57 protein-coding genes (1 of these 57 only partly in view) are annotated in these 57,671 nt (G+C 38.8%); 20 read left to right on the top strand and 37 right to left on the bottom strand.

Translation table 11 applies throughout. The features are described from left to right. The 3 genes from SFC47_RS16505 to SFC47_RS16495 all read right to left on the bottom strand — a co-directional run. Positions 1-63, bottom strand: partial view of a sigma-70 family RNA polymerase sigma factor gene (locus tag SFC47_RS16505; protein ID WP_411255399.1) — the 5' portion only. Its footprint begins 459 nt before the window's first position; 63 of the gene's 522 nt are visible here — the first part of the coding sequence; it begins with the start codon at positions 61-63; its stop codon lies beyond the left edge, outside the window. 124 nt (positions 64-187) lie between these two features. Then, positions 188-814, bottom strand: coding sequence for a glycosyltransferase (locus tag SFC47_RS16500; RefSeq protein WP_411255491.1), 627 nt, complete (start codon positions 812-814; stop codon positions 188-190). A 487-nt stretch (positions 815-1,301) separates the two neighbouring features. Next, positions 1,302-2,339 carry a GGDEF domain-containing protein gene (locus SFC47_RS16495; RefSeq protein WP_411255398.1) on the bottom strand — a complete coding sequence of 346 codons (1,038 nt, stop codon included), beginning with the start codon at positions 2,337-2,339 and terminating at the stop codon, positions 1,302-1,304. Between the two features lie 252 nt (positions 2,340-2,591). Here SFC47_RS16495 and SFC47_RS16490 point away from each other — a divergent pair, with 252 nt between their 5' ends. Continuing rightward, the gene (locus SFC47_RS16490) at positions 2,592-3,059 is read left to right on the top strand and encodes a hypothetical protein (protein WP_411255397.1); all 468 of its coding nucleotides are present in this window, start codon (positions 2,592-2,594) and stop codon (positions 3,057-3,059) included. Between the two features lie 438 nt (positions 3,060-3,497). Here the strand turns inward: SFC47_RS16490 and SFC47_RS16485 are convergent, their stop codons facing one another. Next, positions 3,498-4,175 carry an AlkZ-related protein gene (locus SFC47_RS16485; RefSeq protein ID WP_411255396.1) on the bottom strand — a complete coding sequence of 226 codons (678 nt, stop codon included), beginning with the start codon at positions 4,173-4,175 and terminating at the stop codon, positions 3,498-3,500. 187 nt (positions 4,176-4,362) lie between these two features. Between SFC47_RS16485 and SFC47_RS16480 the strand changes: the two genes are divergently transcribed. Together SFC47_RS16480 and SFC47_RS16475 are read left to right on the top strand one after the other, a co-directional pair. After that, a complete protein-coding gene (locus SFC47_RS16480; protein WP_411255395.1) occupies positions 4,363-4,629 on the top strand; it encodes a hypothetical protein in 267 nt (88 codons plus the stop codon). A 134-nt stretch (positions 4,630-4,763) separates the two neighbouring features. Continuing rightward, on the top strand, positions 4,764-5,534 hold the full coding sequence (locus SFC47_RS16475) for an alpha/beta hydrolase (protein WP_411255394.1): 771 nt from the start codon (positions 4,764-4,766) through the stop codon (positions 5,532-5,534). A gap of 52 nt (positions 5,535-5,586) precedes the next feature. Here the strand turns inward: SFC47_RS16475 and SFC47_RS16470 are convergent, their stop codons facing one another. Continuing rightward, positions 5,587-6,039, bottom strand: coding sequence for a DUF2269 family protein (locus SFC47_RS16470; protein ID WP_411255393.1), 453 nt, complete (start codon positions 6,037-6,039; stop codon positions 5,587-5,589). A gap of 150 nt (positions 6,040-6,189) precedes the next feature. On the opposite strand from SFC47_RS16470, the gene SFC47_RS16465 reads away from it, so the two are divergent. Next, positions 6,190-6,579 (top strand): YbaN family protein, encoded by a 390-nt coding sequence (locus SFC47_RS16465; protein ID WP_411255392.1) that lies wholly within the window; start codon positions 6,190-6,192, stop codon positions 6,577-6,579. A gap of 217 nt (positions 6,580-6,796) precedes the next feature. Here SFC47_RS16465 and SFC47_RS16460 read toward each other — a convergent pair whose 3' ends face one another. From SFC47_RS16460 to SFC47_RS16420, 9 genes are all read right to left on the bottom strand, one after another. Then, entirely contained in the window at positions 6,797-7,306 is a 510-nt protein-coding gene (locus tag SFC47_RS16460; RefSeq protein ID WP_411255391.1) for a GNAT family N-acetyltransferase, read from the bottom strand. Between the two features lie 4 nt (positions 7,307-7,310). Beyond that, positions 7,311-7,820: a GNAT family N-acetyltransferase gene (locus SFC47_RS16455; RefSeq protein WP_411255390.1), complete on the bottom strand. Its 510-nt coding sequence runs from the start codon at positions 7,818-7,820 to the stop codon at positions 7,311-7,313. 13 nt (positions 7,821-7,833) lie between these two features. Further along, positions 7,834-8,835: a glutathione S-transferase family protein gene (locus tag SFC47_RS16450; RefSeq protein WP_411255389.1), complete on the bottom strand. Its 1,002-nt coding sequence runs from the start codon at positions 8,833-8,835 to the stop codon at positions 7,834-7,836. Positions 8,836-8,862: 27 nt separating this feature from the next. Then, entirely contained in the window at positions 8,863-9,315 is a 453-nt protein-coding gene (locus SFC47_RS16445) for a GNAT family N-acetyltransferase (RefSeq protein WP_411255388.1), read from the bottom strand. Then, a complete protein-coding gene (locus SFC47_RS16440) occupies positions 9,312-9,818 on the bottom strand; it encodes a GNAT family N-acetyltransferase (RefSeq protein WP_411255387.1) in 507 nt (168 codons plus the stop codon). Before SFC47_RS16440 ends, SFC47_RS16445 begins: the two co-directional genes overlap by 4 nt. Before the next feature lie 163 nt (positions 9,819-9,981). Next, positions 9,982-10,125: a hypothetical protein gene (locus SFC47_RS16435; RefSeq protein ID WP_411255386.1), complete on the bottom strand. Its 144-nt coding sequence runs from the start codon at positions 10,123-10,125 to the stop codon at positions 9,982-9,984. 63 nt (positions 10,126-10,188) lie between these two features. Further along, positions 10,189-10,626: a GNAT family N-acetyltransferase gene (locus tag SFC47_RS16430; RefSeq protein ID WP_411255385.1), complete on the bottom strand. Its 438-nt coding sequence runs from the start codon at positions 10,624-10,626 to the stop codon at positions 10,189-10,191. A gap of 13 nt (positions 10,627-10,639) precedes the next feature. Further along, a complete protein-coding gene (locus SFC47_RS16425) occupies positions 10,640-11,518 on the bottom strand; it encodes an NAD-dependent epimerase/dehydratase family protein (RefSeq protein ID WP_411255384.1) in 879 nt (292 codons plus the stop codon). Positions 11,519-11,676: 158 nt separating this feature from the next. After that, the gene (locus tag SFC47_RS16420) at positions 11,677-11,961 is read right to left on the bottom strand and encodes a YggT family protein (protein WP_411255383.1); all 285 of its coding nucleotides are present in this window, start codon (positions 11,959-11,961) and stop codon (positions 11,677-11,679) included. 233 nt (positions 11,962-12,194) lie between these two features. On the opposite strand from SFC47_RS16420, the gene SFC47_RS16415 reads away from it, so the two are divergent. The 4 genes from SFC47_RS16415 to SFC47_RS16400 all read left to right on the top strand — a co-directional run bounded on the left by SFC47_RS16415 (position 12,195) and on the right by SFC47_RS16400 (position 16,276). Further along, positions 12,195-12,560, top strand: a complete 366-nt coding sequence (locus SFC47_RS16415) for an SCP2 sterol-binding domain-containing protein (protein ID WP_411255382.1) — start codon at positions 12,195-12,197, stop codon at positions 12,558-12,560. A 168-nt stretch (positions 12,561-12,728) separates the two neighbouring features. Further along, the gene (locus SFC47_RS16410; RefSeq protein WP_411255381.1) at positions 12,729-13,478 is read left to right on the top strand and encodes a DeoR/GlpR family DNA-binding transcription regulator; all 750 of its coding nucleotides are present in this window, start codon (positions 12,729-12,731) and stop codon (positions 13,476-13,478) included. Next, complete coding sequence (gene pfkB / locus SFC47_RS16405) at positions 13,475-14,389, top strand: 1-phosphofructokinase (protein ID WP_411255380.1); 915 nt, start codon at positions 13,475-13,477, stop codon at positions 14,387-14,389. The genes SFC47_RS16410 and pfkB overlap by 4 nt, the downstream gene beginning before the upstream one ends. A gap of 15 nt (positions 14,390-14,404) precedes the next feature. After that, positions 14,405-16,276, top strand: a complete 1,872-nt coding sequence (locus tag SFC47_RS16400) for a PTS fructose transporter subunit IIABC (RefSeq protein WP_411255379.1) — start codon at positions 14,405-14,407, stop codon at positions 16,274-16,276. A 46-nt stretch (positions 16,277-16,322) separates the two neighbouring features. On the opposite strand, the gene SFC47_RS16395 is transcribed toward SFC47_RS16400, so the two are convergent. Beyond that, complete coding sequence (locus SFC47_RS16395; protein WP_411255378.1) at positions 16,323-17,135, bottom strand: HAD family hydrolase; 813 nt, start codon at positions 17,133-17,135, stop codon at positions 16,323-16,325. A gap of 97 nt (positions 17,136-17,232) precedes the next feature. Next, the gene (locus SFC47_RS16390) at positions 17,233-17,631 is read right to left on the bottom strand and encodes a hypothetical protein (protein ID WP_411255377.1); all 399 of its coding nucleotides are present in this window, start codon (positions 17,629-17,631) and stop codon (positions 17,233-17,235) included. A 230-nt stretch (positions 17,632-17,861) separates the two neighbouring features. On the opposite strand from SFC47_RS16390, the gene SFC47_RS16385 reads away from it, so the two are divergent. Beyond that, entirely contained in the window at positions 17,862-19,673 is a 1,812-nt protein-coding gene (locus tag SFC47_RS16385) for a dihydroorotate dehydrogenase (RefSeq protein ID WP_411255376.1), read from the top strand. Between the two features lie 51 nt (positions 19,674-19,724). Here the strand turns inward: SFC47_RS16385 and SFC47_RS16380 are convergent, their stop codons facing one another. Continuing rightward, positions 19,725-19,913, bottom strand: a complete 189-nt coding sequence (locus SFC47_RS16380) for a hypothetical protein (RefSeq protein WP_411255375.1) — start codon at positions 19,911-19,913, stop codon at positions 19,725-19,727. Between the two features lie 138 nt (positions 19,914-20,051). Between SFC47_RS16380 and SFC47_RS16375 the strand changes: the two genes are divergently transcribed. Both SFC47_RS16375 and SFC47_RS16370 read left to right on the top strand, forming a co-directional pair. Continuing rightward, positions 20,052-20,258: a zinc ribbon domain-containing protein gene (locus SFC47_RS16375; RefSeq protein WP_411255374.1), complete on the top strand. Its 207-nt coding sequence runs from the start codon at positions 20,052-20,054 to the stop codon at positions 20,256-20,258. A 24-nt stretch (positions 20,259-20,282) separates the two neighbouring features. Continuing rightward, a complete protein-coding gene (locus tag SFC47_RS16370; RefSeq protein ID WP_411255373.1) occupies positions 20,283-20,552 on the top strand; it encodes a DUF3949 domain-containing protein in 270 nt (89 codons plus the stop codon). Between the two features lie 277 nt (positions 20,553-20,829). Here SFC47_RS16370 and SFC47_RS16365 read toward each other — a convergent pair whose 3' ends face one another. Beyond that, entirely contained in the window at positions 20,830-21,285 is a 456-nt protein-coding gene (locus tag SFC47_RS16365) for an NUDIX hydrolase (protein WP_411255490.1), read from the bottom strand. A gap of 38 nt (positions 21,286-21,323) precedes the next feature. Between SFC47_RS16365 and SFC47_RS16360 the strand changes: the two genes are divergently transcribed. Next, a complete protein-coding gene (locus SFC47_RS16360; protein WP_411255372.1) occupies positions 21,324-21,473 on the top strand; it encodes a hypothetical protein in 150 nt (49 codons plus the stop codon). A gap of 130 nt (positions 21,474-21,603) precedes the next feature. Here SFC47_RS16360 and SFC47_RS16355 read toward each other — a convergent pair whose 3' ends face one another. Next, positions 21,604-22,482, bottom strand: coding sequence for a LysR family transcriptional regulator (locus SFC47_RS16355; RefSeq protein ID WP_411255371.1), 879 nt, complete (start codon positions 22,480-22,482; stop codon positions 21,604-21,606). A gap of 314 nt (positions 22,483-22,796) precedes the next feature. On the opposite strand from SFC47_RS16355, the gene SFC47_RS16350 reads away from it, so the two are divergent. The 5 genes from SFC47_RS16350 to SFC47_RS16330 all read left to right on the top strand — a co-directional run bounded on the left by SFC47_RS16350 (position 22,797) and on the right by SFC47_RS16330 (position 27,142). After that, entirely contained in the window at positions 22,797-23,420 is a 624-nt protein-coding gene (locus SFC47_RS16350; RefSeq protein ID WP_411255370.1) for a chromate transporter, read from the top strand. A gap of 21 nt (positions 23,421-23,441) precedes the next feature. Further along, a complete protein-coding gene (locus SFC47_RS16345) occupies positions 23,442-23,984 on the top strand; it encodes a chromate transporter (RefSeq protein ID WP_411255369.1) in 543 nt (180 codons plus the stop codon). 434 nt (positions 23,985-24,418) lie between these two features. Continuing rightward, a complete protein-coding gene (locus SFC47_RS16340; RefSeq protein WP_411255368.1) occupies positions 24,419-25,672 on the top strand; it encodes a dicarboxylate/amino acid:cation symporter in 1,254 nt (417 codons plus the stop codon). A gap of 276 nt (positions 25,673-25,948) precedes the next feature. Beyond that, entirely contained in the window at positions 25,949-26,578 is a 630-nt protein-coding gene (locus SFC47_RS16335) for a chromate transporter (protein ID WP_411255367.1), read from the top strand. 21 nt (positions 26,579-26,599) lie between these two features. Then, a complete protein-coding gene (locus tag SFC47_RS16330) occupies positions 26,600-27,142 on the top strand; it encodes a chromate transporter (protein ID WP_411255366.1) in 543 nt (180 codons plus the stop codon). Positions 27,143-27,184: 42 nt separating this feature from the next. On the opposite strand, the gene SFC47_RS16325 is transcribed toward SFC47_RS16330, so the two are convergent. The 5 genes from SFC47_RS16325 to SFC47_RS16305 all read right to left on the bottom strand — a co-directional run bounded on the left by SFC47_RS16325 (position 27,185) and on the right by SFC47_RS16305 (position 32,491). Then, positions 27,185-27,898, bottom strand: coding sequence for a response regulator (locus SFC47_RS16325; RefSeq protein WP_411255365.1), 714 nt, complete (start codon positions 27,896-27,898; stop codon positions 27,185-27,187). After that, entirely contained in the window at positions 27,891-29,474 is a 1,584-nt protein-coding gene (gene dcuS / locus SFC47_RS16320; protein ID WP_411255364.1) for a DcuS/MalK family sensor histidine kinase, read from the bottom strand. The genes SFC47_RS16325 and dcuS overlap by 8 nt, the downstream gene beginning before the upstream one ends. Before the next feature lie 106 nt (positions 29,475-29,580). After that, positions 29,581-30,480: a hypothetical protein gene (locus tag SFC47_RS16315; protein ID WP_411255363.1), complete on the bottom strand. Its 900-nt coding sequence runs from the start codon at positions 30,478-30,480 to the stop codon at positions 29,581-29,583. Positions 30,481-31,129: 649 nt separating this feature from the next. Further along, the gene (locus tag SFC47_RS16310; protein ID WP_411255362.1) at positions 31,130-31,645 is read right to left on the bottom strand and encodes a TetR/AcrR family transcriptional regulator; all 516 of its coding nucleotides are present in this window, start codon (positions 31,643-31,645) and stop codon (positions 31,130-31,132) included. A 318-nt stretch (positions 31,646-31,963) separates the two neighbouring features. After that, positions 31,964-32,491 carry a DUF3231 family protein gene (locus SFC47_RS16305; protein ID WP_411255361.1) on the bottom strand — a complete coding sequence of 176 codons (528 nt, stop codon included), beginning with the start codon at positions 32,489-32,491 and terminating at the stop codon, positions 31,964-31,966. A gap of 255 nt (positions 32,492-32,746) precedes the next feature. Here SFC47_RS16305 and ppsA point away from each other — a divergent pair, with 255 nt between their 5' ends. Both ppsA and SFC47_RS16295 read left to right on the top strand, forming a co-directional pair. Continuing rightward, positions 32,747-35,347 (top strand): phosphoenolpyruvate synthase, encoded by a 2,601-nt coding sequence (ppsA, locus tag SFC47_RS16300; protein ID WP_411255360.1) that lies wholly within the window; start codon positions 32,747-32,749, stop codon positions 35,345-35,347. Positions 35,348-35,528: 181 nt separating this feature from the next. Beyond that, positions 35,529-36,794: a hypothetical protein gene (locus SFC47_RS16295; RefSeq protein WP_411255359.1), complete on the top strand. Its 1,266-nt coding sequence runs from the start codon at positions 35,529-35,531 to the stop codon at positions 36,792-36,794. A 44-nt stretch (positions 36,795-36,838) separates the two neighbouring features. On the opposite strand, the gene SFC47_RS16290 is transcribed toward SFC47_RS16295, so the two are convergent. The 13 genes from SFC47_RS16290 to SFC47_RS16230 form a co-directional block, all read right to left on the bottom strand. Next, positions 36,839-37,291, bottom strand: a complete 453-nt coding sequence (locus tag SFC47_RS16290; RefSeq protein ID WP_411255358.1) for an SRPBCC family protein — start codon at positions 37,289-37,291, stop codon at positions 36,839-36,841. Further along, positions 37,288-37,623, bottom strand: a complete 336-nt coding sequence (locus SFC47_RS16285; protein ID WP_411255489.1) for a MerR family transcriptional regulator — start codon at positions 37,621-37,623, stop codon at positions 37,288-37,290. Before SFC47_RS16285 ends, SFC47_RS16290 begins: the two co-directional genes overlap by 4 nt. Before the next feature lie 151 nt (positions 37,624-37,774). Then, positions 37,775-41,866: a S8 family serine peptidase gene (locus SFC47_RS16280; RefSeq protein ID WP_411255357.1), complete on the bottom strand. Its 4,092-nt coding sequence runs from the start codon at positions 41,864-41,866 to the stop codon at positions 37,775-37,777. Between the two features lie 463 nt (positions 41,867-42,329). Further along, positions 42,330-42,827, bottom strand: coding sequence for a protease inhibitor I9 family protein (locus SFC47_RS16275; RefSeq protein ID WP_411255356.1), 498 nt, complete (start codon positions 42,825-42,827; stop codon positions 42,330-42,332). Positions 42,828-42,964: 137 nt separating this feature from the next. After that, positions 42,965-47,023, bottom strand: coding sequence for a S8 family serine peptidase (locus SFC47_RS16270; protein ID WP_411255355.1), 4,059 nt, complete (start codon positions 47,021-47,023; stop codon positions 42,965-42,967). A 449-nt stretch (positions 47,024-47,472) separates the two neighbouring features. Further along, positions 47,473-48,408, bottom strand: a complete 936-nt coding sequence (locus tag SFC47_RS16265; protein WP_411255354.1) for an LCP family glycopolymer transferase — start codon at positions 48,406-48,408, stop codon at positions 47,473-47,475. Between the two features lie 309 nt (positions 48,409-48,717). Further along, positions 48,718-50,055: a 6-phospho-beta-glucosidase gene (locus SFC47_RS16260; RefSeq protein ID WP_411255353.1), complete on the bottom strand. Its 1,338-nt coding sequence runs from the start codon at positions 50,053-50,055 to the stop codon at positions 48,718-48,720. Next, positions 50,048-50,377, bottom strand: coding sequence for a PTS lactose/cellobiose transporter subunit IIA (locus tag SFC47_RS16255; protein ID WP_411255488.1), 330 nt, complete (start codon positions 50,375-50,377; stop codon positions 50,048-50,050). Before SFC47_RS16255 ends, SFC47_RS16260 begins: the two co-directional genes overlap by 8 nt. Before the next feature lie 19 nt (positions 50,378-50,396). Next, positions 50,397-51,155 carry a chitin disaccharide deacetylase gene (chbG, locus tag SFC47_RS16250; protein ID WP_411255352.1) on the bottom strand — a complete coding sequence of 253 codons (759 nt, stop codon included), beginning with the start codon at positions 51,153-51,155 and terminating at the stop codon, positions 50,397-50,399. A 9-nt stretch (positions 51,156-51,164) separates the two neighbouring features. After that, positions 51,165-52,514 (bottom strand): PTS cellobiose transporter subunit IIC, encoded by a 1,350-nt coding sequence (gene celB / locus SFC47_RS16245; protein WP_411255351.1) that lies wholly within the window; start codon positions 52,512-52,514, stop codon positions 51,165-51,167. Positions 52,515-52,529: 15 nt separating this feature from the next. Beyond that, positions 52,530-52,835, bottom strand: a complete 306-nt coding sequence (locus tag SFC47_RS16240; RefSeq protein ID WP_411255350.1) for a PTS sugar transporter subunit IIB — start codon at positions 52,833-52,835, stop codon at positions 52,530-52,532. A 180-nt stretch (positions 52,836-53,015) separates the two neighbouring features. Then, the gene (locus SFC47_RS16235) at positions 53,016-54,941 is read right to left on the bottom strand and encodes a BglG family transcription antiterminator (RefSeq protein WP_411255349.1); all 1,926 of its coding nucleotides are present in this window, start codon (positions 54,939-54,941) and stop codon (positions 53,016-53,018) included. Positions 54,942-55,294: 353 nt separating this feature from the next. Further along, a complete protein-coding gene (locus SFC47_RS16230) occupies positions 55,295-56,032 on the bottom strand; it encodes a CAP domain-containing protein (RefSeq protein ID WP_411255348.1) in 738 nt (245 codons plus the stop codon). Between the two features lie 403 nt (positions 56,033-56,435). Here SFC47_RS16230 and SFC47_RS16225 point away from each other — a divergent pair, with 403 nt between their 5' ends. Further along, positions 56,436-57,296, top strand: a complete 861-nt coding sequence (locus tag SFC47_RS16225) for an AraC family transcriptional regulator (protein ID WP_411255347.1) — start codon at positions 56,436-56,438, stop codon at positions 57,294-57,296. Positions 57,297-57,671: the final 375 nt, after the last annotated feature.

Below are 57,671 nucleotides of genomic sequence, written 5' to 3'. Positions count from 1 at the left end.
TAAGTTTAGAAAAGCAGTGTCATCCCCTTCAATGGCGCGCTGCACTATTTTTTCGTCATTCATAACAATTCCGCCCCCCAAGTCCCTGTGACTAAATATTAGACTAGGGAGTGGAAAAAAGGTTTTATTTTTATAAAAAAAAATTTAAGAGGGCAAAAAAAAATAGAGCCATACTGGCTCCATTTCATTAAAACTTATTTGGAAACTGCTTTATAATACCCTCCGCTAGAAAATCGGACATATGCATAAGATGTTCCTGATTTTTGTCTAAGGCTGTAATATTCGCATTCCAATCCTTATTAAGTTTAGCAACCACACCGTCTGTGATCAGTTTCAAATGCATATACATCATGTCGTTTAATTCTTTTTTATTGAAATTTGGATTTGCAGCAGTTAAAAAATTGGTAATATCATCTGCATTTTTAAACCATTCGGCATTGTACTTTTTCAAATCAGCCTGATTTCCGCTTTTCGCTGCAGTAACCACTTTACCGGCAACTTGAATATGTTCTCTTAACAGCTGACCAAGTTTGTTGCCAGCTTCCTCTCCGTAATAGGGTTTAATGGCATTTCCTAAATCGTCCTGGTTTTGTAATAATCTTGCTAGCACCGGTTCTTGATCCTCAAGCCCTGCGATTGAACTTACTACAAACTTTTCTGTCCAAAAAGCGTGCTCATTCCATAGATGCCTCAAATCAATCCTTAGTTGAACGGATTTTTGGCTTATCGGCCGTTCTGCAGTTACAGGCTCTACCTTTTCTTGTGCACTAATGGAAGCTGGGAGTATTAAAGCAACTGAAATGAACAAAAGCATAAATTTTGTTAAATGCTTGTTCAAAAAATCATCTCCTTAATAAATTTATTCTGGCAAATTTATTATGAGACTTTTTAACTATTTTCACTCTATAACGAAAAAATTTTTCATCTTCATAATTTCCACATAACTTCTCTATAACTTCTACAAATGTTTATCTTATGATAAAGATAACTTATTTGAGACTTAGGTTTTAGGAACCTTATTCTTAAAAACTTCCCATAATTTGATTGGCACTAAGGGTGCCAATCCTTTTTTTTGCCTAATTTTTTAAAAGATTCATCTTCACAAATTCCACATAACTTCTCTATAACTTCTACAAATGTTTATCTTATTATAAAGATAACTTATTTGAGTCTTAAGGTTTAAGGAACCTTATTCTTAAAACTTCCCATAATTTTAGCCTGGTACATGTGTACCAGGCTCCTTTTTTTGCCCTTTTTTAGAACATTAAATTGGGCTGGCGCCCTAACCTGGCACCAACCCTTTAATTGATATAGCTAACTTGATTTCTTCCACAGTTTTTACATGAGTATAATGCTTTATCCGCACGATTCAATAAAGAATCGATACTGTCACCAGGCTTAGAATCGGTAATACCAAAACTTGCTGTAAGGTTTCCTGCTTCATTAAAACAATGTTCAGATACAACTTTCCTTAAATGTTCGCCAAGCCTAATCGTTTCTTCTCCAACGGCTTTAGAGATAATAATGAACTCTTCTCCTCCCCACCGTCCAAATAACTCTCGATTAGTGAGCTGGCCTTGGATGAGTTCAGCCAATTCTACTAACACCTCATCGCCAACTTTATGTCCATAGTTATCATTGACCTGCTTAAAATGATCAATATCAAAGAATATAACCGAGAATCCTTCCTTTTTAACTTCGAAAGCCTTGAGCTTTTTTTCAAGCCACTCATCAATCTGCAGACGATTTGCAATTCTCGTTAATGAATCATAATATGCGTGCTTTTTGAACATTTCAAGGTCAGCATATGTCTTAAATACATGCTGAGCATAGTAAAGAACAATAATGTAAACAAGGTTAGCAAAGTAATATTGACCCAGCGAATCAATGGATTCTGAGGAAAGACTATTAAGATACATAATTCCCATAACGAAGGTTGTAAGAAATATGACGATGGAATAGTATAACCCTCGTTTTGTTCCTAAGGTTAAGAAAAAGAACAAGGTAATAATCGGCATCCAGATAATAAAGTCACCAAGAGACCCGCCTGATACTGCCATATAGTTACGGACAGCATCAAAAAACGTTGTAACATGATAAAAACTGACTAATGCCAAATTGGAGTATTCCGTAAATTGAACAAATTTTCTTTTATATAGTAGAAACCAACTGATGATAAACCAAATTGTAAGAGTATTATTGATTGTAAAATCAAACTTATTTATTCCTTCGGTATTTTGTAAAAGTGTATTAGAGATGAGAGAAATGATAATACAAGGTAAAACCCACATATAAATGCGTATCTTAAGCTCTTTTAATGAATCAAAGTTTGTTATCATAGGAATTCATCCCCCAACTACTCTAAATCGCTTAGTCTGCTGTCAAACCTTTTTTCAATCTCCTTACTTGTTTTCCCCAAATCTAAGAAAAAGTAGTGACCTTACTTAGGACACTACTTCTATTATCTATTATATCAGACTTGTGTTTAAGAAAACTATATAGGGCAAAATTGTAAAAATTTGAACCTAAATATCACCTATTTGCATAGCACCGTGCTTTATGGACAAATTAATATAAAAAAGGGAAATGTCATGATAGGACTTTTAACTGCAATGGCCGCCTTTAACTATTTAGGTTTTAAAACAAATAAATTACTATCAGGCAATCAAATTCTTCATATTTGGTTATTTACGATTGCCTTACAAATCCTCTTCGATAGTATTATTGAATTCAAATATCATGCCTACTGGTATTTTGAAAAAGAAATAGACTGGAGAGGCATACTCCCCCATGTGTTCCTAATTCCGCCCGTGAATATGTTTTTTTTAAATTGGTTCCCTCATAAACAAGGATGGATTAAACAGTTTGTTTATTTAGCTGTTTTTGTAATAGCCATATTAATTTACGAGGTTATCACTCTGCTTCCTGCGCCATGGGGTTATTTTCATTATGGCTGGTGGAAACTATGGCACGCCGCTATCCTTGATCCCATTCTTTTACTAATTTTGTTGGCTTTTTATAAATGGATCTGCAGCTTGGAGAAAAAAGCCTGCCTTTGATCAAAATCTAACATCTATGATGATGACCACAGGTGAAACCTGTTTTTAGTTTCATAAATTTATACATAATATTTGCATGCCTTCCCTTTCTAGAGCACGGATTTATCTTGGACTGCAGGCAGTCCATAAATCGTTTATCACAGTAACAAGGGGAGTTTCCCCGTTCAAGACAGAGGTCATGCTTGTAGCAGCAGGAATCAACATCGTTAATAGGTGCTCCCGGTCCGCTGCAGCCTGGTCCGCACCATCTGTATCCTGGAAAAATGCAGAGTGAAAACGGATTTTTTCTACGATTCATATTCGTTCATCTCCTTTTATATAAAGTATGAAATTCATGAAAAAATGGACATGCTCCTATCACGAATTTTTCTGAAATTGGGCCAGATGCTCATACATCCCCTTAATTGGACATAAAAAAAGGAAACCCTCACGATTTCCTCAAAATCCAAATAATTTTTGAATAGCCTTAATAGACTCTGGGCTGCAAAAAGCAGCAAAATGATCTCTTAGCATCATTTTTGCATCATCCTTACTGACAAAACTATTATCAATATCATGGTTCTTTGCCCAGTGATTCATTGTTTCGAATGAGGTACTGCTCCAGCCATTTTTCTCACCGGCCTCATATGTTTTTTCCTTTGTCCCAGAAACAACGATATCCATAGAGCTTTGCAATTCCAGTAAGGCATGATCAAAAGCCTTCTTCTTTTCTTTTTCTTTCATACCTGCTTGGATCCTTAATACTCTTGTGTCAATTCCCTCATTTTCATGAATCAGCGTATATAATTGTAATGCTTCTTTGGAGATGACTCCGTCTTGATAGCGGTCACTAACGGGTAATGGCGACCCTAAAATTGCCCGAAACATAGGCAAAAACTCACTTGCAATCAATACAGATTTCTTTTTCACAAATTTTCCATACGCTGCTGTGCCATCAACAGGAAATTGAGCACGCCAAAGCCATGGATCCAGCTGTGAACCTGTGTACCAATTTTCTTTCGCCGTGATACTGTCGAGTGATGGATAAGCCGTAATAAGATTTGCCAGAGGAAGAAATCCAAGTTCTTTTATTACATTTACCGCTTCATCATATGTATCTACCCTATAATCCTTCAAATTGAAAACCTCCAATCTAGAAACATCTATATCCTACTATATTTCCTTATTTTCCACATTATATTGCTATTCTCCTTCCTAGCTTTATTGGCACACATTACTTTTCACAAGAAAATATATGTAATTTGTCCAATCACATGTTTTTGTACAAGCATATTTTATAGTACAGGTGAAAGGAGGGATTTGAATGTCAAGAAGACGTCGTGAAGACAATGTCGGCGGAGTGGAAGACCGTAACAGAGGCTGCCGTGACAATGGCAATGGCAATGTTGCTGGTGCACAAGATCGCAACGATGACAGAAGAGTGGTTATTAATGCTGACGAAGTGGTTATTCGTGCCGATAGAGTTATTGTAATTGATGAAGAAAACAGAAGAAGAAGAAGAAGAGATGACAACAGATGCGGCTGTAATCGCAGAAGAGACGATAGAAGAGACCCATTTTGGTGGGTTTAATCTCTTTGTCTAGGGAATAATTTATTCCTCAGGCTGGTGAGACAAAATTTCTCACCAGCCTGTTTTCATTCTCCCAAAAATTTCATAAATATGGTAAATTATCAAATATAATACATAGAATAGTAGGTGTGGAGATGATAGAAAAGCTTCTTGTTAATATGTCTTCCTTCGATCAAGAAAGAATGATTAGAGTGTATCTGCCTTTAAGCTACCACGAATCAAACAAACAATACCCCGTTCTATATATGCATGATGGCCAAAATGTTTTTGAGGATGAAGGAGCCATTAAGGGAGTATCTTTAGGATTAAAAGATTATCTTGATGAAAATAAAATAGAAATAATCGTTGTTGCCATCGACCTTAATCCTTTAGGAGATGAACGCATTAACGAGTACTGCCCATGGGTAAACGGACCAATCGCTGAGAAAATAATTGGCACCCCTAGTACTTCTGGCGGTAAAGGAAAACAATACTTGGACTTTATCGTAAATGAATTGAAACCATTAATCGATGATAAATACCGAACTCTTGCTGGCCAAACTTCGATGGCTGGAATTTCACTAGGAGCTCTTATTTCTACCTATGCAGCCTGCACCTATCCACAAATTTTCAAGAAGATTGCCGCCCTATCTCCAGGATATTATCGCAACATAGAGGAACTTGAGGTATTTGTTAGGAATTCCGACTTATCTGGAATTGAGAAGTTTTATATTGATTTTGGTACTCACGAAGTTTGTGATGATCAAGATTTGAATAACCAGTTTACAGAAATGATTCAATCAATCTACGATATCTTGAGCAGCAAAATTGAAGACACCCGCTATCAAACAATTGACCAGGGTGAGCACAACTATACTTCCTTTAAGAAGAGATTCCCTGAAGTCTTATCCTATCTACTTTCATAAATAGGGCGTAAAAAAAGGTATGGCTTTTAAATGCGCCATACCTTTGTTTTATTTAAAAGGGTTTTAGGATCATCAAAGCGATGATAATTATAAATATTACGTTTGCTAGGTGTTCATACCGGAACAGAATTTTGGATAAACGATAATATTCATCAGGTATTTCCTCGCCTTTATGAGATGCTAACAAAGCTTTTACAGGTTTTGACCTTGGTGATAGCAATATCGGTCCGCTTGCAAGTGCAATTAAAAAAAGGATAAGGCTCGTTACATACCAGCCCATTTTAAACAGGCTTGGATTCATAAATCCCATGATTAACCCAGTTATGAGAAGCAGCGTGCCGCCAACCATAACAAATATATGCAATTTATGTCTAATGGCATAGGAATGCCTTAGCTCGGTCATTGTATTTCCCGACTTAACGACTGTTGTTAAAATAAAGCCTGGCCCCATACCCATAATCGCTGAAAATATATGCAAGACGACGATCATTTCATAGAAAGTCATTTCATCAACCCCCATTATCTTGACTTCATTATTTTAACATAATGGTGGTTAAAACAGTTTTAATGTACTTAATCTGTCAAAAAACTTTCTTTTTTTAATGATATAATAAAGATAAACCTAGGACTTATGGCAGATAAAGGGGAAAGTGACATGAGCAAAATTGTTAAATTTCTATACATTGTAATTGGATTTGTTGCCCTCGGGTTTGGCGTTTTGGGTCTTATCTTACCTGTGCTGCCGACAACTCCCCTGCTTCTATTAGCCTCCTTCTGTTTTGTGAAAGGCTCTGAGCGCTTTGAGCACTGGTTCAAAGGGACAAAACTTTATAAACGTCATTTAGAGACTTTTGTAAAAGAGAGGGCGATGACGTTAAAACAAAAACTTACGATTTTGTTATTTGCTGACGTGATGATTGCCATTCCCATCATTATCCTAGACAGTCTGATAGTCCGCGTCATGCTTGCAGCTGTTGTTATTTACAAATATTACTATTTCATTAATAAAATAAAAACTGTACCTTCAAGTTCTGCAAATTTATAGTTTCACTAATTTGGACGCAAAAAAGGCAGCGAACTTGCTGCCTTTTTTGTGTGGAATTCTTCCAAGTATTGTTCCTCTTTACCATTGTTTTGGACGTCTAAGGGAACGATTCCCAAAGTATTGTTCCCTTTAACCTTTGTTTACGCCCCTCAAGGGAACGATTCCCCCTAGTATCATTATCCATAACCTTTGTTTTCCTCGTACAAGGGAACAATGCTCAAATTAGCCGGCAATATCTTAATGATACATAGTTTTCTTCCGCTGCATTTCCATACCCATGTTGTTCATGCTGGAAAACAAATCCTCTTGCCTCATAAAAAGGAATACCTTTGCTGTTCCCTTTTTGAACTGAAACCCACTGCTCGGCGGCATAAAATTCTTCTTTCTGTTGTTTCGTAATGGCATCAAGCAGCTTGGTTCCAATTCCTTCATTGCGCCGGTTAGGATTCAGATACAACACAAAAACTTCCCCAGCGGTTTCGTTAATCATCCCTCCGCCGCCCGCACCGATTACTTCGCCATTTTCGACCGCAACAAAGTAACCGCCCCAATGCCTGCTGCTATTGATTACTTCATCTAATAGTCTTTCAGGATTGTAGAACTCGTTAATGATTCTCTCAATATATTGTTTTGTATGTGTTTCACTGTAAGTGGCCCGGTACCCGTCTGAGCATACTTTAGAAATCCCCTGTACATGTTCATGATTTGCTTTACAAATCTTTATCATAGTCTTACTCCTTATCTAAGGAGAGTCGATACGCTTTTACGACAATGCCGTCATTTGCAGGAATAAAGTCATATTGGGACAGTCTTTCAAACCCCATTCCCTCATAGAGCCTCATTGCCTTCTCCATAAATTCGCCTGTATGCAATCCAATGGAATGGTGCCCTCTCTCTTTTGAAAGCTTAATACATTCAGAAATCAAGGCTGTCGCCACTCCCTTCCCGCGCGCTGCAGGAGAAACCGCGAGCATCCGTATTTCAGGATAATCCACTGCTTCCACGTTACCTTCATAGGCATCAGTTTCGGCTGGGAATAAGGCAACGCTGCCTAGAATGGTTCCATCGACTTCTGCTACTAGCAGCTCAACTCCAGGGTCTGTATCGACACTTGATGAAATGGCCAGCTTCAATGCCTGCCAATGGCCTAGAGGGATTCTTGCCGCATGCTCTTCGTAGGAGAGTACTCTTTGTTCACGTATATATGGCAATTCGCTTTCTAGTGCTTTTCGAATAATCAATTGCCTTTCCCCCTTACCGAATGAGAAATTTATCTTCCTTATTGCTTAATTCTTGGCGGTTATGCTGAGAAAGTAGTCCTGAAAGATCTGGACCCTTTGGAAGGATACTATTGTGACCCTTCTGATCATTGCTTGCAATATGATTCGATAGATAATAATGCCTTTTAATTGCGTCAAAATCAGTGGTATCACCAAAACCAGATGTCTGAAATAAATCTCGTAAATACCCCCATAGATGAGGAAAATCAACGATTCGATTTCGATTTGTCTTGAAGGCAGAGTAATAGGCCGCATCGAAGCGAATAAGTGTTGCATATAACCGTACATCTGAATCTGTAATATAATCCCCAAATAAGAATCGTTGTTTGGAAAGCCGCTCTTCTAATTTATCTAATCGGGCAAACAAAGTATCATAGGCCAGCTCATAAGCTTCCTGAGATTGGGCAAATCCGCATTTATACACACCATTGTTCACTTCATGAAAGATGCAATCGTTTAAGGCATCTATTTCTTCACGTAAGAATTCAGGATATAAATCTGGTGCATTTTCTTTATGAAAGTCTGACCAGACTGTCTCTAAATAGTTTGTTAGTTTAAAATAATCATTGTTTACAACTTTTTGTTCCTTCACATCCACCATGACCGGAACAGTGGGTCTCCCCGTATAATCAGGATCGGTTTTCTTATAAATTTCGCTCAGATAGCGAATTCCTAAAACAGGGTCTACACCGCCTTCATCTAAGGAAAATTCCCAGTCTACGTGTGGAAGTTTGGGGCGCATTGGGCTTAGTGTACCTAAACTAATGACCTCTTCTAACCCAAGAATTTTCCGGACAATTACCGAGCGATGTGCCCATGGGCAGACAGCTGACCATAATAACCGGTACCGCCCTCTTTCCACAGGCAGTTCCCTTTCACCAAATCCAAACGGTGTATTAAATCTATTTTTCTGCCGGTTAAACGACCCATCCCCGCTTATTTCAGCTGCAAGACTGCTCTCTTTCTTTGCGTTCATTTTATCCCCCTCGTTCCTTTCGTTCCTTCACTCATGCTTATAAAAGTAATAACGGAAATCTTCATCCAGCATAAACCCTTGTTTTTCCCAAAATCTCCATGCCTTTTGATTGGTATGTTCGACTGATAGTTCAATGCCTTTTGATTTTGTTAATACGGTAAGTTCCTTCACAGTCTTAAAAAGCTGTGTTCCAACCCCGCTGCCTCTAAACTCTTCAATGATAAAAAAATCATTGAGCAGCCAAACACGCTGCAGTGTAAGGGAAGAAAATACAGGATAAAGCTGTGCAAATCCAATCACTTCACCTTTTTGCTCTGCGATAAAAATTACTGATTCTAGGTGTTCAAATCGATCAAATAGAAACTCCTCCACCTTTTCAGGATTCTTATCCTGCTTAAAATACTCACGGTAGGCGTCAAAAACAGGTACAATTTGAGGTAAATCTTGAATGGTCGCTTGCCTAATGATAAGTTTCCTCATCTTAAATGCAGCACCCTATGCTCATCATCCAAATATACGCCATTCAGTTTCATGGCTTTTTCCTCAAGTCCGAATACTTTAAAACCCAGTTTACTGTAAAGCCTCTTCGCTGGTTCATTACTGGCGACGACTGATAGATTTATTTTTTCAATTGTTTCAATGGATTTTGCTTTATTGATCGCCTCTGTGAGAAGTGCCTCCCCAACGCCAGATCCTTGTTTGTTTGGCGTAACATACATGGCAAAAATGTTTGCACGATGTTGTATTTTTTCGGCCTTCTCTTGTACCAGTGTTACCACACCAATCAGCTCATCGTCCTTAAAAGCTCCAAAAGTATAATTTCCTTCTGTTGTTAGATTACTTACCACTTGAGCAATGGGATTTTCCCTTTTCAGTGCGTCTTCATAACTCGTTAAGAACGCTGCCGGTGCCTGTTTTAAAGCTTCTAACCTCAGATCCCAATATTTCTCAGCATCCGAAGCATTTAGTTGTCTAATTTTCATGGGACGTCCTCCCTTTACTAATAACTATATATTTACCATATTACTAAATTTCAAAAGATATAGATAATATTTTGAGTTAGGGATCCCTGCACAAATTTACGGATGCTCTCTTTAAAAAACGTCAAAAAAAAGAGGCTTACCGCCCCTTTTTACCTAAAATGATTTATTCACTCGATTCCGGATTGGTTCCATATTGTTTGGAACTGTTTGGGTTACCTTCTGTAATCACTCGGTCTATATCCAAATAGGGTTTGCCGCGTAATGCTTCATTCGTATAAATAGTATCACTTTGGTTTTCCTTATACATCAAAACTACCTCCAACACATGATTATCTAAAGGTAGTGTATGCAATCTTTAACAGTTCATCCTTTATAATGAAAAATAGTAAAAATAATGAGACTCTTTTATAAATCCTATTTTTTCATACAGTCTCTGTGCGTTAAGATTATCTTCACCTGTCTCTAGTGATAATCCTTTAGCACCCGTTTCTTTGGCAAATTCAATGGCCTTCTGAATCAATTTCTCCCCATACCCCTTCTTGCGGGCAGAAGTATCAACATATAAATCATTTAGGATCCATGACTTTTTCATACTGACCGATGAGAATGTCGGATATAACTGTACAAAGCCAGCCGCAAAACCTTCATCATAAGCGATAAAAACGACTGATTCTTCATTTACTAATCTTTCTTTTAAAAAAGACCTGGCACCTTGTTTATCAGATTCTTGTTGATAGAACACTCTATAGGAATCAAATAGCTCTGCTAGAGAATCCAGCTCCTCTATTGTTGCCTTTTGAATACTCACTCTATATCCCCCTCTATACATTCTTTGCATAATGCAGGATTAAATTTTTCAAAAGATCCTCTAACGCTGTAAAAGTGAATCCCATAGACTGAGCAAGACTCGTATTTACCGACCAGGATCCAGGCAAATTATAGGGAGATGGATCGCCATCTTCACGTAAGATCGCTTTCGTGCCAATTAAATCCTCAATAAATCCGTTTAATTCACTCAAACTGATATCATCCTCTGAACCCGGATTAATGGGTCCATGATAATCAGACTTTGCCATAGTTAATAAAAACGAAGCAGCTTCTTTTGAGTCGATAAAACTATATCGAAAGGCAGGATGTTCAATGAACATGGATCTTCCTTCTTTCACATGCTCTACATGGAATTTCAACCGATTGGTGTAATCATCTTTTCCGATAATAATCGGGAAACGAACCGAGACCACAGGAACGTCTGCATTCTGAAAAAGAATAGCTTCCGCAGCACGCTTTGCTTCCTGATATCCCACATACCCTATGTATTCTTTTCTCGACTTTAACGCCGGATTAAATACTAATGGATTAAAGCTTTCTTCTGGATGATTGGATCCAAAATCATAAACAGCCTGACTTGAAGTAAATAGATACTTTTTAACTTTACCTTTTAGATACTGTAACGCATCCAATGCTTCTTGTGATGAATAACAGCTTTGATCAAAAACAACATCCCATTCCTTATCTTTAAAGGCCAGGTCCAAAGACGCTGCGTCTTCACGGTTAATAATCAATCTAGTAACTTGATTTCCAAATGAATCAGGTGTCATCCCTCTTGTGGCAATGGTCACTTCTACCCCCTCATCGAGCAGTAATTGCACCAGTCTTTTACCGACAAATTGAGTTCCTCCAAGTAGTAAAGCAGACTTCATACGTATTCCCCCTTTTACCATTCTAGTTACTAGAATACCTTAAATTACCATATCCGTGTTGCTTCTGCATCACCTCATAGAAAATATATTTTTCTATAGAAATAGGGCTCTACCTACAACATTTGTAAGTAAAGCCCTATCTTCAATTCCATGATGTATTAAAAGGCACCTGTCATAATTAACAGCTGGCGAAGACCCTCAAGTGCAAATCTTCCAATAAAGCTGTAGGCCAAAATCGCAATGATAGGTGAAAAGTCAATCATACCTAAAGGCGGGATAAACTTTCTGAAGACAGATAAGTAAGGATTAACGATTCTTCCAATCAAGAGGCCAACTTTGCTTGTTTGAAATTGCGGAAACCAAGATCCAAAAATATTAATCAAAATTAACCAATAGTAAATATCATAGATATAATTTGCGATGATCATTATATTTGTGCCCAAATTTATTCTTCCTATCTATAAAAATTTTTTCTTGCCGCTACCTTTACATATACGTATTATACTCAATATGGTTTCAAATATATCTAAAATTTTCATATAAACTCCTTTATTTCTTAAAAGCGCGAAATATCTAAAAAGTTCAAAAAAAATTCACCCCCCTCTATGACTCTAATTAGTATTATTAAACTATGAAATATAATTTAATCTTACTAATGTGCAGGAGGAATTGCTAAATGGTAAAAACAATAAAAGAATATTCTTTAGAAGATTTAATGGAGAGAATTGAAGAGATTTTCAACCAAAATCCTGGACCCATTCAAGGTTTTAACGCTGTTGTTCAGTATGACGTCTTTGGCGAGGAAAAAGGAACATATCAGCATTTCTTTAAAAATGGAAAACTTACCATTAAAGAAGGCGTTGAAACGACTCCTACCTGTACCATGCAGCTTTCTTACGACAGTTTTAAGAAATTTGTATTAGGAAAACAAAGTGGAACAATGGCTCTCTTAACAGGAAAAGTAAGAGTCTTAGGAAACCTTAGTACCGCTATGAGAATTGAAACCATCTTACGCAGATACAACATTAGAGAACCGTTTTAATAAAATACTGGGAATAATAGTTGTTAAAGGGATGCTAAAAATGGCATTCCTTTTTTTGATGCTTTTTGAATGAATGAGAATGTTTTTGAATTTTTATGATTGATTTTCACCGTTTTTAAATGTAGAATGGAAGTAGAAAAACATGAAAGCGTTTTAGGAGGAAGTTTTATGTTAGAACCAGAACGCCATCAAATTATATTAGAAGCATTAAAAGTAAAGAGTTCAGTTAAACTGCAAGAACTTGTTGAACTAACGAATTCCTCGGAATCAACAATCCGAAGAGATCTTATACAGCTAGAACAAGGTAAATTTCTCAAAAGAGTACACGGGGGTGCAGCAAGACTCCAAGGAAAGCTTCAGGAACCAAGTATGATTGAGAAATCTTCCAAAAACCTTCAAGCAAAACGTCAAATTGCTCAGTATGCAGCCAGTTTGGTGGATGAAGGTGATTGTATTTATTTGGATGCAGGTTCTACTATTTTTGAGATGATTCCCTCTCTTCCAGATCATATTGTGGTTGTAACCAACGGACTGTCACATGCAAATATACTTTTAGAAAAAAATATAAAAACATTTCTAGTTGGCGGGTTTGCGAAGCCAACCACGAAAGCCTTAATTGGCCGCGGGGCATTAGACAGCCTTGAGCATTACAGATTTGACAAGTGTTTTATGGGAGTGAACGGAATTCATTCTCAGTTCGGTTATACCACTCCTGACCCGGAAGAAGCTATGGTCAAACAACTAGCCATTTCACTATCGAGTGAAGCTTATGTTGTGGCAGATGAATCAAAGTTTTCAGAAGTAGCTTTTGCTAAAATTACCGACCTTCACCAGGCTACGATTATCACAAATGAGTTAGACCCTGATACGAAGGAACAATATCACAGCAAGACAAAAATAAAGGTGGTTCCATCATGATCTATACTGTTACGTTAAACCCATCACTCGATTATATTGTTGAAGTTGACCAAGTAACGCTTGGCGAGTTAAATCGAACAAAACATGAATCCAAATTTCCAGGCGGAAAAGGCATCAATGTTTCACAAGTATTAAAGAGGCTGGACATAGATAGTTATGCACTTGGATTCTTAGGCGGCTTTACCGGTAATTATATTGAAGACTTCTTAACCTCACATGGAATTCAAACCGACTTTGTGAGAGTTGATGAAGATACGAGAATAAATGTAAAACTCAAGTCTGACACAGAAACGGAAATTAATGCGAAAGGCCCTAACATTACCGAGAATAACTTGAATGCCTTAAAAGCAAAAATTCGAGAATTAACCAGTGAGGATGTTCTTGTTCTCGCTGGCAGTATCCCATCTACGATGCCGAAGAATACGTATGAGGAGCTCGTCAAATTATGTAATGAAAATGGCACAAAATTTGTAGTCGATGCGGAAGGTGAATTACTGAAAAAAGTACTTCCCTTACGTCCTTTCTTAATCAAACCAAATCATCATGAACTTGGTGACTTATTTAATACCGTAATCAACTCTTGTGAAGAAGTGATTCCATATGGAAAAGAGCTTGTACGATTAGGTGCACAAAACGTAATTGTTTCTCTTGCTGATAAAGGGGCCGTCCTGATCAATAAAGAAGCTGTCTATATTGCCACAGCACCTAAAGGGAAAGTAAAAAGCTCAGTGGGTGCAGGCGATTCCATGGTGGCCGGTTTTATCGCAGCGTATGAAAAAACAAGATCAACAGAAGAAGCATTTCGTTTTAGTGTAGCTGCTGGCAGTGCGACTGCCTTTTCCATCGGATTATGCACACGCGAAAAAATGGAAAGCTTGCTTCCTCAAGTGACAATAGAAAAGAGAAACTAAAAGGGGAGAATGACGATGAGGATTACAGAGCTACTAACAAAAGAAACCATTAACCTTTCATTAACCAGCTCAACAAAGACCGGTGCCATCGAAGAGCTTGTATCGGTTCTAGACAATGCAGGCAAGTTAAATGATCGTGCTGAATATAAAAAGGCGATTATTAAAAGAGAAGAACAAAGCACTACAGGGATTGGTGAAGGAATTGCCATCCCCCATGCAAAAACAAACGCTGTTAAACATGCAGCAATTGCGTTCGGAAGATCAAAAGCCGGTGTAAACTATGAATCTCTAGATGGTCAGCCTTCCCACCTCTTTTTCATGATCGCGGCTGCAGAAGGTGCTAACAATACACATTTAGAAGCACTTTCACGACTGTCAAGTATTCTATTAAAAGAGGAAGTACGGAAACAGCTTTTAGAAGCTGCAAGTGCCGACGCAGTTTTAAAAATTATTGATTCTTACGACGAAGAAGAAAAAGAAGAAGAACAATCCATGGCTGGCAAGAAACAATTTATTGTGGCTGTAACAGCTTGTCCTACTGGTATTGCCCATACGTATATGTCTGCTGATTCGCTAAAAGCCAAAGCAGCAGAAATGGGTGTTGATATTAAAGTCGAAACAAACGGCTCTGGCGGTGCTAAAAATGTTCTAACAGCAGAAGAAATTGAAAATGCTGTGGCTGTTATTGTAGCCGCTGATACCAAAGTTGAAATGAACCGCTTTAACGGTAAGCATGTCATTGAAACAGCCGTTGCGGATGGAATCCGTAAACCAAAAGAACTGATTGAAAGAGCATTAAAGCAAGATGCTCCCATTTATAGCGGCAGTGGAAAATCCACTCAGGAAAGCGAACAGGCTGGAAGAGGAGTCGGTTCCACTATTTATAAACACTTAATGAATGGTGTTTCGAATATGCTTCCGTTCGTTGTCGGCGGCGGTATCTTAATTGCCATCAGCTTTATGTTTGGAATTAATGCAGCGAATCCAGATGATCCAACCTATCATCCGATTGCTGAAGCACTAATGACCATCGGCGGCGGAAATGCCTTCGCGTTAATGGTTCCAATCTTAGCAGGATTTATTGCCATGAGTATCGCGGACCGCCCGGGATTTGCTGCAGGTATGGTCGGCGGTATGCTGGCTACTAGCGGCGGCGCTGGATTCTTAGGCGGACTTGTTGCAGGTTTCTTAGCGGGTTATTTAGTCGTTGGTTTGAAAAAGGTATTGGCTGGAATGCCTGCATCCTTAGAAGGAATTAAAACCATTCTTTTATATCCATTACTAGGTATCGCTTTAACCGGATTTATCATGTTGTTTGTTGTGAATAAACCTGTAGGTGCATTGAATACAGCAATTTCTGAGTGGTTATCTGGTTTAGGTACTGGAAACGCAGTATTACTTGGAATTATCTTAGGATTAATGATGTCATTTGATATGGGTGGTCCCGTTAACAAGGCAGCCTATGTGTTTGGTACAGGATTGTTAGCAAATGGAGTTTACGAGCCAATGGCTGCAATCATGGCCGCTGGTATGGTTCCTCCATTAGCCATTGCTATTGCTACAACATTGTTTAAGAAAAAGTTTAGCAAACAAGACCAAGAAGCAGGAAAAGTAAACTACATTATGGGATTATCTTTTATTACGGAAGGTGCAATCCCATTTGCAGCGGCTGACCCGCTTCGTGTCATCCCTTCTGTTATGGTTGGTTCAGCTATTGCAGGTGCTTTATCAATGATGTTTAGTATCGGATTACGTGCCCCGCATGGTGGAGTGTTCGTTATTCCACTTGTTGATGGCAGCTGGTTAATGTATTTGTTATCGGTAGTAATCGGTGCGATTGTTTCTGCATTATTAATGGGCTTCTTGAAAAAACCCGTAAATCAATAAACAACAAAAATCCCAATTTCCTTGTTAATCGGAAATTGGGACTTTTTTATTTTACAGCTGCTTCTTTAAGATTTAATAAATGGCGAACAGCATAAGCGAATCCATCTTCGTCATTCGATTTTGTAATGATATCTGCTTTATCCTGTACATTTAGTGGTGCATTAGCCATCGCAACAGAAGTGGAAGCTACCTCGAACATAGCTAGATCATTCCCACCGTCACCAAAGGCAATAATCTCCTCAAAATCTAGATTCATCATTTTCTGGTAACGCAATAACGCTTTTCCTTTATGTGCTTCATTAGAAGTGATTTCGACATTATTGGGGAATGAAGAAGCCATTGAAATAGCAAATTTACCAAGAGCCTTCTTCACCTCATCGACTTTTTCTAGTTCATCATGGTGGGTTAAAGCGATTAATTTATAGATTTTCAACTGGTCTTGTTCAAGAATTGCATCATAGTTGAATTCTTCAAAAAGAGTATTGAGTTCTTCTTTACTTTTTTTATGGAGCGGCGGTAAAGTCGATGGAAAGCCTCCATAATTGGTATAGACTAATATCCCCACACCTAACTCCTTCAATATCGGAAACAGTTCCTTATACGTTTCAATCGATATCGTTGCCTCATATAGAAGCTCTCTTTTAGCTGAGAATAATACAGATCCGTTTACACAAAAAATAGGAATCTCTAAATTTTGCAACCCATTTATTTTAATAACATCACCATATGCTCGGCCAGTGTTCAAAATAACTTCATGACCCATATCCTGCAATTCATTGATGGCAATGAGGTTTGCTTCTGTTATTTCATGTTCAGAATTTAATAATGTACCGTCTAGATCTATTGAGAAACATTTCATGTAGCAGCCTCCTATCTATCTCAAAGACTACTATATCAGATATGTATCAAATAAAAAAAGTTTAATTCTGGAAGGCGAAGTAACACTCGAGGAGACATTAGCTTGTGGAATGTCCCCGAGCATTTTCATTTTTTCGATCTTTTAAGATATCTTGAATGATTTCCATGTGAAAAGCAGCCCAGGCTTTTTCGCGAAAATGGATCATCACACTTATACCCAGCGTAAGGAGATAGACGATACAAAATCCAGCCCAAAGGAAGGAGCCATCTTTGAATAGATAGTTTGCTAATTGCTTTGAAAACAGCAGCAGCAGCCAGGGAGCAGAAGATACCAAGATTGGAATAATGCCTGAACCGTTATATTCTTTTATCATACGATAATGAATTAATTGGAGTGTCCCGCTATCTAAAGATTGATATGTCGTTTGAATCTCCTCTATCTCTTTAAATTCCTTTGTTTCCCTGATAAGGTCACCATTCTGGATTGTTTTTTTCAATCGCAGAAAAACCTTGTGGGCATCTCCTTTTAAGGAAAATATCACTTATCTATCCCCTCCCTATAATTAGGGTTTCCTAAAGGACTATTCTTTTATTAAAAATATTAAACACCAATTTGATTTGTTTTTACTACTTGATTTTTCTTAATTTTACAACTTCTATACTACTTGTTATGATTATTCACGATAGGAACATTAAATTGAGAATTTTATGTATAGTAGGTGTTGTTATGCCAGATTGGTCTTATCACCCATTAAAAAGTCTTATACTAGATAAAATAAGGCCGAAAACAAGCCGCGAGTTTATTCATCAATCTATGAGCACCATTGCGTCCATTCCTTTTGGCAGGAAACTTATTGGGTTCTTAGGACATATGAAGCCCGCGAGGGAACTTCAAAAGGATGTTAATCAAACTACCTTTCAGTCCCCGATTGGTTTAAGCGGACATATAGATCCAAATTTATCCGGCACTAACGCCTTCCAAGAGTTAGGCTTTGGATTTATAGAAATAGGGCCCATTGTGCTGAAAGAACCAAAAGAACAAGTAGAACCCAGAATGGAAAATAGCAGAATTCTGTTTTCCGAGCATCCAGAGAAGATCCCTCTTAAACTCGTCATTAAAAAATTAACCAGCCTAAATATTCGTATCCCTATATTTGCTGCGATAGATGAACACGTTAACAAAAATGAATGGGATATTATTGTTCAGCATTTAACCCCTTTTGTTGACGCTTTTGTCGTTAGCAGAAATCAAATGAATGCATATCTGGATACAGGTAGTCAATCTTGGGAGCGTCCCTTTTATGTATCAGTTTCTCCTGAAGAGTTAGGAAAGGTAAACGATTATACAGAAATTGGTGGAATTGTCGTAAATGCTCCTCGTCAAAAGGTAGAAAGCTGCTGGCATGAAGCTTCTAATTCCAATGAATGCCTGGTATATTGCATTAAACAGGTTAAAGCTCGCCATCCCGAATTATCAATAATAACATCTGGCGGGGTGGAAACTCCCGAGGAAGCTTGTGCTTTGATTCGTTCTGGTGCAGATTTAGTGCTGTTAACTGAAGGTTATGTCAAAGCCGGACCTGGATTACCTAAACGGATACATGAACGATTATTATATGAAGAAGTTCGACCTATTCCTAAACAAAACTGGTCTTGGTCCTTTCTGTTTGGTTTGTCCATCTTATTGGGCGGAATCATTGCCTTATATTTTGCATTTACAAGTATTATTCTTCCCTATGATGAAAATTTTATCGGATTAACCAGGGCTGATATTCTCCAGTTCAATCCACTCATCATTGCATTTATGGCGCATGACCGGATGGCTTTAGCAGGAACCATGATATCTGGAGGAATACTGTATATCCAGCTTGCTCGTCATGGAATTCAAAATAACCTTCATTGGGCAAGGGTTGCGTTTCATAGTGCTGCCATCATAGGGTTTATTGGTATATTGCTTTCGATCGGTTACGGTTACTTCGACTGGCTGCACGGTTTATTTTGGCTTCTCTTATTGCCCATATACTTTTTTAGCTTTAAAGAAGGGAAAAAAATCATAGGTCCCCCCTCCTCTAGTCACGGAAGTAATGATCGAGCATGGCAATACGGACTGTATGGTCAGCTTATGTTTGTTATCATAGGATTTCTGATTGTTACAGGCGGAATCGTGATTTCCACCATAGGTGTATCCAAGGTTTTCGTGTCAACGGATTTAGATTTCCTGTGCATGACACCTGAAATGGTAGAAAGTATTAGCAGTAATTTGATTCCTGTTATTGCCCATGACCGGGCAGGTTTTGGCAGTGCACTTGTAAGTGTGGGGCTGCTTATTCTCATGATTTCTTTGTGGGGGTTCAGAAAAGGGGAAAGATGGATTTGGAATACCCTTGCAGCAGGAGCACTCCCTGCGTTTATCGCTGGGATTGGAACACATATATATATTGGTTATACAACCTTTATCCATTTACTTCCCGTTTACCTCTTGGTTGTTTTATATTTGTTAGGATTAGGATTGTCTTATCCTTTTTTAAAAAAGAAATGAAGAAGCCGTATCCGAGAACTCGATACGGCTTTCTACATCGAAAATGGACTACTATTCCCCTTCATTAACCATAATTTTATAACCCTCTTGCTTCGGCCCATTTTCATAAACTTCTCTTGAGACGATGTAATAGGCTTCCTCTTTATCGTCAGTGATTACCATTTCACTTGGGCTCTTATCAACAGCTGCAGCATCAAGGCTGAAATAACTCATACCTAACAATGAAATATCAAATGGCACGTTCATCCCTCTTTTCTAGTTTTATTGCATTTTACCTTTTTTCATGTAAGGGGACAAGCTAAAATGTGCGAATACTATGAAACATTTTGAAATCTAATACGTAAATAAATGGAAAGGTTCATAATTGGGGGGAATACAATGAGTGAAAAGGGTTGTATTAAATGCGGTTCCAGAGATGCAGGACAAAAAGAAGTTGCTATGACTGGAACGGGATTATCAAAAATATTTGATGTTCAGCACAACACGTTTATCGTGATCTACTGTCAAAAATGCGGCTATTCCGAATTCTACAATAAGAAATCATCCACTTCCTCCAATATTCTTGATCTATTTTTCGGGGGATAAAATATTTAAAGGAGGGACATTTAGATGAGCGAAGTTTTACTGATAGTTGTTGGCGGTTATATTCTTTTATCTTTGATTTTAATTCCTTTTCAATATCGTTACGTAGAACAAATGGCGAAGATGCGTAAAGAGAATGAGAAGAAGGGGATTAGTCAGGGTGAAATGATGGAAAATATGAAATTTGAAGAGCAGTTATTACATGCCAATGTGCAGGGAAGTATCTTTTTCTTCCTCGCCAATATATTAGCAACGATTGTTTATAAGGTAAAGAACCGGGGAAAAGCGGCAAGTTAGCTGTCCTGTAACTGGGATGGCAGCTGAAGTGTAACTGCCGGTAGCCTGCCTTGTAAATAAGCGGAGAATTTCCAGCTATTTGCAGAATGGAGTACGTTTTGGGGGTAAATAAGGGGAGATTTTCCGGCTATTCAAAGGAAAATCTCCCTTTTTCACGTGTTTTGAGTAAATAGGCGGAATCTCTCCGTCTATATATGCTATTTTTAATAATAATTTCTAATTAAGCGGAATTCTTCCGTCTATTTATCAGTTCGGATGCTTTGCCCGAGCTTTAAAGTTAAAACCCAACATAAAAAGGTTGCTGTTTCTCATCTAAACAATATTCAATCCTTTGTCTAAAATTGTTCCAGGTCACCATTTCTAACGCTTCTTCCAGTTTGAAAAAACCTACTTCTAGACTCTCCGGACTGGTTGTTAATTCCCCGCCGATCGGTTTTGCTAAAAATAAGGTATTACAAATAGAACCCTCGATATTTTGAAAGATTCCACAAAATTTGATGACCTCAATATCAATCCCAGATTCTTCTTTTGTTTCCCTGACCACAGCATCCGTTAATGATTCCCCTTCTTCTACCTGACCGCCAGGCATTTCCCATCCTCTGCGCGGCCCTTTAATCAGTAATAATTCATTCTTCTCGTTTAAAACAATTGCTGCTGCTGATACGATATGTTTTGGTACTGCCACTTTTTCTCCTCCACTCTGTCTTTCATTCACGCTTTTTGAATTTGTCATTTGTATTTCAAGCATACTATAACTTGGAGGTGCAAAAAATGCCAAAAAATAATCCAATTGAATATAGCGGAAAAGTTCTTAATCAGAGGAATCAACTAACGGGTCCCGATGATCCGGGTAAGGCAGGGTATCCTGAACGGCCGAAGAATGTATCAATTCAAGACTCAAACGGAAAAGACAACCAGTAATTTTTTTATTCAAACGTTTGATTAGTTGTTCAGATCCTTAGATACCCAGGCTTCTAAGGATTTAATCAAACGTTTGATTCAATTTTTTAAACCTCTTGTATATTGCTGCATTGATTTCTAAAGAACTATATTAATCATTTTGAATGAATTGCAGGAAATAGGAAACCCCAGTTTTGTTGAAGCGCTGACGCTTTTTTACCAGCCATAATTTCCTCATGATTGCTACACCGTCTATGTCGATTTTATGGAGGAGATTTAATTGTAGTTCTCTTTCTACCGTTAATCTAGGAAGAATACTAATTCCAAGCCCTGCTTCTACAGCACTTTTGATTGCTTGAGTACTTCCTAATTCCATATAACTGTCGATTTTATCTAATATCCCATTTTCTCTTAACATGTTTTCAACAATCAGGCGTGTTCCAGAACCGGACTCCCGTAAAATCATCCGTTCATTTAACAACTCTTCAATCGGAATTTGCTCATCCCATGAGTGATCAGGTGAACATACGAGAATGAGTTCATCGTCTGCAAATTCCTCAACAATAAAATCACTGCTCTCCACAATCCCTTCGACCAAAGCCATATCAATCACATCATTGGCTAAGTCCTCTAACACACCTGGGGTATTCTTTATTGTTAAGGATACTCTCACTTCAGGCATTTTCTTTTTAAACTTTCCTAACAAGCTAGGTAATAAATATTCTCCAATTGTAAATGTTGCGCCAACATTAAGATTAAGATTATTTTCACCCATTACTTGTTTAATGACTTCCTTTGAACGGCTAAAATCACCAACGATTGCTTTCGCGAATGGATATAACATTTTTCCGGCCTCTGATACCCTCAGTTTTCCATCTGTACGGTCAAATAACAAAGTGCCATATGCATCTTCCAATTGATGAATCTGTCTTGTGACAGCTGGCTGGGATACAAAACTTAATCGTGCAGCTTGACTGATACTTCCCTCTTCCACGACCAAACAAAACATTTTCAAACTTTCTATGTTCAAGTTCTTACCTCCAAACCGATAAATAATGATTATTATTTAATATAGTAACATACCAAAATTATTTAAAAATTCGTTAGCTATAAGATTTTGTTATACCCTATAAATTTGTTGCAATTTAATATCCTGCTATATTTTAGTATCTTATAGGTAGAGTGAAACCTTTAAATCAAGGGTGGCATGAATAGCACTAAGCCGATGGGTTTTCGTGCAATTTATCGTTCTATTCACTATTGTACCTTTTTATATTGTGCTTGATTGCTAGGTTGTATAAAGGCTTGCGCGCTTTTTAAAACTTGAAGGAAAGAAGGATTTTTATGAAAGTAAAATGGGTGTTGGTGTTTCAAATTTTTTGGATTTTTTTCAAGATAAGTCCTGTTACGTTTGGCGGAGGCTTTGCCATGGTCCCATTGATCATAAAAGAAATTGTAGAAAAAAGAAAATGGCTGACAAATGAGGACATTACCGATGTGATTGCCATCTCTCAAACCGTACCAGGAGGCGTTGGGGTAAATTCAGCTGCATTTATTGGCCATAGGATAGGTAGGATACAGGGTGCAGTTGCGGCTATGATCGGCATATCCCTGCCTACTTTTTTTATTGTTATTTCTTTTGGAGTTTTCTATTTTCACATCCAGGATAATCAAAAGTTAGAAGCGGCGTTTACTTCAATAAAAGTCTCCATTATTGCAATTATTGTATATGCCGCAATGAATATAGCAAAAACGGCCATATTCGACAAAACCACTTTCTTCATTATGACAGCAGGGGTGCCTCTTCTGTTTTTCATTCCTCCGATTATAGTGATCTTTCTTGGAGCAATAAATGGAATAATTGTTACATCGATAAAAAGAAAGCTCGACCATTGCTTTAAATTGAATAATAAGAAGGAAGATGATCCAACCACTAACCATGATTATTACATGGGTGCTGGTATCTAAGAATAAGCGAGGTGTTTCAAATTGGTTTTGTGGAAACTTTTTCAAACCTTTTTTTTCATGGGATTTGTCTCTTTTGGAGGGGGCTATGCCATGGTTCCTATCATTGAAGCAGCTGTAACAAAATACGATTGGATGACGGCAGAACGGTTTACCGATATGATAGCTATTGCAGGAATGTCCCCAGGACCGATTGCAGTCAATAGTGCGATTCTAATAGGATATTCCACTGCTGGCCCAAGCGGTGCCATCGTATCTGCATTTGCTAGTTTGCTTCCATCTCTAATCTTAGTGATCATAGTAGCAGCCTTTTTTATAAAAATTCATGATAATCCTGTAGTCCAAAGAATGTTTTACGGATTAAAACCGATCGTAACAAGTTTAATCATTTTTGCGGCACTTAAGTTTGCAATAGCCAATAACTTAATTAACTTTCATTTTTCATTCCGTTCTATCAGCCTGGTTATGATCTTCGGACTCTCTTTATTTGCCTTATTAAAACTTCGATGGAATCCAGTCTATGTTATTCTACTTTCTGGTTTGGTTGGAGTTACTTTATTTTCTTAATACTAAAATAATTGGAACCTTCAAAGATGGAACTGCCCCTAAGTAGTATGTTTGACATGAAAGGAAAGCGGAAGAAATTAAGCAGGCATAAATATAGTCGATTCAAATTATTGCTGGCAGTTTAACGCCCACTCGCTGGCGGAGTAAATTTTATTGAATTTATCGGCCAAATGGCCCCTCCGCCCTCCTCTATTAAAAATAGTTTATTCTTTTGGTTTAAGATAATAGCTGCAGCTATTTCCTTTAGTAGTGGTACCCTAAATGTTTCTACAAACCCCTCCCCCAAAAAACAATTTACCATTCCCCTTACTTACTTTAATTACAAAACAATTTTTAAAGTAATATAACCTATTTAATTTGTTCACAAAATTGTAATATATTGATAATTCAATAAAATGATATCGTTTTCAAAAAAAGAGCAGGAGGAATGGATTATGAAGATTAATTTTAAAAGTCTCACTACCCAGGTAATTCTGGGGATACTCCTTGGTATTTCAGTCGGTTTAGTTTTTCCTGAGATTGGCTCACAGTTAAAAGTCATTGCAGATATTTTTATTAAACTAGTAAAAATGGTGATAGCTCCAATTATATTCCTGACAATCGTCATCGGAATCGCTGGTATGGGAGATTTAAAGAAAGTAGGGAAAATTGGCGGAAAGGCGCTGCTCTATTTTGAAATTGTCTCTACGATCGCTCTTGCTATCGGGATTATTGTAGGAAATGTCATTAAGGCAGGCAAAGGGATTGATGCGGAAGCTGGAAAAGGCGATATCTCCCAATACACAGAAAAAGCGGCCGAAACCAGCCACGGCTTTATGGATTTTATCTTATCAATTATTCCAGATAGCTTTATCGGTGCCTTTGCTAAGGGTGAACTGTTACCCGTACTACTCTTAGCAATCTTATTCGGAATTTCATTGGCTCACCTAGGTAACAAAGGAAAACCGGTTATTGAGTTCTTTGAAAAATGTGCGGATGTGTTCTTCGGCATCGTTAATATCATCATGAAGGTTTCTCCATTCGCAGCATTTGGCGCAATGGCATACACCATCGGAGAGTTTGGAATTGAATCATTATTGTATCTTGGAAAATTAATGGGCTCTGTATACCTTACAATGGCTCTTTTCATTGTCTTCATTCTTGGTGGAATTGCAAAAATGTTCGGTTTCAGTATTTTTAAGTTCATTGCTTATATAAAAGAAGAAATCCTGCTGGTAGTAGGAACTTCCTCCTCTGAAGCAGCGCTGCCAAAAATGATGGAAAAGCTTGAAAACTATGGCTGCTCTAAGCCCGTAGTAGGATTGGTTCTTCCGACAGGCTATTCCTTTAACCTTGATGGAACCTCTATTTATCTATCAATGGCAGCATTGTTCATTGCACAAGCATATGGGGTAGATTTATCGATTTGGCAGCAAATCACTCTTCTTGCTATATTAATGTTTACATCAAAGGGTGCCGCAGGCGTCACCGGATCAGGTTTTGTTACATTAGCAGCCACTCTAGCCGTTTTCCCTTCCATACCTGTCGAAGGAATGGCATTGATTCTAGGTGTTGACCGCTTCATGTCAGAAGCACGCGCCATCACAAACCTCATCGGAAACGGAGTAGCAACCGTCGTCATCTCCAAAACAGAAGGCGAATTCAAACCCGTACACCAAGTACCAGACAAAAAACAAATCACAGCCTGAAAATCATTACCCTAAAAAATGTGAGCCCCTGGCTCACATTTTTTATTTCATAAAACTTTCCTCTACGGGGTAAAAGTGTCCGCCTGAGGTGGACAGTGTCCACGAGTGGTGCCTGTCACCATCAAATATCACCATCAAATGTCACCATCATAACTACAATTTACATTTGTTGCTATTTACCCATCCTATCTATTTTGTTACCTTTATATATAGTGTAAGATTCATAGGTTGAAGAGAGCTTTGTTCTCTTTAGTTCTTGTGGAAAGAAGGATTTGTATGAAGGTTAAGTTCCAATGGAAGCTGCTGTTTCAAATTTTTTGGTCGTTTTTTAAGATTAGTCCAGTTACGTTTGGCGGGGGTTTTGCGATGGTCCCCTTCATCATAAAAGAAGTAGTAGAAAAGAGAAAATGGCTTACGAATGAAGACATTTCAGATGTTATTGCCTTGTCACAAACGGTGCCTGGTGCAGTTGCCGTGAATTCTGCTACGTTTATTGGACACAGAATTGGCGGAATCAGGGGTGCCCTTGCTGCTATGATCGGTGTTTCGGTCCCCACCTTTTTAATTGTTCTATCTTTAGGTATCTCTTATTTTTTCGTTCAGGATAATCCCAAGCTCGAAGCCGCATTTATTTCAATAAGAGCAACCATTGTAGCCATCATTGTCTATGCGGCTATTAAAATAGGAAAAACTGCGGTTACCGATAAGACCACATTCTTCATTATGGCTGCCTTTGTCCCTGTACTGTTTTTCATCCATCCTGTTATCGCCATTTTTCTTGGAGCCATTACAGGATTAGCCGCTGTAAAAATCAAAGAGAAATTGGGTTACAGTGTTGACTTGCAAAACAGTAAGAAAGTGGATCCAACCACTGACCCAGACTATTTCATGGGTGCGGGGATTTAAGAAAGAGGAGGTGCCGATAAGATGATTTTATGGGAACTGTTTCACACATTTTTCGTGATGGGCTTTGTCTCATTCGGAGGAGGCTATGCCATGATTCCATTCATGGAAACTGCCGTTACAGAATACGGCTGGATGACTGCAGAAGTGTTTACGAATATGATTGGTATTGCTGGAATGTCTCCTGGTCCAGTTGCTGTAAATAGTGCTATTTTAGTCGGATATTCCGCTGCCGGTATCAAAGGAGCACTCATTTCTGCGATCGCCATTTTACTTCCCTCGCTGATCTTAGTCATACTTGTTGCGGCTCTATTTACCAAACTCCATCATAATCCAGTGGTTGAAAAGATTTTCTATGGTTTAAAACCTTTGGTAACGAGTTTAATTATTTTCGCTGCAATTAAATTTGCGCTGGCTAATAACCTGATTACCATAAATATCTCCTTTCGTTCTATAAGCTTAACACTTATCTTTGGGCTCTCGTTGTTTGCCTTATTAAAGCTCCGCTGGAATCCAGTCTATGTGATTATTCTTTCTGGGCTGGTCGGTATAGCCCTATATTCTTAATCAATCTATTAAATGAAAAAAAGTGGCTGGGCCACTTTTTTTTTATAAAAACATATTGACTTGGCTAAGCTTATCCTTCTTCAAGGAGTAAAAATAAACAGGTCTGCCAATCCCATAGGTTAATGATTCTTCGAGAACACCAAGCTGAGTTAAATATTTTAGGTACTTACGGACTGATACTCTCGAGATATAAGTACTCTCCGCAATTTCGTCCGTTGAAAAAAGACTTCCTTCTTTTGCTTTTATCATATGAATAATATTTTGCAGCGTACTGCTTGTTAACCCTTTAGGCAAATCTAAGCTTAATTCTTCAGATGTCCTCTGCCCCGAATCAAGTATTCGATGATCTAAATCTTCCTGGTTAAGTACCTCTTTTTGATTAAAGAAGGCATATTTATCTTGATATTTCATTAAAGCCTGCCTAAATCTTTCAAACTCAAATGGTTTGATTAAATAATCGACTGCGCCAAGCCTTAGTGCAGTTTGTATTTTTTCACTGTCCCCTGCAGCTGTAATCAAAATAACATCGACAGCCATTTTTTGTTCTCTTACATAATGAAGCAGTTCAAGACCAGTACCTCCCGGCATATAGACATCAAGCAAGATAAGATTAACCTGCTCCCTGTTAAGAAACTCCCTTGCATCCTTTACGTTATGGGTAATGCCGGATAAAACAAATCCATTCATTTCTTTGAGATACCGCTTATTAAACTCCGCTACCATCGGATCATCTTCAACGATTAGAACCTTAATCATGATCCCACCCCTTTGCACCGTATGGAATTCGAATATGAATCTCTGTTCCTAGCATTAATTTTGAGTCAATACTCCATTCACCGCCTAAGTTGTCAATGCTTTTTGCTGCGAGATATAGACCATAGCCTCGATTTTCCCCTTTTGTGGAATAACCTTTTTTAAGGACGTTCTTTTGAATTTCATCAGGAATTCCCGGGCCCGAATCCAACACTTCCATTGTTAAAAATTTATTCGAAAAATGCAGAGTAACCTCCAGTGTTTTGTCGCTGGAATCGGCCATGGCTTCAATGGCATTATCGATTAGATTCCCTAAAATAGTGATTAACTCGTGGGTAATCTTTGAGTCTGCCGGCTCCGGAATCACCGAATTCACCTCAATCATGAAATCAACATTTTCCTCCCTGGCATAGCTTAGTTTTCCCATTAGAAATCCAGCTAGCGCAGGGTCTTTAATATTCTGAGCTATACTGCCAAGCTCTTGATTTTGGTGACCCACTAAAGTGGTAATAAATTCAGATAGTTCATCGTAGTACCTCATTTGGACCATTCCAAGAATCACATGCAGCCGGTTCATAAACTCATGAGACTGTGCACGGAGTGCTTCCGCATATGTTTTCACGCCTGTTAACTGCTCGGCCAGCTGCTTGACTTCACTTTTATCCCTGAAGGTTGAAATTGCCCCAACGATCTCGTTATTTACAACTAAAGGAACGCGATTAAAGAGTATGGAAACTCCGTTAATCGTTTGTTCCTCATCCAGTTCAGGTTTACCGGTTTTGAGAACATGATTCAGTTTTGTTGACGGCAAAAAGTCGTGAATTTTCATTCCAATTGGATCTTCTGGCAGCCCTGCCTTTTGAAAAATTTGCCGCGCTGATTGATTAACCAGAGTAACGGTTTGTTCATGATCTACGGCAATGATTCCCTCACGAACGGATTGAAGCATCGTACTCCGTTCTTCAAAGTTCTTGGCAATGGCAAAGGGTTCAAGTCCAAACAGAATTCTTTTAATATACCTCGCTAGTAATATGGCACCGATGGTCCCAACAAGTAAGCCTAATATCGTGACAGTAAGGATGCTTAGGTAGCTTCTGCCGAGAGCGTCTTCTACACTGGTTAACGATATGCCGACAGCCGCCACACCAATCTGTTCATCCTTTTTGTTAAAAATTGGTGTGAATGCGCGCAAAGATTCACCTAATGTCCCCTTGGAACTTGATACATATTCTTTTCCCTTAAGTGCTTCCTTTTCATCCCCACCGACAAAGTGTTTCCCAATTTGGCCAGGATTGGGATGCGATTTCCTTATACCCTCCATGTCCATCACGACAATAAACATCATGTTGGTAGCAGATTGAATCTCTTTTGTATAACTCTGTATTTCCCATGCTTTCTGATCGTCCTCTAATGCTTCAATGATGATAGGAGAAGTGGCAACGGTTCTTGACACCATCCTAGCTTTCTCGTCTTGATGTTTTCGTATATTATCACTGACAGTGCTGCTTATTAACAAATCGGTTATCATTAAAGACACCAGTACTACTAAACAAACGAAGAAAATAATAATTGTCGTCAATTTAAATGTAAACCGTCGAGTTTGCACAAAATACCTCCGCAGTTGGAAAAAACTAAACCAGCAAAATCTTTCTATCCTCTATTGTAGCAATATTTATAATAGGAAATTAATTATTTTTGAAAGAAACGATGATTTGTTGAAAAAAGTGAAAATCTATCTTCAATAACGAGATAACTACTGTTGCAAACCAGATTAGCAGGAATACGAATGCCAGGATTGGCAATGGTGTTAACTGAAAGACAGATTGCCCAAGTGCCGTTTGGATGCTGATAGTCAATATCATAAGTATCCAAGCTATGCACCCAGTGTGAATCAGTCTTTTTTTGATATTTACATTTAACCGAGCTCTTTCCAATATCAAAGCAGGGAGAATAAGCGTTTGCAGGGCATGGAACCCAATTCCATGGAGAACAATTATATTGCCAGCTCCACCCGTGAGCCGGTCCTGAAGGAGAATCATCCAAATCCCTGCAAGATTTGCGGCTAATACAGAGACAAAGGCGTAACGGATCCCGATCATAAGCAAGGGCCGTTCAAAAGGACGTTTCATTCTGAAAAAATGGATCATAAGCACAATTGTTAAAGATACAAGGACTAATGAAATGACACCAAAAAGCATACCGGCAGCGATATCAACTACCGTTCCTTCCCGAGAAAATCTAGGATTAAAGCCTCTAAAGTTCTGAAGGGTTTCAATAGTATAGGAATACATGCTTGCAATGATAAAAAACCACCGTACAGTTTTCCTTTTCCTATCACTAAATCTTGTAAGGGGCAGGACCGCTGCGATGGATAAGATGAACATACCGATCGCTGCATTAAAGGAAAAAGCATCCTTCATGTTCCCTTCTGGCCCAATGGCAGGACCGTTAAAATAGATAAAAATAGCAATGCCTGCGGATAGTAAAAAACCGATTAATCCTGTAATGACAAGATTCCGTTCTCCTTCAAAAAGCTTAGGTGCTGGTTGGTGTTCAATTTGACTAGTTTTCGTTGCATTTAACATAAAGTTCCCCTGCTTTCGGCTAATTATTTATTTATCAGTCAATAAATAATTATTTAAAAAAAATAGCTTTGTTAAATTTCACTGTTTATTATTAGTAAAACTGTATAAAAGGTCGATGAACGAAAAATCAGGAGAATACCCAAAGAGATTAGTCCTTCATATGCGGGATGAGAGACAAATCAGGAGAGGTCCCGGTGAGATTTGTCCTTCACAAGCATGATGAAAGACTAATCAGATGATTCCTCAGTGGGATTTGTCCTTCATAAGCGGGATGAAAGACTAATCAGATGATTCCTCAGTGAGATTTGTCCTTCATAAGCATGATGAAAGACTAATCAGATGATTCCTCAGTGAGATTTGTCCTTCATAAGCATGCTGAAAGACTAATCAGATGGTTCCTCAGTGGGAATTTGTCCTTCATAAGCGGGATGAAAGACTAATCAGATGATTTCTCAGTGAGATTTGTCCTTCATAAGCATGATGAACAGCTAATCAGAATATAACTCTTTTAGTTTAGTGCTACATAAGGATTTCAGTAAGCAAAATCAACATCTGTCTTTAACAGAGCCAAAAAAATATTAATTTTTTGTGATTTATTTATTAGTCAATAAATTGGGCTTCAAAAAAAAGAGAGCGATAAAGCCCCTTTTTAACAATGACCTTTTCCATGGGTTAATTGCGGTAAATTCAGTACTTCGGCAAGGGTTATTAATAATCCAGTGCCAATGAAATGGGCTGCTGCCTCTTTAGCATTAGGTATGCCTGCATTTTCAAATTTCAAGGTTAGGGATTCAAAGATTTTGAGAAATAAGCTGCTGACATGTTCTCGAATGCCCGGATCTGAAATGGCATGTGCCTGCATAACCATCAAGACTTCATCGCGATGAGTTTGAATGATCTGTTCAAATGCATGCCCCATCGTTTCGATTAATTGATCACCTGGTGCATGAACTTCAGCAAAAGTATCATAAATCCGGCTGAATGCACGGTTAATCACAGCCTTGAACAATTCTTCTTTGTTTTCAAAGAAATGAAACACATAAGGCTGTGTCACACCAGCAGCCTTTGCCACCATTGCAGTGGTTGCTTTATAATACCCTCTTTCAGCAAAGACCCCTACTGCATTATCTATTATGATTTCTTTTTTATCTTCTCGGACTGCCACGTTTGCTACCATCCTTTTTATTTATTGACTGATAAATAAATATTAAATTATATACTCCCATTTTGTCAATAGACATCAGGTTAAGCACCCGAGCTGAAAAATAGACGGAAAAATTCCGCCTATTTCGTAATTTTCATTAAAAAATGCCTAAATAGAGGGAGAGATTCCGCCTATTGGCCCGAAAAATTTAAAAATGGGAGATTTTCCTTTGCATAAGCGGAAAACCTCCCCCTATTTACCCCAAAATGAGCTCCATTCAGCATTTAACGGAAATTCTCCGCTTATTTTTCTATTGCTGGTTAATAGACGTGAGATTGCCTATGACTTGTAATAAGGGGGAATCCGAAGCCACTCATGCTTATCCAAATACTGTTTGACTGTTAAGCCGGCTGTGGTTTTCTTCAAGATGATTTTCGAAAAAATCAATCCTACATCGGCTCGAATGGATTCAGTAAGCCCTTTGGCTGCATTCGCAACACCCATAGCAAGATTATAGGACATTAGATTGGCCATTTCTTCATCGTTTAATTTAGCACCCTCAGGGATACTTTTATAATCTCCAAACGGTTTTTCCGGTGTCGATTGAGGAAAAGGAACTCCTTCCTTCATCAAAAACTCTTTAAGCTCGTCCCGAATCGGTATATGTACATCTTCCCTAACATCCTTTAAGATTTGTACTAATTCCGGGTCTTGAGCAAGATTAATTGCAATTTCCTCACTGCGCATGGTTGTTTCAGTTCCTAAAAGAAAGAACCATAGGTTAGAAACCTCCATTACATTTAATGGTCTTTTCTCACCATCCATAAACGGTTGAAATATATCTTGAATTACTTCGAATACCTTCATATTAGGTTATCCCACCAAACTTTTGATTTATTTTGATGGTAGTTTTTCCTAATTGTTGATAAAGCATACGAGTTGAAAATGGGGAAAAATGAAGCGGAGGGCAGTCAAACTGGTTATAAGGTTAAATGGATTGTAGAAAAAATTGATCTCTTCCTACTTTAATTATACCAGATAAAAAAAGTGCATTATAGACTGTTTATTCGGATTTACTACTGCTAGAATTCAATAGAACATTGATGGTTAGGAGAGATGCAGATGAGTTCTTTGGTTCTCGGTTTTCATGAAATGGAAAAAACACAACTGCCGCTTGTGGGCGGAAAAGGCTTGAATTTAGGAGAATTAGCAAAAATCCCAAGAATACAAGTACCAGAAGGGTTTTGTGTCACAACAGCAGGCTATGAGAAAGCACTCGAACAAAACGAAACTTATCGGGCATTGTTAGATTCACTTGCCATGCTAAAAGTAGAGAATCGAGATCAAATCAGTGAAACTAGCAGGAAGATCCGCCAGCTCATTTTGGAAATTGGAATTCCTTCAGATGTAGTGAAAGAAGTTACACACTATCTCTCCCAGTTCGGCGATGAACATGCTTATGCCGTGCGTTCAAGTGCCACTGCAGAGGATTTACCACAGGCTTCCTTTGCTGGTCAGCAGGACACCTTCCTAAACATCATCGGCAAAGAAGCTATCTTACAGCATATCAAAAAATGCTGGGCTTCTCTATTTACGGACCGTGCCGTCACCTACCGAATCCAAAATGGATTTGACCACAGACAGGTATATATATCTGTTATCGTTCAAAGAATGATTTTTCCACAAGCTTCTGGGGTTTTATTTACCGCTGATCCGATTACTTCTAACCGAAAGCTGCTCTCCATCGATGCCAGTTTTGGACTTGGAGAAGCCTTGGTCTCAGGACTAGTAACACCTGATTGTTATAAAGTTCTGGATGACAAAATCATTGATAAGAGGATATCAGCTAAAACATTAGCTATCTATGGATTAAAAGAAGGAGGAACAGAAACACAACAGATTGAACATAATAGGCAAAAGACCCCAGCACTTACCGACCAGCAAATTTTACAACTAACACGCATTGGAAGACGAATCGAAGCTTATTTTGGCAGACCGCAAGATATCGAATGGTGTTTGGCTGATGATAGTTTTTATATTGTCCAGAGCCGTCCCATCACTACTCTTTTCCCCATCCCCGAAAACAATGATCAAGAAAATCACGTCTATATATCGGTTGGTCATCAACAAATGATGACAGATCCCATCAAACCTTTGGGATTGTCTTTTTATCTGTTAACGACGCCTGCACCCATGCGTAAGGCGGGTGGAAGGTTGTTTGTGGATGTCACACATCAACTAACTTCACCTGTAAGTAGAAACATTTTATTAATTGCAATGGGACAACACGATCCACTCATGAAAGACGCACTAATGAACATCATAGAGCGAGGAGATTTTATAAAATCATTACCACATGATAATAAAGCAGCGATTCAAAACAGAAACAATATGGAGATATTATCAGAAATTGAGAGTAATCCGGCCATCATATCAGAACTGATTAGGAGTAATCAAGCATCGATAGAAGAGTTAAAACAAAACATTCAAACGAAATACGGGCCAGAATTATTTGATTTTATTCTTGAGGATATTCAGCAGTTAAGGAAGATTTTATTTAACCCACAAAGTTCACGTGTGATCCAAGCTGCGATGAATGCTCCCTTATGGATCAATGAAAAAATGAATGAGTGGTTAGGCGAAAAAAACGCAGGAGACACGCTTTCTCTATCTGCACCAAACAATATTACTTCAGAAATGGGTCTGGCACTATTAGATGTTGCTGATGTAATTCGTCCTTATCCTGAAGTTATTCATTATTTAGAGCATGTGAAAGATGATAGCTTTTTGGATGAACTGGTTACGTTGCAGGGCGGCCTGGAAACCCGAGACGCAATCATAGTTTTTCTCGACAAGTACGGAATGCGATGTGCAGGAGAAATTGATATGACAAGAACGCGCTGGAGTGAAAAACCAGCTGCGCTTCTCCCTATGATTCTCTCGAACATCAAAGAATATGGGCCTAATGCTGCGAAACGGAAATTTGAGCAAGGTTTGCAAGCAGCGTTAAAAAAAGAACAAGAGTTGCTAGAACGATTAAAGCAATTACCGGATGGTGAACAAAAAGCAAAAGAGACAAAAAGAATAATTGGAATTCTCCGGAGTTTCATCGGATATCGGGAATATCCAAAGTACGGTATGATAAATCGCTATTTCATCTATAAGCAAGCACTCATAAAAGAAGCCGAGCAGCTCGTAAAAGCCCAACTAATTCATGATAAAGAAGATATCTTCTATCTCACTTTTGAAGAACTTCACGAAGCCGTCCGTACAAACAAACTAGATTACGGAATCATTAACAAACGAAAAGAAGAGTACAAATTTTTTGAAAAACTAACTCCCCCGCGTGTCATCACGTCTGATGGTGAAATCCTTACAGGTACGTACAAACGCGAAAATGTCCCAGCACAAGCGATAGCAGGGCTTCCTGTTTCGACCGGAGTGATCGAGGGAAGAGCACGTGTCATCTTAAACATGGAGGATGCTGATTTAGAAGATGGGGATATTTTAGTCACCACCTTTACGGACCCAGGCTGGACACCATTATTTGTATCCATTAAAGGGCTCGTTACCGAGGTTGGCGGACTGATGACCCATGGAGCTGTCATCGCCCGGGAATATGGCCTGCCAGCAGTGGTCGGGGTAGAAAATGCGGCAACACTAATTAAAGATGGCCAGCAAATACGCGTGAACGGAACAGAAGGGTATATCGAAATTTTGTAAGGCATTATTGTACAAAAAGGATAGATGTTACAGACATTCATTCTGTTCATCTATCCTTTTTCTTTACACTTTAATGGGATTAAAACACGGTGAACACTTAGGCAGGATGTGGAATTTAATCGAATAACCTAGGGAATTGTTGGTAAGATTATTAGGAGACATGTGCCGAAGGAGAGTATCTATGCCACATCAGAAGTTCCAGTCAGCCAGCATAAAACCTCGATACCCTAAAGGGGAAATATCCGTCTTTGGTACAAACTCAATGTACCCCCGCCCTCCTTGGATTGCAGCCTGGTGGTCGGCCGCTTTCCCTGGATTTGGACACATGTTTATCGGTAAGTATCTGCATGGTTTTATTCTAATTATCTGGGAGCTTGTGGTTAACAATTTATCTCATCTAAACATGGCAATTGTCTATTCCTTTCTTGGCAGGTTTGATGAGGCAAAGTCTGTATTAAACCATGACTGGGCCCTTCTTTATGTGGCAGTGTATATATATTGCATCTGGGACAGCTACCGCTGTGCAGTTGAAATCAAAAAAATTCACGTTCTGTCTGAAATTGAAGATGCACCTGTCACACCTTCAGATGTCAGTTTTTTTGATGTTGTCATTCTTGACAAGAAAAGTCCCTTGGTGGGTTCGCTCTGGTCTTTCTTCACACCTGGGCTGGGGCAATTATATGGCGGAAGTACGATTGTTGGTACATTTGTTTTGGCTTGGTGGATCTTTGTTTGCTATAAGGCTGCGGCTGTTCGTACCTTTCTCCATTCAGTCTTAGGGGATTTTGATAAAGCAGCCACAGCTGTAGATTGGCAGTGGTTTTTATTCTTGCCTTCAATGTATGCGTTTGCCATCTATCAGGCATATGTATCGGTGACTGAAAATAATACACTTTACGATATTGAGCAAATACGGTTTCTAAGGGTGAGGGATGAAAACTTGAAACAACAACCTATTCAATTAGACGACAATTCAACGAAAATAATTGCTTCCATGGATCATTCGCCGTTTGTGGAAATTATTATCCATGAGATCGAAAAGTTGGGAGTTCCCCCTCAAAATATCGTGGCATTACCTCTAGAAAACCTAGACTCGCAAATACATATCGTTGACACGATTCATCGTGTAGATGGGAGAAGTGTTCTTGACGGTGCTATGATGGGCGGAACGATCTTTGCGGTTCTCGGTTCTATATATGGTTTAAAATGGCACTGGGGACCAATCATATGGGGGTTAATCGGTCTAGCAGGTGGTTTCTTCCTGGGGTTGATAATTGAATTAGTTGTCAATAAAAAGAAAATGAACATTCTAGCAAAAAGTAAAAGTGAGGTTATCATAGAGGTAACCTGTAACGCCTCCCTTCAGGACCAATTGATTAAAGTTCTTAAATCACAGAAAGCAAATGGGTACGTCGTAATGCCTCATCGGTCATCAACTGCTACATAACAATCAAAGATAGAGAGAGTGAACAAAAATGATTCACTCTCTCTTTATGCTTTTAGCGCTTCTTGTTCTACCCTTTCCATGAATTCCTTTACCACAATATTGTTGCTTTTCTCACTGCCAAGTTTCAGCATGGCACGGCCAACAAAATTTACTCCTTCATTGATTCCCTCATAAATAAATTTTGTGTGCTGCTCATCGATTTTTTCTAACGTAAAGCCTAAGGTAATCTTAAATGCCTTTCCTAAAACAAAGCTTATTTGTTTATGCTTTTTATCCGGTGTATCGTCAAAGGCTAGTGTTTCAACAATATAGGTTTCGACGCGCTTTCCTTCACGGTATTTTTGCTGATGCTTTGCCCCCGCTTCTGCTTCCGTTTTTTCAATAAGGGTGTGTTCTTCCACCTTCGGCATGATTTTCTTAATATTTTTATCAAAAAATAAACTCCACACCTTTTCAATATTAACTTCAATGATAGTTTCTTCTTTCCACTGAATCATTCCTGTTCCTCCCTGCCAGATTCGATAAATTCATCTATTTCTTCTAATTGAAGACGAAGGTCTTCAATTTGTACCTGGATATTCTTTCTTTTTTCTACTAATAAGTCTTCTAAATGAGCGAAGGACTCATCCTCCATCACGGAAATCATCTCTTGTATCGTAAAGCCAAATCTCCTTAGTTTCTTTAAAAGAATCGCCAAAAAGTAACTGCCATCATCATAGTAGCGATAATTATTTTCTGGATTAATGAAAGCAGGTTCCAGCAGCTTAACCTCAGCATAATAGCGTAATGTTTCTTTACTTAAGCCCGTCATCTTTGAAAAATCACTAATCTTGTACAGATTCTCTCCCTCCCGCTTATATCATAAACTGTGGGGTGCACCACAGAGTCAACCATTACTTTTTTCATTAATTTCATCATAAGTTGTGCTATTTTAAAAAGCAAAAATGGACTGGGGATGAAAATCCCCCAGTCCTTTCTTCTTATTTTAATCCTAACTTTTCAAGGATGTCCTCTAAGGTTTTCCCTTCATGTATTTCTAATGGTTCAGGTGCTGTCCTAAGTGTTGGATTCTTCTTTAAGTAATGCTCTTGAATATATTTCATATCGTTTGCATCTACAATACCGTCGAAATTTATATCAGCATGACGTTCAGCTGTTTGCCATTTCTCTTCCATGTAAAGGGCATCCATTATATCTATCACGTTATCTTTATTCACATCGCCTGGAATCGCGGCATCAGTATATATTTCCATATTCCAATGGCCAGTGATTGTACCTTGATCATTAACAAACCCTACTTGGAAGGGGTGATATACGGTAAAATGCCCTGGAATATTTATCGAGAACTCCATTTCATTCACCGTTAGCGGTAATTTTTCTACACTCATTTGACCCGACCGGCTAATCGTACCTGAATACCTATTACCTGCCTGATCCCTCACGGCCAACTCAATGCCGATAGCTGAAGGGTCAATACTCGGCTTCCACGATGCACTATTTTCTTTTCTAAGCGGCTGTGGTGCTGGCAGATTACTAGAAATTTTTGAAAAGGACGGCACAATCCAAATGTCCGAAACGGCAGAAACCATCGATGTACTTATACCCTTTTCATTCTGATAAAGGGCTGTTGGATTACTAAAAGGAGAATGAATCTTGTATGTTTCATCCTTTACTTTCAGAATAACTTCTGCAAATGGGATATCTCCTGATACCTTTCCTTTCACTAACTCTAGATTTACATTTAATATGGTTTTACTTGAACCTGATGGGACCAATTGGGTTGAAATCGCGACTTGCCCCTGCTCCTCTATTGCTGGATGAGCTTTTACCTCCACTACTTCTACTGCATCTTTCATAAAAGTGAAACTTGATACAAGTTTTTTAGCTTCTGTCACATTATTTGCCGTCAGGGTAAGCTTTATATTCTCACCCATTTTTACAGTTTTGTTGGCTGTACTTCCGTATACATACGGTGAACCTTCCGGTACAAAGGTGAATTTTTTATATTCAGTTCCAATACCTGCAGAGTTGTATGCTGCCAGTTCAAGCGTATCACTCTTTGCAGCCGGATTTAGTTTCATTGTATAAGTAAAGTTTCCATCTGCATCATCTACGGCGAAAAGATTTGTCATAAATGGTGCATTGTATTCTTCTAATAATAGATTACGTGATTGATCCACATCCATTCCCAGCTTTTTATAGCCCTCAAACGACTGATCGATGATTGATCCTTTAATAGGATAGGAGGTTGTGCCAGGCTCATATTCAATCACTCCTTCAGCTAACTCCGTTGTGAAGGTTGGACCTGTAATATCAATCATAACATCGTCGGTCATTGAGAATGTTTTTCCTTCTTTATTGGTTCCAATCATTTTCACCTTATAATGTCCCGGACCATATGGAACTGGTACACTTTTGTCTGAAATTGGCTGATTTGGATCCCCGGTGAAAGGGAAATAGGTCCGCTGGAACACCGAATTGACATAGTACTCAGTATCTTCGATTAAGGATTTAACATCAAGAGTTCCTAAAAAGCCGATTTCTTTATCACTTTTTCCATCCAATAAAACAAAATCAAGGGTTTCCATGACAGATTTCGAATTAAATGAAATTCCAGCTTTGTATGTTACATATGGCAAATAATTTACATAGTCAGATGACAAGACATTGGGATCTGCCTTCATACTGTGGAAGCCTTCTTCTGTTACAACAAAAGCAAATGGAATTTGATAGACTTCACTTCGATCATGTTTGTTCACATAGGTGACGAATCCTTCGTAAGAGCCAATTTCAGCCAAACCAGGAACAACGATGGATACGTTCGATTTTATTTCTTTGTTGCCAGGAACAGTGATAACTTTCTTGTCCACATCTAATGAAACACCATTTTTCAGAGCATCCTTAGAGTCTCTCAAGTCCGTTTGAAATTCCACTTTTACTTCAAAGGTCTTCGGATGTTTATCATGATTGGTTAGAGTGATGGTTCGGCTTTCAGTGATTTTCTCACCAGTATGAAGAGAGGAACCAAAGTTTAGCGCTCCTGACTTGGAGATGATTTCTTCTTCCTCTCCATTTGTGATCGTTACAGAAGGATTCTCAACCATTATTTCCATTTGTGAATGCACCGCTTCATACGCATCTACTTGTCCGCTTCCTGCTTCAAAAACACTATAATCCTTCTTAAGCGGGTCAGCAGTATTCATGACAATGCTTTTAATTTCATCTGGTGTTAAATCTGGCTGTTGCTGTAAAAGTAAAGCCGCTACCCCGGCTACATATGGCGAGGCCATTGATGTCCCTGAAAGTCGTTGATAGGCAACTTCATAGTTTCCTAGATAAGATGCCCCATTCGCATACGACGGAACGGTTGAACGTACAAATACACCTGGAGCCGTTACTTCTGGTTTTATTTCATATTGAATTCTTGATGGCCCGCGTGAACTGAAATCTGCTAAATTTCCACCATCAATGGTAAATTCTCCATCTCTGGTAAATGACACTTCTGCCTGAGATGATGCTAGATTTTTCACCAATAATCCTTCCTCATTCGTTAACGAAAATGTCGGGATGTAATTGGCTGTTTCACCGATATAAAATGGAATATGCCCTTCACTGGCAATGTTATTGAAAAGAAGAACAGCTGCTGCACCTTTCGTTTTGGCTAATTTAATCTTGGCATCAAACGAGGTTTCCCCGCGGGAGATGAGAACGGCCTTACCTTTCACATCCTTTCCTGTATAGTCGGCAGCTTGTCCTAAGCCAACATCCACAATCGAAATTTTCCCGTCAAGCAGGGATAAGTCATCCGTTAAATTTCTTGCCATCAATCGTAAACTTACATCTATACTGCCTATGCTTCCTTTATAGGATGGTACCGTTATTGCGGTATCGTTTGCACCTACTGTAAGTCCAAGAGTGGAGGTTCCTGGAGATCCGAGTGTTTTCATTCCATTACCGCTGTTTCCCGCTGCAATTACAGCGGTAACTCCCGCTAACACAGCATGATTAACGGCAATCGAAGTTGGATAAAACGGATCATTAATCGCTGCTCCTAAGGATAGGTTAATGACATCCATTCCGTCACTAACTGCCGTATCAATGGCAGCAATAATATCACTTGTTATCCCCGTTCCATAAGGTCCCAGAACACGGTACGCATATAAATCTGCCTCCGGAGCAACTCCTGTTGTCGCAAATTCACTTGAATTGGTCCCTTTACCGGCAATAATCCCGGCTACATGCGTTCCATGGAGAGTATAATAAGTATTTCCATTGGAGGAATATTCCGGCCAATTCGAATCCTTCCAATTTTGATACGTTGCTTCCATCGGATCACTGTCATCATCAACAAAATCGTATCCGCCTTTATAAGCTTCTTTTAGGTCTGGGTGATTATAATCGATTCCGGTGTCGATTACTCCTACTTTGATTCCTTTTCCTGTTACGCCTTCTTCATGCAGTTGTTGGATGCCAGATGAGTGATTTGTAGTCGGAATTGACTTTTTGCTCTCTACTTTTACTGGCGGGTCAACCTTGACCTCTAAATCACTCCACACCGTTTTAACGACTTCAGATTTTAACAATTCTTTTACCTGACTCGCTGGCAAGGTCATTGTGACACCGTTAAAGGCATTCTTATACGAATGATTTACTTTGTATGTATCTTTTTGTCCCTTTTTCTCTTTTCCAAAGATAGATTCGATGTCCTTTTGAAACTGGCTATGTGAGAATTCTACATTCTCTTTTGCCTTTGAAATTGAAAAGGTTTTTCCTGTTACGAGGCTCTCTGCTTTAGCTGTTTTAACTGGACTTTCTTTGAACTGAATGATGACATTTACTGGTTCCTCACTATCTAAATTTACAGATGGGTCTAATTTAAGCCCTGTTTGTTCAGATGTTTGCAAGGTATGTAGTGCAGCCCGCTGCTCACTTGTTAAGGCTGCGAGTATGTCCTCAGCCTTAAACTCCTTTGCTGATACGTATGTTGAAAATGTTGATGGAACAGGTGCTGCAAGTAAACTAACTGATAATGCCATGGCTGCAGCCTTTTTAAATCTTAAATGCCCTTTCATATAACCCCCGCTTTCTCATAGTTCGCCTTTTTTATAGTCATGCATACTGAAAAACTACTATGATACTATTCCATATCACCGTTTTTTCTCCTTTATAAGTGCCATTGGGGTTATTAATCGGGACTATTGGATTAACTATGATTCCATGTTATTATTCATTGTTGATTATCGCGTAGATATGAGAATACATAGGCGGAGAATTTCCTGCTATTCTTAAAAAGGTTGCTTAAGAAGCAGATATAAGGGGAGATATTCCGACTAACTGCTATAAATAAGGCTAAATCCAAAGATTTGGATCATATAACCGGAAAACCTTCCTTTATTTTTAAAAAAATATGGGTATTCTTCGATTTAGCCGGAATTTCTCCGCTTAATTTTCAAACACAGTGAAAACAACATTCAGTTATAACAGGGCCATAATAAAAAAACGGCCAAATGAGGCCGTTTAGTCTAAAACTTTCGGTTAATGTGGAGTTCGTGGGGAAATCGGTGGGTCGAGGTGAATTTTTCTGTTTGGATTTATTTTTGCAATAACAGAAGAGGATTCAGCTAATCTTTTGATTTCGTTTGCCGGTAATTCCATCGAAACGCCGTTTAAGGCAGTCTTATAGGTGTTCCTAACTTTATATGGTATTTGATTGTCAGCAAGTAATAATTGAAGCTCCTTTTGAAACGCTTCGTGACTCTCCTCTACCTCTTTCTCCGCTTCCTCTAAAGATAACGGTATTCCTTTTGCCTCTGCTTCTAATACTGCTATTTTTGCTGGTTTTGTTTTAAACTCGATAATAATGGAAGTCATTTGTTCACTAGAAAGGTCTATGGACGGATCTATATAGACTGAAGGGTTCATCGCTTCTTTCACCACCTGTTCTTCGTTTAGATTATGATTACTATCCTGGCAGCCGTTCAAAATAAACAAGAAAACTGCTGCAAAAATTACCGCTTTCTTATACTTCTTCATTCTCTTTGAATCCCCTTTTTAATAGAAGATAAGTTCTAAGAAAATTCTATCCTTAAAGATCCCTTATCAAACCTTGAACAGCTAACAAAAACGCTATTCCTCCAAACTCTAGAAGAATAGCGTTTTTCAACTATGAACTATAATGATATTTGCAATTCATTTAAAATATCTTGGAGCGTTTTCCCATCAGCATGTTCTACCGGTGCCGGCGGTTTTTCACCATCAGGATTTTGCTTTAGATAGTTGGTGACAACAAACTGCATATCCTTTGCATTGACGATTCCGTCAAAGTTAATATCGGCAGCTCGATCATTTGTTTCCCATGCTTGTTGAATGGCAGCTGCATCCCGGATATCAATAACATCATCCTGGTTTACATCCCCAGCTAACGGCCTGTCGCTAAAGTATTGCAGCAATTGCCCCCATAGGACACCATTTTTCTCTACTCCTACAGGAATAACGCGCTTCATCGTAAAATGCCCTGGAACCTTCAGTTCCCATACAAAGTGCGTATTCGTGATTGGAAGCTTAGAAATACGATAATCACCAAAGATTGCCATCGTAGATGTTCCATCGTACTTTGTTCCATTTTCATCTATTAATTGGATTGTGGCACCCAGCTTTCTCCAATCTGCATTGTAGGCAATACCCTCTGCTCTCAAGGTGCCATATACTTCAGAGAAAGTCGGCTGAATCTGCCATTCCATTCCCGCAGAAGAAAGGGAAATAAGTTTGCCAAGTTCATTTGTATAGGCGACCGTTGGATTCACTACTGCATTTACGATAAAAGCTGTATCCTTTACTTTTAACGTCAAATCAATAGCCTGCACGTTTCCGCTCACTGCTTCATCCACGGTTAATTTGACCTTTGATGTATTACCGGTTGTTTCAACACTTACCTGGGCATTTCCGGCTAATGATTCATTTGGCTTTGTTTCTATAAGCTCAAAGCCTTGACCGATGTTTGGAAGTGTCCACTCTGCATTTTTCAAACTGTCGACGTTATTTAAAACAAGAGTGGCTGAGACGGTTTCTCCCATTTTTACGTTATTTTTATCAGTCTTAATATACCCGTAAGGTGTACCTGCTTTAACAAAATAGTAGTTTCTCTTCTCTGTTGTGTTGTTCGCAGCATCTAAACCATTAATGGTATAACGAAGGAATGGGTTCGTTTCATTCATCGGAACACTTAGCTGAATCATGCCATCCTCGGCTACAGGAAGAACAGGATTGTAGCTGCCGTTAATAGAATAATTTAGCTTTATTGCTTTTGATACATCCAGTCCTGCTGCTTTCATTTGTTCCATTTCAGAATCACTTACTTTGACTTGAAGAGGAACCGTAGTTTGTCCGGGCTGATATTCCACAACCGGTGATTCACTTTCATCCAAAGATGTAGTAATAGCTGGACTGTTGTGATCAATAAAGAGGTCATTCACACTGGTAAACGTTCGGTCTCGTTCACTTGTACCGATTACTTTAATTTTGTAGTGTCCTGGTTTGGCATAACTCTTCTTAAAAGAAATCGGTGCCTCTTCCTTTCCAGTGTATGGATAATAGGTTCCGTCAAACACTGTCCCAAAATTATAAGTGAGGCCATCATAGGCGTTTTCTGTAGGAATCCAGCCTAAATAGCCAATATCGTCTCCAGTTTTTCCGTCTGCAAGGACAAAATCCAACCTTTTCATTGGTGATTTAAAATTGGCAACTAAGTCTGTTGTAGAAGAAGCCCCATAGTTGCGTTTCACATGTAAATACGGTGGTGAGATAGCAAAATTAGATAACGATGTTGAGTTAAAGCCTTCTTCTGTTGTCCGCACGCTAAATGGAATCCGATATTGTTCGTTTTTATCATCTTGGTTTGTTATGGTCAGATAGCCTTCATAAATTCCAGCCTTTGCCGTTGTCGGAACCGTGATGGAAACCGGAATTTTCTTTGTATTCATTGAGTGAACCGGAATAACCGGCGGCACTGCTACTTTTACGCCGTTTGCTTTTGCCTCATTGGCACCTTTTACATTGGATTGGTATTGAACAGTCACATCAAATTTTTTCTTTTTATTGTCTAAATTTGATAGGTTGATAGATTTTTCAATGAATAAATCCTCACCTACATAATAATTTCCGAAACTGAGTCCGCCTGTTTCTTCTTTTATTACAATACTGTCGTTTACTGTTTCATCTTGGACTTGAAGCTTCATTCCTGTATGAACAGCCCGATAAGGATCAACTCGTCCAGCTCCTACTTCAAAAACACTATAATCCTCTGACAAAGGCTTTGCTGTATTCATCAAGATTGTTTTAATATCACTTGGCTGAAGTTCAGGATTAGCCTGCAGCAGCAATGCTGAAATACCGGCAACGTGTGGAGCAGCCATCGATGTACCAGACATCCGTGTATAAGCAAATTGATAATTAGATGGGTCATTCTTATAAATGGAGTAAGCCGGCACACTTGATAAAACACTTACACCCGGTGCTGTGATTTCAGGCTTGATATCGTAATTATTACGTGATGGTCCACGTGAGCTGAATGATGCGAGTTTATCACCTTCTGTTGCTGCTTCCTTATAATTATTAAAGGTTAATGCGGTTTGACCTGCAGCCAATTTCGCCTTGAATTCCAACCCTTGTTCATAACTCATTGAAAAGGCAGGAATAAAGTTTTGATCTTCTTTTACAAATGGTGTCGGACCATCATTCGGAATGTTGCTATAAGCAATGATGGCACGAGCTCCATGGTTTTTTGCATACACAGTTTTGGATTGTGTTCCAATAACCCCTGTGCTCACAAAAACAACCTTTCCGGCTACATCTTTATTCAAATAATCTGTCTCTCTTCCAACATCTAAATCAACCACTTCTAATATCTGTCCATTAAAGGTACTAAGGTCTGTTACGAAATCTGAATAAAGATTGCTTAGTTCAAATTCTGTATCAGAGCCGGAAAGTACACCTGTGTACTTTGCCACTGGAATCGGTGTACTGCTCGCCCCGACTGTTAATGCCAGTGCAGCTGCTCCCGGGGAACCCAGTGTATACGAATTTGGCCCGTTATTCCCGGCTGAAACAACGGCCGTCACCCCATTTAATACTGCATAGTTAATGGCCGTACTTGTAGGGTAGTGTGGATCATTGATTGGAATACCTAATGATAGATTAATAACATCCATCCCATCTGTAACCGCTCTTTCGATTCCCGCTAGAATATCCTCAGTAACCCCTGTTCCATATGGTCCTAATACACGATATCCGTACAACTCCGCGTCAGGGGCAATTCCTTTTACAGCGACACCGCCTGTGTTTTCCGCCTGGCCGGTTATAGTTCCGGATACATGCGTACCGTGGTTGGTATAATAGGTTGATAGATTTCCATCTACCTCTGGCCTGCCTGAAGCTTTCCATTCGTCGTAGGTGGTTTCCATTGGATCTGCATCGTTATCGACTAGATCGTAACCGCCTTTAAAAGCATTTTTCAAATCCGGATGAGTATAATCAACACCCGTATCAATTACCCCAACTTTTACTCCTTTTCCTGTTATCCCTTCTTTATGCAGCTTGTCCACACCTAAGAAAGGGATACTTTCTACTCTTTTAATAGATTCCTCTTCGGTTTCTGATTTAACTGGCGGAGGCTCAATGGAGAACTCAATGTCTTTATGTACAGCTTTTACCACTTTCGATTGAAGCAGAGATTCTACTTCTTTAGCAGGCAGTTTCATAGATACTCCATTGTAAGTGGTCTTAAAGGAACGGGTAATTTTACTAGGAGCACTTTTCTCTCTAGAGGAAGGCAAAATTTGCTTTAGATCGTCCTCAAAAACAGCATGCTCATGATTCACCTTGTTTTTTGCTTCTTTAGCTGACAAGCTCTTCCCTTTAGCCGCTGCCTCAAGCACTGCCGCTTTTTCAGGCATCGACTTAAACTCGACGATGACGGATATTTCTTTATCGCTTTCTAGATCCTTCTCACTAAAACCCTGAAGACCATTCCTTTGGTTTATTTTAAGGTTGTCTAGCGCTGCACGCTGTTCTTTGGATAATGAAGCCAGGATTTGTTCCGATGATGTTGTAGCTGCAGTAGCAGCGGAAACAGACTCGCCTTGAATTTGAGGAAAAAGCACCCCTATAGCCATAAATGCTGCTGCAGAACTTTTGACAACTTTTCCAAGCCATTCTTTTCTAGTTCGATTCATACTATCCCTCTTCCTCGAAAAATAAAAACTTTCTAAATGTTCTATATAAATATATTAATCTCATTAATACCTTTACAGCTATTGGGGTAATTTCTTGCAACTATTAGACTATTAAGGTTCTCTGTTTTATTTATTTTTGATATTTGTATAGGTTTGAGAAAATCATAGGCGGAGATTTTCCGTCTATTGTATCTAGAGGGAGCTTACAAAGCAGATATAAGCGGAGAAATTCCAGTTATTTGCTTAAAATATGTCTAAATACAAGGAATTGAATACAATAAGTGGAAAAACTCCGCTTATTATTAAAGAAATATGTGTATTTTCTAAATTAAACGGAAATCCTCCACTTATTTTCCAAGCATAGTGAAATCAACATTCAGTTTTAACATGGCCTAAAAAAAAACACGCTGAGTTAAATTCACCCAAGCGTGTTTTCTATATTATTACAATCAGTGTTCAATATCTATTTCCAACTGTGATTTCAATTCATCCTGAATACGCATCTGTTCTGCGATCGTTACAAGTCCATAGTAGATCTCATCAATCATTTTTCCTTCTGACTGTAACGTCAGCTGTTCAATGTTTCTTCCTGCTTCTTTATAATTCTTTTGGATTTCCATCATTTCTTCAAAGGTGAAATTCGTTTTGACATTGCTGCCGATCGCCTGGAAGATTTCTGGCGCTTTTGATAAGCTCGAAAGGCTTGCTCCCTCTTTTATCACGGCTTGAATCACTTGGCGCTGGCGTTCTTGGCGGCCGAAATCTCCATTCGGATCATCGTATCGCATTCTTATGTAAAGTAACGCTTCCTCACCGCTCAGGTGAATCTTACCAGCAGGAAACTCAACCCCATCCACTGTAAAAGCAAACTCATTCTCCATGTCAATACCTCCAACGGTATCAACAATATCCTTAAAGCCTTCCATATTGATTTTCACATAATAATCAATCGGAATATCTAGGAATTTCTCTGTCGTATCGACCGCCATGGAAACACCGCCAAATGCGTAAGCATGGTTGATTTTATCTTCCGTCCCCTTCCCGACAATTTCTGTTCGGGTGTCCCTTGGAATACTCAGCATTTTTATCGATTGATTGGTTGGATTCACTGCCAATACAATCATTGTGTCCGAACGGCCTGAATCGCCTTCCCGCTCGTCGACACCAAGCATTAATACAGAAAAAGGCTCTTTCTTAGTTAAAGCTTCCTGCTGAATCTCTTTATTTTGTTGTTTACCCTCAAGCGGTTCATGCATGGTGGCTACGGCCTTATTAAAAGATTGATAAACTGTAAACCCATAGATTCCGCCGGCGATAAGTATTATAAATAATAGCAAGCCTATTATGTTTCGCCAGTTAAGCCTCCGCCTCTTTCTCCTTCTCATTTCTTAGTCTCCTAAACAATTTTGGCATTTTTATAATAGGTTACCAAATAGTTGTGTCATAGGAATTACAGGAACATGTCGATTTTTTGTTATTTCCTTTACACATTGCTGATATTTGTAGATTTTTATAGATTGATAAACCTCAACTATCGACAAAAAATTTTCCGGGAAATAGGCAAAAGTAAACTCCTATTAAGGAATGGCTTAAGATTTAATCAAACGTTTGGTTAGATAGACTATTGTCGCTTTTTGTTGAGTTGGATAAAAAAAAGAGACAATCAGATTCCCGATTGTCTCTTTCCCATTAGCTTAAACAACTTCACTTTTCTGTTCTTTAAAAAATTGCGGTAAATACTCTTTATGTGCTACCAGCATTTCGTCTAGAATCTGTTTTGCAATTTTATCAGAAGGCACCAATGGGTTAATCGTCATTGCCAGTAATGCGGTGTTATAGTCTCCAGTAACCGCGGCTTCAGCAGAAATACGTTCAAATGATTTAATTTGTTGAACGAGACCCCTGACTGCAACCGGCATATCGCCAACCGCTATAGGCTTAGGACCTTCTTTTGTAATGATACAATTCACTTCAACAGCAGAGTCATCTGGAATGCTCGCAATGGCTCCATTGTTTCTCGTGTTCACCGGCTGAATATCACGCTTGTCATTGTAAATAGAGTTAATTAGATTGCACGCGGCATCACTATAGTAGGCACCTCCACGTTTTTCAAGCTGAGGAGGTTTAATACTTAAGTTAGGATCTTTATATAGCTCAAATAATTCTTTTTCTACTTGTTTGACTACCTCTGCCCGCGTTCCAACGGTTTTGAATGCATCTAACTCTTCTTCTAGCATGCTTCTCGTTTGATAGTAGTAACGGTGATACGGACATGGCAGGAGCTTTAATCCTTTAATGAATTCCGGCTCCCAGCCAAGATCAATAATATTTTTCATGGTAATTCCTGATTGCTGACTGGTTAGTTTTTCAAGAATATCTTCAGTAATGTTGATTCCATCTAGGTAAACATTTAATCCAAAGACCATATGATTCAATCCTGCAAAATCAATATGAACTCGTTCTGCAGAGACTTCTAATATCTTAGCAATTCCCATTTTCATCCCTACAGGAACATTGCACAATCCAACAACCTTTTTAATATTGCTATATCTTAAAACAGCTTCTGTCACCATTCCTGCTGGGTTTGTAAAATTAACCAGCCAGGCGTCCGGACATAACTCTTCCATATCCTTACAAATATCTAAAATAACAGGAATCGTTCTTAATCCTTTAAATAATCCCCCGGGACCATTGGTTTCTTGGCCGATTACGCCATACTTTAAGGGAATCTTTTCATCCTTCGCACGTGCATCTAATAAGCCTACACGAAATTGGGTTGTAACAAAATCCGCATCCTTTAAAGCCTCTCTGCGATTTAGTGTAAGATGAACCTCAATGGGCAGTCCTGCTTTTTCAATCATACGCTTTGCTAATGCTCCGACAATATTAAGCTTTTCCTCCCCGCTTGGAACATCAACGAGCCAAAGCTCGCGTACAGGAAGTTCTTCATATCTCTTAATAAAACCCTCTATTAGTTCAGGTGTATAGCTGGAGCCCCCGCCGATGGTAACAATTTTAATTCCTTCACTCATCTTTATGTACCTCCTTTTTAGAGATTGATTCATACAAATCGACCATAACCACGGCTAAGTCCCTTACGGTCATGGCGTTCATCAAGTGGTCCTGGGCATGCACCATTAATAAAGATACTTCAGATTTTGTCCCGTTCACTTCATTTTGAATTAATTGTGTTTGAACATGATGGGCCTCATTTAATGCTTCCGAGGCCTGTTTTAACTTATTGTTCGCTTCAACAAAGTTCCCTTCTTTTGCTGCAGCGATGGCTTCCATTGCCGAACTTTTCCCATTCCCGCCATGAAGAATGATTTGGAATATGGTTTGCTCTGAAATCATCACCATTTTTCCCTCCTTTCTAAACAAAAGATTGCCAGCCAGCTTCTTTATACGTCACTAATTGAATCTTATTATCTTCAAATGCCTGCAGAACCTTTTTATCTGTCAATATGGCAAGTTCCCTTACACGCTGCAAGGCATATGAACTTCCAGAAAGTAACTGTTCATCAATATAGGCAGGATGTGTCATGATTTCAGCAGTTTCATAGGATAAAGCTCTAATTGCGAGCTCTATTAAATGATCAGCTGACAGGTTATTCCCATAAAAATCTGGACTGAAATATTGAACCATTTGTAATTCTTCATTACTGATATGTTTTGGGTCTGCCGAAACTTTACGAACCGGCAGATTATATTTCTTTGCGAGTTTAGCAGCAATGGGATAGATCTTTTCATGTCCATGGAGATGGTGATGACTATCGATATGTGTAGGCTGTAACCCAAAGGAAAGGAATTTTTCTATTTGACTTGTATACTCTTTTTCAATATCCAAAGCAGTTGCAGTCTTCACCAAGTCGTTCATTTTATGGAAGAATCCATCCTCATTGATGAGAGAAGGAACGTCTTCATTTACTGGTGAACCACAATCTAGGACAAGATGGATTCCGACACCTAATCCTGGATTTTCCAATGCAAGAGCTGCAGCATGTGCAGCTCCCGGCATATTGGTCATCATAGTAGTGGACGTAACAACACCATTTTTATATGCTTCGATAATTCCAAGGTTAACTCCTTTTGAATAACCAAAGTCATCCGCATTTATCACAAGTTTCGTCATAGTGCCTCCTTACGCAGTAAAGCCATTCCCATCTAAATTCTTGTCAGATGAAACGCCGCGCTCTTCCGCTAGCTTTTGTCGATCCCACATTCTGAAGAATGGATAGTAGATTCCAAAACAGATAACAAAGTTTACGATTTGAAGAAGTGCTCCCGAAATTTTTCCTCCGGCTGCCAAATATCCACCGATGATTGGCGGCATGGTCCAAGGAACAGCTATTCCTGCCGGCTTCGCTACTAACCCTGTTGACATCGCGATATAAGTGGTTATAACCATCACCATAGGAGCTAAAATGAACGGAACAATCATAAGTGGATTCATGACGATTGGCATCCCAAAGGTAATTGGTTCGTTAATATTGAAGATTCCCGGCCCAATTGCCAATCGGCCCAATTGTTTCATCTGCTGACTTTTTGCCCAGAAAAGCATGGCAATGACAAGCGCTAGGGTTGCCCCGCTGCCGCCTACATAAATAAAGATATCGAAGAATTGTTGAGTGAAAATATTCGGTAAAGTTTGACCATCCTGGAAAGCGATTCGATTGGCATCCATGGATGATAACCAAATAGGTCCCATAACTCCGCCTACAATAGAGGCACCATGCAGCCCGCAGGACCATAGCAATTGTATAAGCAGCACAGCAACAAGACTGCCTATTAAACTACCGCCAAGTACGCCAAGTGGTTTCCCTAATAATTCTCCAACAATATTGTGGAGGCTTGCGAAAGAAGTTTGCTCTATGATTAATCGTAGAATCCAAATAATAGCAATAACAAAGAATCCTGGAATAAGGGCAATAAATGATTTACTTACAGCTGGTGGAACTCCATCAGGCATACGAATAACAATATTCCTTTGAACAACGAATCGATAAATTTCAGTAGAAAGCATAGCGACTAGCATCGCCACAAATAGTCCCTTACTTCCCATTAATGCAGTAGGAATCGCTCCTCCTACCATAACGGCCTCTTTTGCCCCTTCTGGTAAAAATGACACTTGATAGGGAGTGGCCAACAAAAAGGCAGCAACGGAAATGGCCCCTGCCGATAAGGCATCCACTCCATACTTTTCAGCTAACCGGTAGGCAATGCCAAATGCTGCGATCAGTGCCATAATGTCGAAAGTAGCTCCTACTGGGTATAGCAGCTTTGAAAGCCACGCTTCCCCAAATATACCTGCCATAAAATCGGCATAACCAGGAATTGGGAGAAAACCTAAAATTAAAAATAATGACCCAACAATAATCAATGGCATGGTCAAAATGAGCCCGTCACGTAATGCTTGTAAATGACGTTGTCCTGCAATCCTTCCTGCGACAGGCATAATCTTATTTTCTAGGATATTATTTATTTTACTCATCCCATTCACGCTCCCTTATTTAGAAACTAATTGTTGTGCATATTTAAGAACCTCTAACCCATTGCACGTTCCATAATGAACCGTATTAATGACGTCAACCGGAATTCCTTTTTCCTCACCAAGTTTCTTTAATTGAGGTAATAAATAGCGAACCTGTGGACCTATCAAGAGTACATCTGCCTCGTTAATATGCTTATGAACAGAGTCTCCTGAAACAGCCCAAATTCTTACTTCCACTCCTTGCTCTTTTGCACATTTCTGCATTTTAGATACTAATAAACTTGTAGACATACCTGCTGCACAGCAAAGTAAGATATTCATTTCTACTCCCCCTCTATTGAATTTTGTTTCGTAATTAAATTCTATTTTGGAAACGTTTACATTTACACACAAGCTTTTTCCGTTGCCCTCCGGAAAAGATTAGGTGCTTTTCCCGCAGCACACAAAAAAGGCCAATGTATTTTAAAACGGGCACATTGGCTTTAGTAAAAAACACATAAGTTAAAATACTTCTAAGAATTCCTCATACGTTTTGCACTTTATCAGCTGCTGTACGATTCGTATATCTTCCACGATATTGACTAGCAAAGCATACATGTTTTGCAGATAGGATGAACTGTTTTTCTCTATACTTAATAGACAAATAAACTGCACTCTTTTCCCGCCCCAGTCGATAGGCTTTTGCAATGTACAAATAGCCCAAAAGGTAGAATTCGTCTTCGGCGTGATGGGATGAGGGATCGCAACTAAATTCCCAAAACTAGTCGGAGATAAGGTTTCTCTTTCCAGTACTGCATCAATAAAGGTAGAATCGACCAGCCCTAGTGTTTCTAGTTTTTCACATAAGAAGGAGAGAACCTCTTCTTTGGTTTCCAGCTTTTCTTGTAGAAAAACGAGGTCTTTTTTCGTATATTCTAAGGTTCCATGTTTTCTTTCCTCTAGGACCTTTTCTACTTTTTCAAAATCAGTCCCTAAGAGAAATGTGTTCACCACGATAATAGGTACAGGCAAGTATTCTTTAATAGGTATAGTACTCACGATAAAATCAAGGTTATCAAATGGGACTTCATTTAGTTTGTAATATTCTGTTGTGCCAGCGATTTCAAGTCTCGCCCCAAATTTTGATTGCAGCTTATAAGACAATAGCCGGGCACTTCCAACACCAGATGCACAGACAATCATACATCGCTTTGGTTCCGTATGAATCGCTCTTCTTTCGATTGCAGCCCCAATATGAAGGGCAAGAAAGCCGATTTCATTTTCATCAATATGAATTCCTAGTTCTTTCTTCAGCACCATACCCGCAATAATTCCGGCCTCAAAGGCAATCGGGTAATTGAATTTTATTTCATCCAGCATTGGATTTCTTAAATTCATCCCATACCGATATCGGCTTATAGCTGGCTTTAAATGCAGGCTGATGGCGACAATCAATTCTTGATCATCTTTAAGACCCAAGGTTAACTTGGTTTCAATAGAATCGAGAATTTCCATGGTTAATCGGTAGATATCTTTATCAATGTAATTCCGAATATCACCGTCTTTATGATTTAAATGCCTGATCATCCTCGTCCCTAACAAGTGAATTGCAACGTAGGCGATTTCACTTTCAGGAAAATCTACTTTCATCTTTTTCTCAATATCTCGAACAATCTTACTGGCGACGCTAAATTCTTTTTGAGTTGTAACGTCCTTTAGTTTTTCATTACCTAAAATGACATAATTTCCGTCTATAATGCGCTTACAGGCAATCGCTATATGGAAAATTAAGTTATTTAGCCCAATGTCTGATAACGTTATATCGTTTTCTTTAATCTGTTCTAAAATAATTGCCCGAATCATTTTCATTTCATCTATTGGAATTAATGGCATTGAGGATGAATCGAGATCATATTCTGATTGGACTCTATTAAAAACAAACTCTGCCATACAAAACCGAAGCTTCACTTCTTCTCCCTTTATCTTCAACCCGTAGTTAGGCTTCACATCAAAGGAAAGGCCGTACGTTTGGAGGATTTTCTTTACATCTTTTAAATCATTTTGAACCGTCGATTTACTTATAAATAATTCATCCGCTAAATCTTCCAGTTTTAGATAATTTTCTGTTAGGAGAAGACGATTCATTAAATAATGGACACGTTCGTCTGGTGAATTGGGCAGCATGGAAGGCTTCAGCTTTTCACTGTGAAATTCTTCAAGCAGGAACTTCCGAAATTGTTTGTCATCTTCAATTTTTAGTTTGTATCCCGCTCCTCGAATTGATTTGATGGTCGCTCCATATTTCGAAAGTAATGTCTCTAACTCTTTCATGTCATTTCGTACCGTTCTCGAGGTTACTTGGATTACATTTGCTAAGTATTCACTCGTAATGGGAGAATCAACGGCTATCAGTTCCCGCAATATGGCACTCGTTCGGCTATTTAACATGATTAATCCCTGCCCTTAAAAGAATGATTTCACCTATGTATTTTTCTACTGATTTACTATAAATCGATCTAATGGGCTTACTGCTTTTCGTAGATATTGTAAAAGGCTTTACTACTATCATATTCTCTATCTCTGGAAAATACCTATTGGGATAATTTTTCAGGACTTTTTACCTATTAATCTATCGGTAACGTAGTATTACATAGCAATAATAGGCATTTACAGTCAAAAAGAAAAGGAACAAACACAAAAAGTTGGGGTAATTCTAGCTTATTTTAATCAAAAACCACTATCTCTTATCTAAAGAGAAAGAAAAAGGAGCCTGTTGAATTCAACAAAGCTCCTTTTCCTTCTTATTTACCGATAAATTCCTGTGTCCAGTAGTTACCTTGTGAAACATAACCAACACCAATATGGGTGAAATTCGGGCTGAGGATATTCTTCTTATGACCTTCGCTATTCATCCATGCTTTTACCACTTCTTCAGGAGTTCGCTGTCCCATAGCAATGTTTTCTCCCGCATAACGATATGTGATTCCGTATTTTTTCATCATGTCAAATGGCGAGCCATATGTTGGGCTTGTATGGCTAAAGTAGCCGTTCGCAGACATGTCACGTGATTTTTCACGTGCCATTTTGCTAAGTGTCAAATCTACTTTAAGCGCGGGCAGCCCGTTTTTTGCACGTTCTTGATTGGTTAGATCCACCACTTTTTGCTCATAAGCACTTAGAGCACTTGTCGTTTGAGTCGTTGTCGGCTGGGTTGATGTCTCAGCCGGCTGCTCTACAGGCTGCTGCTGTACGGGCTGTGGAGTTGTTGTCTGCTCAGGCTGCTGCTGTGGCTGTGCCGGTTGACTAGGTTGAGTCTGTACTGGCTGTTTCACAGTCGTTTCTGGCAGTTTAAAACCAAAGCTCGCAAGGTATTTTTCTATCACACTATTAATCTCATTCATATTACTGCCTTGATATACATAAACCTTTTCCTGTACCACTGGATTAAAGGAAGCAGCATCTGCTTTATTCACTGCTGGATTGGCCATTACTAATGCCGACGCAGCTGCTACGGATAAAAGTACTTTCTTGTTTAACATGTAAAAAAACCTCCTTGAAAATTGCCGTTATTTGCAAATTCATCGTAACATACGATTTTTGTCATATTTAAGGAAGGATTTTACAGATGAAAACACGTATACTTCTCATTACTGCCGTTATACTTCATTTTCACTTACAATAGTTGCCTTTCCCATATTATAAAAGGGCAGCAGTCTCTCATTTCCTAATCTACTAGTTTTTAGAACTATTACCAGGAATTATAATAAAATTGGAGGTTGACAGCATTTAAAAAGGAGTCCATTTTTAACAAATATTTCGGATAAATATCAAGATTAACAGAAATATTATTCGGTTAGGATTGATAAAACTGTTAGAATAGAGCAGAAAATGACAGGATTAACATATACGTTGTTGTTACGATGTACATAAGGAGTGAGCGATATGGGATGGGTAGAATCATTACAACAAGCAATCGATTACATGGAGGAACATTTACTAGAAGAAATATCGATTGAAAACATTGCTAAACAAGCAAATGTATCAGAGTTTCACTTTCAACGTATTTTTTCAGTGCTTACAGACATAACTGTAGGTGAATATCTTCGTCGCAGGCGTCTAACACTAGCAGCACAAGAGCTTTCTACAACAGATAGCAAAATTATTGATGTCGCCCTAAAGTATGGCTACGACACTCCGGAATCTTTTTCAAAGGCTTTCCGCAGACAGCACGGTATCACTCCAAGTCAAGCACGTAATTACACAGGAAAGCTGAAATCTTATAACCGCCTGAGAATTCAGGTGAATTTGAAAGGAGCAGAACCTATGAATTACAAAATTGTAGAAAAAGAAAGTTTTAAAGTTGTCGGTGTGAAGCGGGAATTTTCCTGTGAAAACGGGGAGAATCTATCTGGTATCCCTAAAATGTGGGATGATGTCCATGTGGATGGCACCAATGATTTATTATTTCAGTTAAATGATGGCCTTATTAAAGGCGTACTTGGGGTATGTGTCGATAAACGCGCACCTGGTTCTCCGTTAATGGATTACTGGATTGCAGCCGCACATACTGGCAAAACTCCAGAAGGACTTATGGAACTGGAAATACCTGCGTCGAAATGGGGAGTATTTGAAGTACACGGTGCGATGCCGGATGCGATGCAAAATGTTTGGAAGCAAATCATCTCAGAATGGTTCCCTTCTAGTCATTATCAACATGCCGGCACGCCCGATTTAGAAGTCTATTCAAATGGAAATGCATCCAGCCCTGATTATTATTCTGAGATTTGGATTCCGCTGAAATAAATCACTAGCTAGAGAAAGAATCGCCAATCGAGTTTACAACTAAATTAGTTAGCAAATTTGCACCGTATTTGCGGTGCTACTTTTTTTCATATGAGTTTATGTGTTTCGAAGGCTAATAAATGATAGCACCATTGGTCCCAGGGAATGAATGTGGATGGTGCTGATTCTACATGAAACTATAACGTTTCTACATAAAACCGGACAGGTTCTACATGAATCTGTACAGGTTCTACATCAAACCATAACGTTTCTACATAAAACCGGACAGGTTCTACATGAATCTGTACAGGTTCTACATCAAACCATAACGTTTCTACATAAAACCGGACAGGTTCTACACCAAACCTTAACGTTTCTACATAAAACCGGACAGGT

Origin of the sequence: Neobacillus niacini, from assembly GCF_046591715.1 — a bacterium.
Lineage (GTDB): Bacteria > Bacillota > Bacilli > Bacillales > Cytobacillaceae > Neobacillus > Neobacillus niacini_L.
The sequence above is the reverse complement of the archived record's forward strand: the minus strand, read 5'-3'. Positions and strand labels throughout refer to the sequence as shown.

What these genes read in the sequence shown, in the direction of transcription:
- SFC47_RS16370 (WP_411255373.1), top strand. Translation starts at nt 20,283, where the DNA reads ATGAGCGAAGTTTTACTGATAGTTGTTGGCGGTTATATTCTTTTATCT.
- SFC47_RS16265 (WP_411255354.1), bottom strand. Translation starts at nt 48,408, where the DNA reads ATGAGAAGGAGAAAGAGGCGGAGGCTTAACTGGCGAAACATAATAGGC.
- SFC47_RS16325 (WP_411255365.1), bottom strand. Translation starts at nt 27,898, where the DNA reads ATGATTAAGGTTCTAATCGTTGAAGATGATCCGATGGTAGCGGAGTTT.
- SFC47_RS16445 (WP_411255388.1), bottom strand. Translation starts at nt 9,315, where the DNA reads ATGAGGAAACTTATCATTAGGCAAGCGACCATTCAAGATTTACCTCAA.
- SFC47_RS16415 (WP_411255382.1), top strand. Translation starts at nt 12,195, where the DNA reads ATGGTAAAAACAATAAAAGAATATTCTTTAGAAGATTTAATGGAGAGA.
- SFC47_RS16295 (WP_411255359.1), top strand. Translation starts at nt 35,529, where the DNA reads ATGCCACATCAGAAGTTCCAGTCAGCCAGCATAAAACCTCGATACCCT.
- SFC47_RS16360 (WP_411255372.1), top strand. Translation starts at nt 21,324, where the DNA reads ATGCCAAAAAATAATCCAATTGAATATAGCGGAAAAGTTCTTAATCAG.
- SFC47_RS16270 (WP_411255355.1), bottom strand. Translation starts at nt 47,023, where the DNA reads ATGAATCGAACTAGAAAAGAATGGCTTGGAAAAGTTGTCAAAAGTTCT.
- SFC47_RS16450 (WP_411255389.1), bottom strand. Translation starts at nt 8,835, where the DNA reads ATGAACGCAAAGAAAGAGAGCAGTCTTGCAGCTGAAATAAGCGGGGAT.
- ppsA (WP_411255360.1), top strand. Translation starts at nt 32,747, where the DNA reads ATGAGTTCTTTGGTTCTCGGTTTTCATGAAATGGAAAAAACACAACTG.
- chbG (WP_411255352.1), bottom strand. Translation starts at nt 51,155, where the DNA reads ATGACGAAACTTGTGATAAATGCGGATGACTTTGGTTATTCAAAAGGA.
- SFC47_RS16395 (WP_411255378.1), bottom strand. Translation starts at nt 17,135, where the DNA reads ATGAAATGTTTCTCAATAGATCTAGACGGTACATTATTAAATTCTGAA.
- SFC47_RS16315 (WP_411255363.1), bottom strand. Translation starts at nt 30,480, where the DNA reads ATGTTAAATGCAACGAAAACTAGTCAAATTGAACACCAACCAGCACCT.
- SFC47_RS16465 (WP_411255392.1), top strand. Translation starts at nt 6,190, where the DNA reads ATGAGCAAAATTGTTAAATTTCTATACATTGTAATTGGATTTGTTGCC.
- SFC47_RS16330 (WP_411255366.1), top strand. Translation starts at nt 26,600, where the DNA reads ATGATTTTATGGGAACTGTTTCACACATTTTTCGTGATGGGCTTTGTC.
- SFC47_RS16290 (WP_411255358.1), bottom strand. Translation starts at nt 37,291, where the DNA reads ATGATTCAGTGGAAAGAAGAAACTATCATTGAAGTTAATATTGAAAAG.
- SFC47_RS16375 (WP_411255374.1), top strand. Translation starts at nt 20,052, where the DNA reads ATGAGTGAAAAGGGTTGTATTAAATGCGGTTCCAGAGATGCAGGACAA.
- SFC47_RS16260 (WP_411255353.1), bottom strand. Translation starts at nt 50,055, where the DNA reads ATGAGTGAAGGAATTAAAATTGTTACCATCGGCGGGGGCTCCAGCTAT.
- SFC47_RS16410 (WP_411255381.1), top strand. Translation starts at nt 12,729, where the DNA reads ATGTTAGAACCAGAACGCCATCAAATTATATTAGAAGCATTAAAAGTA.
- SFC47_RS16305 (WP_411255361.1), bottom strand. Translation starts at nt 32,491, where the DNA reads ATGAAGGTATTCGAAGTAATTCAAGATATATTTCAACCGTTTATGGAT.
- SFC47_RS16495 (WP_411255398.1), bottom strand. Translation starts at nt 2,339, where the DNA reads ATGATAACAAACTTTGATTCATTAAAAGAGCTTAAGATACGCATTTAT.
- SFC47_RS16435 (WP_411255386.1), bottom strand. Translation starts at nt 10,125, where the DNA reads ATGTATAAGGAAAACCAAAGTGATACTATTTATACGAATGAAGCATTA.
- SFC47_RS16335 (WP_411255367.1), top strand. Translation starts at nt 25,949, where the DNA reads ATGAAGGTTAAGTTCCAATGGAAGCTGCTGTTTCAAATTTTTTGGTCG.
- SFC47_RS16225 (WP_411255347.1), top strand. Translation starts at nt 56,436, where the DNA reads ATGGGATGGGTAGAATCATTACAACAAGCAATCGATTACATGGAGGAA.
- SFC47_RS16235 (WP_411255349.1), bottom strand. Translation starts at nt 54,941, where the DNA reads ATGTTAAATAGCCGAACGAGTGCCATATTGCGGGAACTGATAGCCGTT.
- SFC47_RS16480 (WP_411255395.1), top strand. Translation starts at nt 4,363, where the DNA reads ATGTCAAGAAGACGTCGTGAAGACAATGTCGGCGGAGTGGAAGACCGT.
- SFC47_RS16460 (WP_411255391.1), bottom strand. Translation starts at nt 7,306, where the DNA reads ATGATAAAGATTTGTAAAGCAAATCATGAACATGTACAGGGGATTTCT.
- SFC47_RS16475 (WP_411255394.1), top strand. Translation starts at nt 4,764, where the DNA reads ATGATAGAAAAGCTTCTTGTTAATATGTCTTCCTTCGATCAAGAAAGA.
- SFC47_RS16275 (WP_411255356.1), bottom strand. Translation starts at nt 42,827, where the DNA reads ATGAAGAAGTATAAGAAAGCGGTAATTTTTGCAGCAGTTTTCTTGTTT.
- SFC47_RS16230 (WP_411255348.1), bottom strand. Translation starts at nt 56,032, where the DNA reads ATGTTAAACAAGAAAGTACTTTTATCCGTAGCAGCTGCGTCGGCATTA.
- SFC47_RS16490 (WP_411255397.1), top strand. Translation starts at nt 2,592, where the DNA reads ATGATAGGACTTTTAACTGCAATGGCCGCCTTTAACTATTTAGGTTTT.
- SFC47_RS16240 (WP_411255350.1), bottom strand. Translation starts at nt 52,835, where the DNA reads ATGAATATCTTACTTTGCTGTGCAGCAGGTATGTCTACAAGTTTATTA.
- SFC47_RS16500 (WP_411255491.1), bottom strand. Translation starts at nt 814, where the DNA reads ATGCTTTTGTTCATTTCAGTTGCTTTAATACTCCCAGCTTCCATTAGT.
- pfkB (WP_411255380.1), top strand. Translation starts at nt 13,475, where the DNA reads ATGATCTATACTGTTACGTTAAACCCATCACTCGATTATATTGTTGAA.
- SFC47_RS16400 (WP_411255379.1), top strand. Translation starts at nt 14,405, where the DNA reads ATGAGGATTACAGAGCTACTAACAAAAGAAACCATTAACCTTTCATTA.
- SFC47_RS16340 (WP_411255368.1), top strand. Translation starts at nt 24,419, where the DNA reads ATGAAGATTAATTTTAAAAGTCTCACTACCCAGGTAATTCTGGGGATA.
- SFC47_RS16365 (WP_411255490.1), bottom strand. Translation starts at nt 21,285, where the DNA reads ATGACAAATTCAAAAAGCGTGAATGAAAGACAGAGTGGAGGAGAAAAA.
- SFC47_RS16350 (WP_411255370.1), top strand. Translation starts at nt 22,797, where the DNA reads ATGAAAGTAAAATGGGTGTTGGTGTTTCAAATTTTTTGGATTTTTTTC.
- SFC47_RS16385 (WP_411255376.1), top strand. Translation starts at nt 17,862, where the DNA reads ATGCCAGATTGGTCTTATCACCCATTAAAAAGTCTTATACTAGATAAA.
- SFC47_RS16425 (WP_411255384.1), bottom strand. Translation starts at nt 11,518, where the DNA reads ATGAAGTCTGCTTTACTACTTGGAGGAACTCAATTTGTCGGTAAAAGA.
- celB (WP_411255351.1), bottom strand. Translation starts at nt 52,514, where the DNA reads ATGAGTAAAATAAATAATATCCTAGAAAATAAGATTATGCCTGTCGCA.
- SFC47_RS16280 (WP_411255357.1), bottom strand. Translation starts at nt 41,866, where the DNA reads ATGAAAGGGCATTTAAGATTTAAAAAGGCTGCAGCCATGGCATTATCA.
- SFC47_RS16470 (WP_411255393.1), bottom strand. Translation starts at nt 6,039, where the DNA reads ATGACTTTCTATGAAATGATCGTCGTCTTGCATATATTTTCAGCGATT.
- SFC47_RS16255 (WP_411255488.1), bottom strand. Translation starts at nt 50,377, where the DNA reads ATGATTTCAGAGCAAACCATATTCCAAATCATTCTTCATGGCGGGAAT.
- SFC47_RS16440 (WP_411255387.1), bottom strand. Translation starts at nt 9,818, where the DNA reads ATGAAAATTAGACAACTAAATGCTTCGGATGCTGAGAAATATTGGGAT.